The sequence below is a fragment of the Cedecea sp. AS113 genome, from assembly GCF_037152415.1.
Taxonomy (GTDB): domain Bacteria; phylum Pseudomonadota; class Gammaproteobacteria; order Enterobacterales; family Enterobacteriaceae; genus Cedecea.
Window position 1 is genome coordinate 1 of sequence record NZ_JBBCMI010000021.1, and the last position, 56,696, is coordinate 56,696.

Annotated in this window: 58 protein-coding genes and 2 tRNA genes (1 of these 60 running past the window's edge); 17 read left to right on the plus strand and 43 right to left on the minus strand. The window is 53.1% G+C overall.

What is annotated here, in order from left to right; genetic code table 11:
• Positions 1-495: 495 nt before the first annotated feature.
• The 6 genes from WFN87_RS19885 to WFN87_RS19910 form a co-directional block, all read right to left on the minus strand.
• Positions 496-972, minus strand: a complete 477-nt coding sequence (locus tag WFN87_RS19885; protein ID WP_336983865.1) for a hypothetical protein — start codon at positions 970-972, stop codon at positions 496-498.
• A 70-nt stretch (positions 973-1,042) separates the two neighbouring features.
• Positions 1,043-1,543 carry a hypothetical protein gene (locus tag WFN87_RS19890; protein WP_336983866.1) on the minus strand — a complete coding sequence of 167 codons (501 nt, stop codon included), beginning with the start codon at positions 1,541-1,543 and terminating at the stop codon, positions 1,043-1,045.
• 73 nt (positions 1,544-1,616) lie between these two features.
• The gene (locus WFN87_RS19895) at positions 1,617-1,808 is read right to left on the minus strand and encodes a hypothetical protein (RefSeq protein WP_336983867.1); all 192 of its coding nucleotides are present in this window, start codon (positions 1,806-1,808) and stop codon (positions 1,617-1,619) included.
• A gap of 364 nt (positions 1,809-2,172) precedes the next feature.
• Entirely contained in the window at positions 2,173-2,553 is a 381-nt protein-coding gene (locus WFN87_RS19900) for a hypothetical protein (RefSeq protein ID WP_336983868.1), read from the minus strand.
• Positions 2,554-3,194: 641 nt separating this feature from the next.
• Entirely contained in the window at positions 3,195-3,527 is a 333-nt protein-coding gene (locus WFN87_RS19905; RefSeq protein ID WP_336983869.1) for a hypothetical protein, read from the minus strand.
• A gap of 24 nt (positions 3,528-3,551) precedes the next feature.
• Entirely contained in the window at positions 3,552-5,429 is a 1,878-nt protein-coding gene (locus WFN87_RS19910; protein WP_336983870.1) for a recombinase family protein, read from the minus strand.
• A gap of 1 nt (position 5,430) precedes the next feature.
• Between WFN87_RS19910 and WFN87_RS19915 the strand changes: the two genes are divergently transcribed.
• Positions 5,431-5,820, plus strand: coding sequence for a MysB family protein (locus WFN87_RS19915; RefSeq protein ID WP_336983871.1), 390 nt, complete (start codon positions 5,431-5,433; stop codon positions 5,818-5,820).
• A gap of 3 nt (positions 5,821-5,823) precedes the next feature.
• Here WFN87_RS19915 and WFN87_RS19920 read toward each other — a convergent pair whose 3' ends face one another.
• The 3 genes from WFN87_RS19920 to mdoG all read right to left on the minus strand — a co-directional run bounded on the left by WFN87_RS19920 (position 5,824) and on the right by mdoG (position 10,213).
• Positions 5,824-6,045 (minus strand): YceK/YidQ family lipoprotein, encoded by a 222-nt coding sequence (locus WFN87_RS19920; RefSeq protein WP_409450381.1) that lies wholly within the window; start codon positions 6,043-6,045, stop codon positions 5,824-5,826.
• 108 nt (positions 6,046-6,153) lie between these two features.
• A complete protein-coding gene (mdoH, locus tag WFN87_RS19925; RefSeq protein ID WP_336983872.1) occupies positions 6,154-8,685 on the minus strand; it encodes a glucans biosynthesis glucosyltransferase MdoH in 2,532 nt (843 codons plus the stop codon).
• Complete coding sequence (gene mdoG / locus WFN87_RS19930; RefSeq protein ID WP_166994047.1) at positions 8,678-10,213, minus strand: glucans biosynthesis protein MdoG; 1,536 nt, start codon at positions 10,211-10,213, stop codon at positions 8,678-8,680. The genes mdoH and mdoG overlap by 8 nt, the downstream gene beginning before the upstream one ends.
• Positions 10,214-10,508: 295 nt before the next feature.
• Between mdoG and mdoC the strand changes: the two genes are divergently transcribed.
• Positions 10,509-11,669, plus strand: a complete 1,161-nt coding sequence (gene mdoC, locus WFN87_RS19935) for a glucans biosynthesis protein MdoC (protein ID WP_008453541.1) — start codon at positions 10,509-10,511, stop codon at positions 11,667-11,669.
• Between the two features lie 94 nt (positions 11,670-11,763).
• Here the strand turns inward: mdoC and ymdB are convergent, their stop codons facing one another.
• The 9 genes from ymdB to csgB form a co-directional block, all read right to left on the minus strand.
• Positions 11,764-12,294, minus strand: coding sequence for an O-acetyl-ADP-ribose deacetylase (gene ymdB / locus WFN87_RS19940; protein WP_008453543.1), 531 nt, complete (start codon positions 12,292-12,294; stop codon positions 11,764-11,766).
• Positions 12,295-12,444: 150 nt separating this feature from the next.
• Entirely contained in the window at positions 12,445-14,661 is a 2,217-nt protein-coding gene (locus WFN87_RS19945) for a TonB-dependent receptor (protein WP_336983873.1), read from the minus strand.
• A gap of 190 nt (positions 14,662-14,851) precedes the next feature.
• Complete coding sequence (fhuB, locus tag WFN87_RS19950; protein ID WP_336983874.1) at positions 14,852-16,849, minus strand: Fe(3+)-hydroxamate ABC transporter permease FhuB; 1,998 nt, start codon at positions 16,847-16,849, stop codon at positions 14,852-14,854.
• Complete coding sequence (fhuD, locus tag WFN87_RS19955) at positions 16,780-17,661, minus strand: Fe(3+)-hydroxamate ABC transporter substrate-binding protein FhuD (protein WP_336983875.1); 882 nt, start codon at positions 17,659-17,661, stop codon at positions 16,780-16,782. The genes fhuB and fhuD overlap by 70 nt, the downstream gene beginning before the upstream one ends.
• A gap of 97 nt (positions 17,662-17,758) precedes the next feature.
• Positions 17,759-18,364 (minus strand): outer membrane lipoprotein carrier protein LolA, encoded by a 606-nt coding sequence (locus WFN87_RS19960; protein ID WP_008453552.1) that lies wholly within the window; start codon positions 18,362-18,364, stop codon positions 17,759-17,761.
• 103 nt (positions 18,365-18,467) lie between these two features.
• Entirely contained in the window at positions 18,468-18,776 is a 309-nt protein-coding gene (locus WFN87_RS19965; RefSeq protein ID WP_008453554.1) for a hypothetical protein, read from the minus strand.
• Positions 18,777-18,896: 120 nt separating this feature from the next.
• Entirely contained in the window at positions 18,897-19,226 is a 330-nt protein-coding gene (gene csgC / locus WFN87_RS19970) for a curli assembly chaperone CsgC (protein ID WP_008453555.1), read from the minus strand.
• A gap of 57 nt (positions 19,227-19,283) precedes the next feature.
• Positions 19,284-19,697 carry a curli major subunit CsgA gene (gene csgA, locus WFN87_RS19975; protein WP_008453557.1) on the minus strand — a complete coding sequence of 138 codons (414 nt, stop codon included), beginning with the start codon at positions 19,695-19,697 and terminating at the stop codon, positions 19,284-19,286.
• A 45-nt stretch (positions 19,698-19,742) separates the two neighbouring features.
• Positions 19,743-20,192: a curli minor subunit CsgB gene (csgB, locus tag WFN87_RS19980; RefSeq protein WP_336983876.1), complete on the minus strand. Its 450-nt coding sequence runs from the start codon at positions 20,190-20,192 to the stop codon at positions 19,743-19,745.
• Positions 20,193-20,972: 780 nt separating this feature from the next.
• On the opposite strand from csgB, the gene csgD reads away from it, so the two are divergent.
• The 4 genes from csgD to csgG are packed head-to-tail and all read left to right on the plus strand — an operon-like array spanning position 20,973 to position 23,312.
• A complete protein-coding gene (gene csgD / locus WFN87_RS19985; protein ID WP_336983877.1) occupies positions 20,973-21,623 on the plus strand; it encodes a biofilm master transcriptional regulator CsgD in 651 nt (216 codons plus the stop codon).
• Between the two features lie 4 nt (positions 21,624-21,627).
• On the plus strand, positions 21,628-22,014 hold the full coding sequence (gene csgE, locus WFN87_RS19990; protein WP_336983878.1) for a curli production assembly/transport protein CsgE: 387 nt from the start codon (positions 21,628-21,630) through the stop codon (positions 22,012-22,014).
• Positions 22,015-22,023: 9 nt separating this feature from the next.
• A complete protein-coding gene (gene csgF, locus WFN87_RS19995) occupies positions 22,024-22,440 on the plus strand; it encodes a curli production assembly/transport protein CsgF (RefSeq protein WP_336983882.1) in 417 nt (138 codons plus the stop codon).
• Between the two features lie 38 nt (positions 22,441-22,478).
• Entirely contained in the window at positions 22,479-23,312 is an 834-nt protein-coding gene (gene csgG / locus WFN87_RS20000; RefSeq protein ID WP_008453567.1) for a curli production assembly/transport protein CsgG, read from the plus strand.
• Positions 23,313-23,354: 42 nt separating this feature from the next.
• Here csgG and WFN87_RS20005 read toward each other — a convergent pair whose 3' ends face one another.
• The 4 genes from WFN87_RS20005 to ghrA form a co-directional block, all read right to left on the minus strand.
• A complete protein-coding gene (locus WFN87_RS20005) occupies positions 23,355-23,843 on the minus strand; it encodes a DUF1097 domain-containing protein (RefSeq protein WP_166875249.1) in 489 nt (162 codons plus the stop codon).
• Positions 23,844-23,946: 103 nt separating this feature from the next.
• Positions 23,947-24,501 carry a molecular chaperone TorD family protein gene (locus WFN87_RS20010; RefSeq protein WP_166993712.1) on the minus strand — a complete coding sequence of 185 codons (555 nt, stop codon included), beginning with the start codon at positions 24,499-24,501 and terminating at the stop codon, positions 23,947-23,949.
• A 28-nt stretch (positions 24,502-24,529) separates the two neighbouring features.
• The gene (locus WFN87_RS20015) at positions 24,530-25,267 is read right to left on the minus strand and encodes a phosphatase (protein ID WP_008453572.1); all 738 of its coding nucleotides are present in this window, start codon (positions 25,265-25,267) and stop codon (positions 24,530-24,532) included.
• A gap of 103 nt (positions 25,268-25,370) precedes the next feature.
• Entirely contained in the window at positions 25,371-26,312 is a 942-nt protein-coding gene (ghrA, locus tag WFN87_RS20020; RefSeq protein WP_166875252.1) for a glyoxylate/hydroxypyruvate reductase GhrA, read from the minus strand.
• A 203-nt stretch (positions 26,313-26,515) separates the two neighbouring features.
• Between ghrA and WFN87_RS20025 the strand changes: the two genes are divergently transcribed.
• The 3 genes from WFN87_RS20025 to WFN87_RS20035 all read left to right on the plus strand — a co-directional run bounded on the left by WFN87_RS20025 (position 26,516) and on the right by WFN87_RS20035 (position 27,365).
• Positions 26,516-26,603: transfer RNA gene (locus WFN87_RS20025), tRNA-Ser, on the plus strand.
• 274 nt (positions 26,604-26,877) lie between these two features.
• A complete protein-coding gene (locus tag WFN87_RS20030) occupies positions 26,878-27,081 on the plus strand; it encodes a TolC family protein (protein ID WP_336983883.1) in 204 nt (67 codons plus the stop codon).
• Positions 27,082-27,277: 196 nt separating this feature from the next.
• Positions 27,278-27,365: transfer RNA gene (locus WFN87_RS20035), tRNA-Ser, on the plus strand.
• Positions 27,366-27,449: 84 nt separating this feature from the next.
• Here the strand turns inward: WFN87_RS20035 and WFN87_RS20040 are convergent.
• The 13 genes from WFN87_RS20040 to putP all read right to left on the minus strand — a co-directional run bounded on the left by WFN87_RS20040 (position 27,450) and on the right by putP (position 40,615).
• Positions 27,450-27,908, minus strand: a complete 459-nt coding sequence (locus tag WFN87_RS20040) for an NUDIX hydrolase (protein ID WP_336983879.1) — start codon at positions 27,906-27,908, stop codon at positions 27,450-27,452.
• A gap of 79 nt (positions 27,909-27,987) precedes the next feature.
• The gene (locus WFN87_RS20045) at positions 27,988-28,335 is read right to left on the minus strand and encodes a nitrous oxide-stimulated promoter family protein (RefSeq protein WP_008455634.1); all 348 of its coding nucleotides are present in this window, start codon (positions 28,333-28,335) and stop codon (positions 27,988-27,990) included.
• A 101-nt stretch (positions 28,336-28,436) separates the two neighbouring features.
• On the minus strand, positions 28,437-29,198 hold the full coding sequence (gene chbG, locus WFN87_RS20050) for a chitin disaccharide deacetylase (RefSeq protein ID WP_336983880.1): 762 nt from the start codon (positions 29,196-29,198) through the stop codon (positions 28,437-28,439).
• 45 nt (positions 29,199-29,243) lie between these two features.
• On the minus strand, positions 29,244-30,587 hold the full coding sequence (locus WFN87_RS20055; protein ID WP_008455636.1) for a 6-phospho-beta-glucosidase: 1,344 nt from the start codon (positions 30,585-30,587) through the stop codon (positions 29,244-29,246).
• Positions 30,588-30,677: 90 nt separating this feature from the next.
• Positions 30,678-31,514: a transcriptional regulator ChbR gene (gene chbR, locus WFN87_RS20060; protein WP_034808027.1), complete on the minus strand. Its 837-nt coding sequence runs from the start codon at positions 31,512-31,514 to the stop codon at positions 30,678-30,680.
• 11 nt (positions 31,515-31,525) lie between these two features.
• Entirely contained in the window at positions 31,526-31,876 is a 351-nt protein-coding gene (gene chbA / locus WFN87_RS20065) for a PTS N,N'-diacetylchitobiose transporter subunit IIA (RefSeq protein ID WP_008455638.1), read from the minus strand.
• A gap of 55 nt (positions 31,877-31,931) precedes the next feature.
• Positions 31,932-33,290, minus strand: coding sequence for a PTS N,N'-diacetylchitobiose transporter subunit IIC (chbC, locus tag WFN87_RS20070; protein WP_008455639.1), 1,359 nt, complete (start codon positions 33,288-33,290; stop codon positions 31,932-31,934).
• 90 nt (positions 33,291-33,380) lie between these two features.
• Positions 33,381-33,704, minus strand: a complete 324-nt coding sequence (locus tag WFN87_RS20075) for a PTS sugar transporter subunit IIB (protein ID WP_008455640.1) — start codon at positions 33,702-33,704, stop codon at positions 33,381-33,383.
• A 265-nt stretch (positions 33,705-33,969) separates the two neighbouring features.
• Complete coding sequence (gene phoH / locus WFN87_RS20080; protein ID WP_008455641.1) at positions 33,970-34,758, minus strand: phosphate starvation-inducible protein PhoH; 789 nt, start codon at positions 34,756-34,758, stop codon at positions 33,970-33,972.
• 704 nt (positions 34,759-35,462) lie between these two features.
• Positions 35,463-36,749 carry an iron uptake transporter deferrochelatase/peroxidase subunit gene (gene efeB / locus WFN87_RS20085; protein ID WP_336983881.1) on the minus strand — a complete coding sequence of 429 codons (1,287 nt, stop codon included), beginning with the start codon at positions 36,747-36,749 and terminating at the stop codon, positions 35,463-35,465.
• 5 nt (positions 36,750-36,754) lie between these two features.
• Positions 36,755-37,879: an iron uptake system protein EfeO gene (gene efeO, locus WFN87_RS20090; RefSeq protein WP_166875266.1), complete on the minus strand. Its 1,125-nt coding sequence runs from the start codon at positions 37,877-37,879 to the stop codon at positions 36,755-36,757.
• Positions 37,880-37,943: 64 nt separating this feature from the next.
• Positions 37,944-38,777, minus strand: coding sequence for an iron uptake transporter permease EfeU (gene efeU / locus WFN87_RS20095; protein WP_008455644.1), 834 nt, complete (start codon positions 38,775-38,777; stop codon positions 37,944-37,946).
• Between the two features lie 329 nt (positions 38,778-39,106).
• Positions 39,107-40,615, minus strand: a complete 1,509-nt coding sequence (gene putP / locus WFN87_RS20100; RefSeq protein ID WP_166875269.1) for a sodium/proline symporter PutP — start codon at positions 40,613-40,615, stop codon at positions 39,107-39,109.
• 426 nt (positions 40,616-41,041) lie between these two features.
• Between putP and putA the strand changes: the two genes are divergently transcribed.
• Together putA and WFN87_RS20110 are read left to right on the plus strand one after the other, a co-directional pair.
• A complete protein-coding gene (putA, locus tag WFN87_RS20105; RefSeq protein WP_336983843.1) occupies positions 41,042-45,004 on the plus strand; it encodes a trifunctional transcriptional regulator/proline dehydrogenase/L-glutamate gamma-semialdehyde dehydrogenase in 3,963 nt (1,320 codons plus the stop codon).
• 61 nt (positions 45,005-45,065) lie between these two features.
• Positions 45,066-45,458: a lysozyme inhibitor LprI family protein gene (locus WFN87_RS20110; RefSeq protein WP_336983844.1), complete on the plus strand. Its 393-nt coding sequence runs from the start codon at positions 45,066-45,068 to the stop codon at positions 45,456-45,458.
• Positions 45,459-45,464: 6 nt separating this feature from the next.
• On the opposite strand, the gene rutR is transcribed toward WFN87_RS20110, so the two are convergent.
• From rutR to WFN87_RS20125, 3 genes are all read right to left on the minus strand, one after another.
• Positions 45,465-46,103 (minus strand): HTH-type transcriptional regulator RutR, encoded by a 639-nt coding sequence (gene rutR, locus WFN87_RS20115; RefSeq protein ID WP_008455649.1) that lies wholly within the window; start codon positions 46,101-46,103, stop codon positions 45,465-45,467.
• A gap of 37 nt (positions 46,104-46,140) precedes the next feature.
• On the minus strand, positions 46,141-47,076 hold the full coding sequence (locus tag WFN87_RS20120; RefSeq protein ID WP_008455650.1) for a DMT family transporter: 936 nt from the start codon (positions 47,074-47,076) through the stop codon (positions 46,141-46,143).
• Positions 47,077-47,230: 154 nt separating this feature from the next.
• Positions 47,231-47,404, minus strand: a complete 174-nt coding sequence (locus WFN87_RS20125; RefSeq protein WP_008455651.1) for a general stress protein — start codon at positions 47,402-47,404, stop codon at positions 47,231-47,233.
• A 377-nt stretch (positions 47,405-47,781) separates the two neighbouring features.
• Between WFN87_RS20125 and wrbA the strand changes: the two genes are divergently transcribed.
• Together wrbA and WFN87_RS20135 are read left to right on the plus strand one after the other, a co-directional pair.
• A complete protein-coding gene (gene wrbA / locus WFN87_RS20130) occupies positions 47,782-48,378 on the plus strand; it encodes an NAD(P)H:quinone oxidoreductase (RefSeq protein ID WP_166993692.1) in 597 nt (198 codons plus the stop codon).
• A gap of 10 nt (positions 48,379-48,388) precedes the next feature.
• The gene (locus tag WFN87_RS20135) at positions 48,389-48,616 is read left to right on the plus strand and encodes a YccJ family protein (protein ID WP_008455653.1); all 228 of its coding nucleotides are present in this window, start codon (positions 48,389-48,391) and stop codon (positions 48,614-48,616) included.
• Between the two features lie 35 nt (positions 48,617-48,651).
• On the opposite strand, the gene agp is transcribed toward WFN87_RS20135, so the two are convergent.
• A complete protein-coding gene (agp, locus tag WFN87_RS20140) occupies positions 48,652-49,896 on the minus strand; it encodes a bifunctional glucose-1-phosphatase/inositol phosphatase (RefSeq protein ID WP_336983845.1) in 1,245 nt (414 codons plus the stop codon).
• 95 nt (positions 49,897-49,991) lie between these two features.
• Positions 49,992-50,873: an HARLDQ motif MBL-fold protein gene (locus tag WFN87_RS20145; protein ID WP_336983846.1), complete on the minus strand. Its 882-nt coding sequence runs from the start codon at positions 50,871-50,873 to the stop codon at positions 49,992-49,994.
• Between the two features lie 74 nt (positions 50,874-50,947).
• On the opposite strand from WFN87_RS20145, the gene WFN87_RS20150 reads away from it, so the two are divergent.
• The 4 genes from WFN87_RS20150 to WFN87_RS20165 all read left to right on the plus strand — a co-directional run bounded on the left by WFN87_RS20150 (position 50,948) and on the right by WFN87_RS20165 (position 53,576).
• The gene (locus WFN87_RS20150; RefSeq protein ID WP_336709688.1) at positions 50,948-51,850 is read left to right on the plus strand and encodes a LysR family transcriptional regulator; all 903 of its coding nucleotides are present in this window, start codon (positions 50,948-50,950) and stop codon (positions 51,848-51,850) included.
• A 66-nt stretch (positions 51,851-51,916) separates the two neighbouring features.
• Positions 51,917-52,366 (plus strand): winged helix-turn-helix transcriptional regulator, encoded by a 450-nt coding sequence (locus WFN87_RS20155; RefSeq protein ID WP_336983860.1) that lies wholly within the window; start codon positions 51,917-51,919, stop codon positions 52,364-52,366.
• Between the two features lie 173 nt (positions 52,367-52,539).
• Complete coding sequence (locus WFN87_RS20160; RefSeq protein WP_336983847.1) at positions 52,540-53,328, plus strand: SDR family NAD(P)-dependent oxidoreductase; 789 nt, start codon at positions 52,540-52,542, stop codon at positions 53,326-53,328.
• A 98-nt stretch (positions 53,329-53,426) separates the two neighbouring features.
• The gene (locus WFN87_RS20165) at positions 53,427-53,576 is read left to right on the plus strand and encodes a hypothetical protein (RefSeq protein ID WP_157141384.1); all 150 of its coding nucleotides are present in this window, start codon (positions 53,427-53,429) and stop codon (positions 53,574-53,576) included.
• On the opposite strand, the gene WFN87_RS20170 is transcribed toward WFN87_RS20165, so the two are convergent.
• The 3 genes in view from WFN87_RS20170 to WFN87_RS20180 are tightly spaced (at most 31 nt apart) and all read right to left on the minus strand, a layout consistent with a single transcriptional unit that may run on beyond the window.
• Positions 53,573-54,922, minus strand: coding sequence for a dihydroorotase (locus tag WFN87_RS20170; RefSeq protein ID WP_336983848.1), 1,350 nt, complete (start codon positions 54,920-54,922; stop codon positions 53,573-53,575). The genes WFN87_RS20165 and WFN87_RS20170 overlap by 4 nt on opposite strands.
• A gap of 31 nt (positions 54,923-54,953) precedes the next feature.
• Complete coding sequence (locus WFN87_RS20175) at positions 54,954-55,952, minus strand: FecCD family ABC transporter permease (protein ID WP_336983849.1); 999 nt, start codon at positions 55,950-55,952, stop codon at positions 54,954-54,956.
• On the minus strand, positions 55,952-56,696 hold the 3' portion of the coding sequence (locus WFN87_RS20180) for an ABC transporter substrate-binding protein (protein ID WP_336983861.1). It continues 206 nt past the right edge of the window; the window shows 745 of its 951 coding nt (coding positions 207-951); the start codon falls outside the window, past its right edge — the gene reads right to left on this strand; its stop codon occupies positions 55,952-55,954. The genes WFN87_RS20175 and WFN87_RS20180 overlap by 1 nt, the downstream gene beginning before the upstream one ends.

Sequence of the window (56,696 nt, forward strand, 5' to 3'; positions counted from 1 at the left end):
GGATACTGATGATCTGTTCGTCGGAAAAACGCTTCTTCATGGGAATGTCCTCATGTGGCTTATGAAGACATTACTAACATCGCGGTGTATTAATCAATGGGGAGCAGGTCATCTGAGCGAAAGCGAGTAAATTACGTCGCGTTGTTTCGAGCTACTGCGAGAAAAACGCAAAGTTATGATCTAATATTTGGTTTTTATAGAGACTGACGAGCAAAGCGAGTTAGGCTCTCTAGAGACTAGATATCAGTAAGACATTTATACTTAAAGTAATGAGTAAGAGTTATATTATATTAAGTTACGGTTATTCGTAAAAATGCATAAATTTGACCTTTATACGCATAAATTGTGCATAAATCAACAATTTTAAGCACTTCTTAAGCATTCATAAACACCATAACCGTAATAGACCACTTTTCATTACGGTTATAGTTACGGTTATTAATACATTTAAAATCAATGACTTAAAACTAATTTCCATAATTGCTATTACGGTTATCATTTCTTCAAACTCACTAGATGATCAATAAGTTCCTGAAGGGTTACTCCCTCATGACTCACTAGCTCTAGATGCTGCTGTGCTTCTTCCGCTGTCAGTACTTGTTTATTCTTACGATACCTGACCATATCATTGATTGGTCTACCATCTTCAATTGCCTTTTCGATAATGTCAGATAGCATAGTACATACACGTTTGTATTTTTCTTTTGTTGATTTACTTTTCGGTGTCGATAGATTCTTAGTAGCTCTGTATAACTCAAGGTAATAAAATACTGATGACTCACTAAGTTCTACACTCTGTTGTACTATGTAGTAAATTTCTGCTGCTTCAACTTTGTTTTTTCCTAAGAAGGTACAATTGTTAATCATATCTTTGATTTCTTGTTTCAGATCGCGATCTAAAAATGAAAACTGTTGCTTTATGATTGCTTCATATACTTTCCTATTGTTTTTGATTTTTTCTGCTCTTGCCATGATAATAAATACTCCGTAAAACGTTAATTAATATTGGCCTGTAGTATCTCCAGCACTACAGGCCATTTTCTTATTTTGATTTATGTAATAGTACCGCACTAAGTTTTGGATATGCTTTATACTTCTGTGATAGTTTATAGATATACGCCTTTCTACCTATCAAATATGCTTCATGAGCTTCTTCAACTGTAGGGAATGTTCCAAACTTGTGCATTATCTTATTGAATCTTGCTTGTGCTTGAAAACCCTTGTGGTTAACTACTACTCCAGTTGATAATGACGTTGGTACTTTACGGAACAATTGGTTCACTTCTCTTGGTACAAAGATACAGTTATCTGGGCTGTACTCCTTTCCTTCTAGTATGTCTTTATCTAAATGCCAATCATCAACAACGTTATCAATATACCAATAGTAAAAACCACTGAAAATATACCAATCATCACATATTGTGATATTACTGTAATTACTATTATTTCTTACTCTTGAGTGGAAGTTATTCCATACTCGTAGTGCTTCTTTCACATGTGGTAGTGCCTGATCTTTTAGATCATTTATTTTTTCCTTTTCCATATTTCTTCCATGAATATAAGTACTTCATCCTGAAGTACTGCCAATACTTTTCTATAGTGAAAGTATCAAACCCTTACTTACCTAAAATCGCATATTGTTGTATCAGATACTGAATGGCTGAACTCATCGTTGTAGCCTTACCACACGCTATAAGTGATTTTAGTATTTCTTCTTGTGCAGGACTTAATCTAACCCCAACACTAATAGTTTTCTTTTCTTTCATAACATTCCATTGTTTAACATTTTCTATTTTTTCTCTACGCAAAAAGATCCCCATATTGGGGATTGCTTTTTGATGGAGAATTATAATTATCCCGTTGAGGTAGCGAACATCATACTAGGATTATACCATATTATTTTTTTATCGTTTCATCTTTGTCATTACATATCTATTTATGGCTGGAATCTTCAACGGTAGTGCTAATACTGTTAGAAACATAAAAAAGATTCCCAGAACTATCCAACATGGGAATAGTACGAACATATAAAATATCGTTGCGAGTACTTCAATGAGTACATTGCTGAACCAAGCCATAATTAATCCTCCTATTCTTGTAGTCTTATTTATAGCGGTTAACAAAAATAGGAGTTCATATAGCTGAGGCACCATATAATGCCTCGCATTCAACTCATTTATACGATACAGTGACTTCTAACTCATATGATGAGATCAACAGCATTACTTCGTTAAACGCATCAAAGTCTAACGGTAGGTCACATTTAAACATGAACTGAAAGAAAGCATCTTCTGAGTTTGGTAATGATAATTGTGTCACTTCGCATGTGTTCACATCACAACTTGTATAGCGGATTTCATCACCATAGAGTGCAAATGTGTAGACAACTGGTTCTGGCAAATCTTGCAACACACGGAATACGCTGAAGTAAGGCCCACTATCTGACTTTCGCCACTTCATGCTTGCAGAGTAGCCTTCTCCCATGCGACTGAACTGCTCTTGTACGGTTTCTTTGGTTGTTTTCGGCACACGTCCACGTTTTATTACGGTCATAAAGACCTCCTTTTGGCTAAATTAAAAGTCATCTCATGGTGTTACCTCCTCTAATCAGTTGTTCTACTCGTGTACTGAAACCATGTCGTGTTGACAGTTGCTATGGTAAGGGCCGAAAACGGCTTAGTCAAAAAGCTACTTAAGTGAAATCAAACAAGATTTTGACAAATTACGTACTAAAGTGGTACTCTGCCTTTCGTAGAGTAAATCAAACCCACCGGGTGCTGAATTGTAATTATAAATCTTGATTTTTTCTCAATAATATGTTAATTACACCTATCAAAAAAATGCTTATTTCTAGCTAAAATCTATCGTTTTTTTTCTTCTGTTTTTTATCCAATTTCGACACTTTATCCTGAAAAGATCATAACCCACTGAAATTAAAGTAATTTTCAATTTTTAATCATCTTAGTTTTGTATCAATTTAGCCCTTTTACAACCAGCAATAGTTATCCAGCAGAAAAGGCCAAAATTATGCAGACACGCTTCTTAAGTAAAACTACTAAATCCTTCCCGTAACGCTCTATACGTCCCCCCAAGCCATGCCCAAGCTCATTTCATTACCACACATAAGAAAACCTTACAGAATTGCTCCTGAGAGGTCGAAATAAACTTTAAAATGTAAAAACATCATTATTCTATCAATCAGCTATTATTTCACATTGTATGTAATGCTTATCAGCTTTGAACATCGCACCTTTAACCGAAGTACGTAATACCTTCCCATCTTCTGTTGTAAAATACATTACATCTTCATCACTATCAATTCGTGCAATGCTATGCTCTATTCTATTAATTACTAATGATTCCATTGTGTCATATACTGTATAATTCCCACACTGGTAATGTGTTTTTATTTCCTCTTTATTCCGGCTGGAACTCCCATGCCAATTACTCCATGCATCGCTTTTACTAACAACTACATTTTTAGCAAGAGCTAATGCTGGGAACAGTATAAGAAGTAATACTTTCATATTAATCCTCTTAATCATCAGATTTTAATCAATCCAGTCTATTTGATCTTCATTCAACAGATACTCAAAACCTTCTGGCTCTCGCCCAATCATCATGTTCATATAATTTAATAAATCGTCAACCGTTTTAGTTCTACTGGCACTCAATGACCATATACTACCATTAGATTCTACCCTGAATACTGTATGTCCATCCTCCTTAACAATATAGACCCTTTCTCCATGCTTTTGAGTAATTGTGATCTCAGCTAACACATTACTTTTTCCATCAGTTAGCAGAACATGTTTTAGTATATCTTTATGATACTCGATTTCATACGTGTAGTAAGATCCTGAATACTGAGAATCTACCCGCAAACATTTTATGGATAAAATAACTTTCGAAAGGTGTTCATTTGTCTTTCGCCTTAACACCGTATTGTCTTGATTCATGATCTCATCAATATCATACTGATATTCGAGTTTAGTGACTTCATTAACTCGATCAAGTGCGTTAATCTTGACCATCAAATTCTCTTTATCCAGCAATCTTTTCCTTTTGAATTCCATTAGAGCAAATAGTTCATCTTCGTCATTTGCACTCTTCACTTTATCATTCAGTAAGGATATCTTATTATTAATTTCTGAAAGGTTATATTTAAGACTGTCTATTGTTTCGTTGTTTTTACTATCGCCATAGATTTCATCAAGATTTAACCCCTGAACATGTTCTAACAATATTCGTTCACTTTCACTATAACGTAACATTTTAGAATTACACTTGGCATCCCTGGTACGTTGTCGATAGCATCTCAAGTACTGTCCGCCATTAGACATACTTTGAACGATCATCGGGCTACCGCACTCATGGCACTTAGTTAAACCATTAAAGAGATTTCTTTGCTTCGTTGTTGTGCTTTTTTGCTTTTTTGAAGATACGTTTCTATCCATCATAGATTGAATTTTTGAAAACAACTCATCATCAATAACTACCGGATAGATACGCATCGCATTATCATTTGCCTCTTTCTTAATCTTTAGATTTCCCAAGATTCGCTTTTCAGCGTCACTAGTACTTTCATTATCTTTCTTTGGCATAATGGGATACTTACCAACTAGGTAACCATTTAAGCGACGATCGCGGAGCTTGTTATATACCGCAACAGTATTCCAGCCCCTGCCATTGTATCGTTCCCCTTCTCCATTAAGCCGATTCACAATTTCTGTCACCCCATAGCCATCACGATACCACTCAAAAATTTTGGTTATCGTTTGTAGCTTCTGTACATCAATATCATATGACTTTTTATCGTGACTAAGAGAAAGCCAGTCTGGGGTGTTGTTGTTAAGTGCAATCCCACTGGCTAATGACTCATCCTTACGGTGTTTCCATGACTTCTTACTGATCCGTGCTTTTCGCTTTGATTCCTGGTAAGCACGTTCAATGCTGGTAGAAAGTGCGGATAGCTTATGATCAAGTTTGTAGCTGTATATCTGCCCTGTCTCAACTTCAACAATATCGATGTTTCTCTTGATCAGAAAAGTGAATTCATCGATAGCATCATAGCCTTGTTTACGAGAGAAACGGTCAACAGACTCAATCAGTAAGCACCCTTCTGTAATCTCCCCTGTCTCTACACGCCGTTTAAACTGCCCTAATGAGCCTTTAGTAAAATTGTGCCCCTTGTAACCAGACAAACCTTTGTCACTTTCCAGTACTTCATGATTACTGGGATCGAGTTGATACCCTAATTCAGCAGGTAATTTAGCGTTTTCGAGGAAGTCCATCACTGTGCTGATCTGCCTGTCTAAGCCAAAGGCATCAACCTGTTGCATACTTGATACCCTGCTATAGACATACGCTTTGACAGTTCTCATCCAGCCACCTATACATTTGATAATCTTACTCGTTATGGAAATCATTATGTCCGATAAAGAATATGTATTCTATAGTACGCTGGAAGAAGCCATTGATGCCGCGCGGGAGCAGTATCTTGCCGACAACCCGAGCGTGGATGAAGAGAGCGCCAGCGTCGAGCAATTCAATTTCCAGAAGTACGTTTTGCAGGATGGTGACATCATGTGGCAGGCCGAGTTCTTTACCGACGACAGCGAGGAAGGCGAATGCCTGCCGATGCTCAGTGGGGAAGCGGCGCAAAGCGTGTTTGACGGTGATTTCGATGAGATTGAACTGCGCCAGGAATGGCTGGAAGAGAATACGCTGCACGAATGGGACGAAGGTGAATTTCAGCTCGAGCCGCCGCTGGACACCGAGGAAGGTCGCACGGCGGCAGACGAGTGGGATGAGCGCTAGCCGTTATTCATACGGCCCGTGGCTGGCGTCAATCGGCAACAGCAAAGTGTCAAAGATCAGCGAAAACGGCAGGTCGAGCACGGTAATATAGCGCCATGCGCCCTCGCGTACATCCCAGCGCACGCCGGGGTAATATTGGTTCCCGTGCCCTTGCCCCGGCACCGTCCGGCTAATAATGCTGCCGCAGCCGCTTAGCAGAAACGCCATCATCAGTACCGCAATTATTTTACCCACACATGCACTCCTGTTCAGAACGCGCTGAGTATAACCATCGCCGAATAAAAGGCAAAAAAATGCCGACCCTGAGGTCGGCATTATCACTTCTTTAAGGCCTTACTTTGCCGTCAGCGCCAACGGGTTTAGCTGCAGCTTTCTGTAGCTCTCCACCCAGGAAGAATAACGCTCCGGGTTCGCCCACACGCGGTAATGCAAGCGCGACATGGTCATCGGGTCGCTCAGCAGAACCAGGCGGCGGTCGCGGTTGAGTTTGTCCGGCGTTTCGTTCAGCGCCTGTTCAACGTGACGGTCGCGGGCAATCTCCAGCACCAGACTCTTACGGTGACGAGCCGTGGCCATTGCCGTGCTCAGGGCGTTAAACGACGGGTTAAATACCGCGTGCATAAAGCCATCGTCCAGCGTACGGCTGCGGTTCAGCTCCAGATAGTTCTCGGTGTCCACCAGCACCTGCGGCGGGGAATACTCTTCCGGGATCAGGAACAGCTTCCAGCGCTTGGTGCGCAGGCCGAGGCTCGCCCGGCTTGAAAGCACGGAGACGAACGGCGACAGGATCAGCGAGAAGACAATCGGTGCCAGCCAGAACAGGAAGCGCAGATCCAGCCAGGCCATGCCCACTGCCCAGACCAGGCCCAGCAGCAGCTGAGAGCCGTGGCGCATAAAGGCTTCACCCCACGGCGTGGAGTCATCGTCACGCTGCGGCGAGTTCCAGACCACTTCCCAGCCCAGGAACGCGCTGACCACAAACACGGTGTGGAACAGCATACGCACCGGTGCCAGCAGCACGGAGAACAGCACTTCAAGCAGCAGTGAACAGCTCACACGCAGGAAACCGCCATACTCTTTAGAGCCTTTGCACCAGATAAGAATGATGCTCAGCAGCTTAGGCAGGAACAGCAGAACCATGGTCGAGGCAAACAGCGCAATCGCCAGCTCAGGACGCCACTGCGGCCAGACCGGGAACAGCTGTCTAGGCTGGAGGAAGTACTGCGGCTCGGTCAGAGCGTGGACAACCTGCAGCGCGGTAGAGAGCGCCAGGAACATAAACCACAATGGGGCAGACAGATAGGACATGACGCCGGTCAGGAACACCGCGCGGTGAACCGGGTGCATACCTTTGACCAGGAACAGACGGAAGTTCATCAGGTTACCCTGGCACCAGCGGCGATCGCGTTTCAGCTCGTCCAGCAGGTTCGGCGGCAGTTCTTCGTATGAGCCAGGCAGGTCGTAAGCAATCCACACGCCCCAGCCGGCACGGCGCATCAGCGCGGCTTCGACGAAGTCATGGGAAAGAATCGACCCGGCAAAGTTACCTTCACCCGGCAGCGGGGCCAGCGCACAGTGTTCAATGAACGGCTTCACGCGAATAATGGCGTTGTGGCCCCAGTAGTGGGATTCCCCCAACTGCCAGAAGTGCAGGCCCGCAGTAAAGAGCGGCCCGTAGACGCGGGTAGCAAACTGCTGGCAGCGCGCATACAGCGTGTCCATGCCGGAGGCTTTGGGCGAAGACTGAATAATACCGGCCTTCGGGTTCGCTTCCATCAGGCGCACGAGGTTGGTCAGGCAATCCCCGCTCATGACGGAGTCGGCGTCCAGCACCACCATGTAGCTGTACTGGTTCCCCCAGCGACGGCAGAAGTCATCGATGTTGCCGCTTTTACGCTTCACGCGGCGACGGCGGCGGCGATAGAAGATCTGCCCTTCACCCTGCACTTCCGCAATCAGCTCCATCCAGGCTTTTTGCTCCGCAACGCAGATATCCGGGTTGTAGCTGTCGCTCAGGATATACACATCGAAGTGCGCCTGCTGCCCGGTGGCTTTGACGGATTCCCACGTCGCACGCAGGCCGGCAAACACGCGATCGACGTCTTCATTACAAATCGGCATGATAAGCGCGGTACGGTGCTCGGGGTTGATGGGCTCGTCCCCCACCGTTGACGCAGAAATACTGTATTTGTCTTTGCCCATCAGCAACTGCAGGAAGCCCATCAGCGCGGTCCAGAAACCGGCAGAGACCCAGCAGAACAGCACGGCAAACAGGATCAGGATGCCGCTTTGCAGAATGTACGGCAGCAGCTGCATAAAGGAGACCCACAGATCCTGGCCCCCCATGTCCGCCGGGTTAATCAGCGCCCAGCCCTGGTACGGAAGGATCGTCTTCATGTACCAGGTTGCGACCACGGTTTGGGCCAGCGTGAGGATCAGCAGAATGTAGCGGCGAATCGTGCCGACGGTACGCCATTTCTGCTCAGAGGCCTCTTCTTCTTTAGACGCGAACTTAGACTTCGTTTCACGCCCAAGCAGGCGATCCCAGAAGCGGCCAATCGGGTTGGTACGCCACGGGTCCGGGAACATAGAAGCACGCGTCGCTTTCGGCATAGCCTGAAGCTGGGTGCGCCCTTCATCATCGGTGATCAGCTGTTCGCCGCCGAGAGAACCCGGCCAGCTCGCCTCGAGACGAGCTTTTACCGAAGCCAGAGGAGAATCATCCGCTCGTTCAAAGTGGTGATGCTGCGCATCAAGCGCCTCATGCACCGCCTGAAGATCGGACGCAGGCAAAGCCGCCTTCTGCTCAGCAGAAAGCGGGAGTGCTTCGATGTAGTCAGGCGAGAATTCAGTAGACTTATTCATTGGCAGGCAGCTGGTAGCTCCAGGTTTCACTCAATGTCTGCTCGCCGTTAACCAGCGCAGCACGCATATCCGTCGTCTTCTTCTCGTCTTTCAGCTTCACGCGCAGCGTTAAACGCCAGCCTTTGTTGACCGGGTTATAGCGCACCTGGCTGTCAACGATCTCACCGTTATCGCCAATGCTGGTCTGTGCGGTGACCGGCGTGTCGGCTGGCAGTTTTTTCATCTCTGCCCCGGTAAAGTCCACCACAAACGCAATGGTGCCGTCCGGCTGGCGGATCAGGTTAGACTGCTTCACATCCCCGGTAGAACGGCGAGTTTGCAACACATACGCGTTATCCGGCGCATGCATTTTGTCTTCGTCGCGGCTAAAGGTGATGGTGTACTTAAAGTTCATCTCTTTGCCTGGGTCCGGCAACTGATCCGGCGTCCAGTAAGCAACGATGTTGTCATTCGTTTCATCGTTGGTTGGGATTTCAACCAGCTCTACGCGGCCTTTACCCCAATCCCCGACCGGTGCAACCCACGCGCTAGGGCGCTGGTCGTAACGATCGTCTAAATCTTCAAAGCGGGAGAACTGACGACCACGCTGCAGCAGGCCAAAGCCGACCGGGTTTTCCGTAGCGTAAGAGCTAACGGCCAGGTGTTTCGGGTTATTCAGCGGACGCCAGATCCATTCCCCGTTGCCGGCGTGAATAGACAGGCCGTTGGAGTCATGCAGTTCCGGGCGGAAATTGGTGGTTGGTGAAGGCTGATTTGGCCCGAACAGGAACATACTGGTCAGCGGCGCAACGCCCAGCTTGCCTACTTTGTCACGCAGGTAAACTTTCGACTGCACGTTCACCACGGTATCGCGTCCAGGGGTGATAACGAAACGATAAGCCCCGGTCGCTCGTGGGGAATCAAGCAGTGCATACAGGGTTAACGTTTTATCCATTGGCTTTGGACGTTCAATCCAGTATTCGCGGAAGCGAGGGAACTCTTCACCAGACGGTAAAGCAGTATCAATCGCCAGTCCTCGGGCAGACAGGCCATACACCTGGCCGGCGCCAATTACGCGGAAGTAACTCGCTCCGAGCATGCTGACAATTTCGTCGTTCTTATCTTTGCTGTTGATCGGATAGAGCACTTTGAACCCGGCAAAACCGAGATCTTTTACGGTATCTTTATCGTGCTTTACATCACCGAAGTTAAAATAGTCCGGATTGTATTTGATCTGGTGCACCGCGGTGGCGGTCACTTCGTTGATGGTTACCGGCGTGTCGAAGTACATACCCTGATGGTAGAACTCGAGCTTGAATGGGGTCTTGATGTTGCTCCAGTAAGCTTTGTCGTGATTAAACTGGATCTGCTGGTAGTCCGCGTATTTCATCTCGCGGAATTGCGAAGGCAGGTTGCTTTTCGGTGCTTCGTAGCTCTTGCCCGCTAAGGTTTTCGCCTGTTTTGCGACATCGTCGATAGTGAACGCCCAAACCGAGGTGGTATAAAGGGACAACATTACCGCAGCGCCAAGCCAGGACACTTTCATCATATTTGCTTTATGTTTCATATTAACCAGCACATCCCCCTTTGTGTGCTTAAATCAATCTATCCATTTTAATGGAAAGTTTTGCTTTCCGACAACCAAATCACCGCTTTGTTCAGCGTACTGGCTCAGGGTTTAAGCAAAATAAAGACAACTGCTTACGCTTTAAGAGTTCATCCTGGCGACAGGATGACATGCTTAGTGTAGGGTTGCCACGAATATGTAGACTGAACTGGACTTTTAGCCTGATGGGATAGGGTCTTAAGGATAAGACGAATAGTCTGAAAATGTCTGGAGTATTATGAGTAACGCACCGCAACAACGTGAGTTTTTCCTGGATTCTATTCGTGCATGGTTGATGCTGTTGGGCATTCCATTCCACATTTCGCTCATCTATTCGAGCCATCACTGGCACGTCAATAGCGCAGAACCCTCCGCGAGCCTGACGCTGTTTAATGATTTTATTCACGCGTTTCGTATGCAGGTGTTCTTCGTTATTTCTGGCTATTTTTCCTACATGTTATTTCTGCGCTACCCGCTGAAACGCTGGTGGACAGTGCGCGTAGAGCGCGTCGGCATCCCGATGCTCACCGCAATACCGCTGCTGACGCTGCCTCAGTTCATGATGCTGCAGTACATCAACGACAAAACTGGCCTGTGGCATACGCTCACCGGCTATCAAAAATACAATACGCTGGTGTGGGAGCTTGTGTCTCACCTGTGGTTTTTACTGGTCCTGGTGATATTAACGACCCTGGGCATGGTTTTGTTTCAAAAAATTAATAATTTTATAATTAGAAACGAACAGAATAATAATTCACCAATTACCCTGGGAAAACTCTCACTTTTATTTCTCGGCTTCGGCATTTTATACGCCGCTATTCGCCGGACTATTTTTATTATCCACGCGCCGTTATTAAGCGACGGGCTGTTTAATTTCGTGGTGATGCAAACGCTGTTTTATCTGCCGTTCTTTATGCTTGGCGCGCTGACATTCAAACGCGAGTCGCTGAAAATCCTGTTCACCACGCCTTCACGCTGGAGTCAGGTGGGCGCGGTCTTTGCGTTTGCCGCCTATTTATTAAACCAGCGCTACGGCAGCGGCGATGCCTGGATGTACGAAACGGAAAGCGTGATCACCATGCTGATGGGGCTATGGATGGTCAACGTCGTGTTTTCGCTGGGCTATAAAATGCTGAATTTTAAATCCGCGCGAGTGACCTATTTCGTTAATGCATCGCTGTTTATCTATCTGGTACACCATCCGCTCACGCTGTTCTTCGGCGCGTTTATCACGCCGCACATCACGTCCAATATTTTAGGTTTCTTCAGCGGGCTGGTCTTTGTAGTCGGCATCGCGCTGCTGCTTTACGAGCTGCACCTGCGCATTCCCCTGCTTCGTTTCCTGTTTTCAGGCAAGCCGAAGGAGAAGGCGGCGACGCCACAATCCTTTGCGGGATAACACACTAAAGGCCGGGTATGAACACCGGCCTTTTTTATCTCTGCGACAGAAATCATAGCGGCCACAGATTGAAGTTTTATGAAGCAGTCGTGATTTATTTATGACACTCAGCCGCAATCTGCTGATAAATCTGCGTGTTCTCATCATCAAAGCAAACAAATACCACGCGCTCCGGCAGCGGGCGCAGACCAATGTATTTGTAAGCAACATCCCACGCTATGCGTGCGGCCTGCGCTTTTGGGAAGCCATACACGCCGGTGCTGATGGCCGGAAAAGCAATTGAGCGGTAGCCGTTAGCGGCGGCTAAATCCAGGCTGTTACGGTAGGCCAGTTCCAAAAGCTCGGCTTCGTTCTGCTCGCCGCCGTGCCAGACTGGCCCCACGGCGTGAATCACCGCTTTTACCGGAATGTTCCCGGCCTCGGTAATCACCGCCTGACCCGGGGGACATTCGCCCTGCAGCTGGCGTACCGCTTTACAGGCTTCCAGCAGCGCAGGTCCGGCGGCGCGATGTATCGCCCCATCCACTCCCCCACCGCCCATCAGCGAAGGGTTTGCCGCGTTGACGATCACATCGACCTCAATCTGCGTGATGTCTCCCTGGACGACCTGTATGCGTTCACTCATTAACCATTCTCCAACTGTACTTTGCCGTAGTCTATTCTCGTCAGACGGGGCGCGTACATGACTATTATCGTTTCCGGACATTTCAACTTTTGAAAATCTCCGGATATCAGCCACAAAAAACCCCGCCTTCACGGGGCCTTTGTTATTGGATTAGAAATCAACAGTCATGGAAAGTTTCAGGGTGCGTGGGTCACTTTGCGTAATATACGCCCCGCTGTCGTCGACAGAAGCCCAGTATTTTTCGTTAGTCACGTTTTCGACGTTGGCGCGCCAGGTCAGCGTCTGTTCGTTAACCTTCGTGCTGTAGCGCACGCCGAGATCGAGGCGAGTCCAGCCGTTCAGCTTAATGCTGTTGTCGGCGTTGGCGTATTGTGACCCGGTGCGAATTAGCGTCCCCGTCGCAGTCAGGTTCTGCACCCAAGGCAGATCCCACTCGCCGCCCACGGACCAGGAGTAACGCGGAACGCCGATCGCATCCTTACCGTCGTTTGTCCCGCCGTTAGTCTTCACCATTTCTGGCTGAAGCCAAAGGACACTTCCCAACAGGCGCACGCCGTACAGTGGCTCACCAAATACGTTCAGTTCCATACCGCGGCTGCGCTGTTCGCCATACAGGCCGTAAAGATTGTTGCTGTCGAGCATCCCCACCGGCTTTTCGATCTCAAACAGCGCCAGGCTGCCGCCCACGCGGCCGAAGTCCATCTTCATGCCCACTTCGTTCTGCTTCGACTGCACAACCCCGACCACGTTTCCGGCATTGGTTGCTTTAGAGGTTGCTGTCGGCCCAGGCTGCAGCGCTTCAATGTGGTTCGCATAAAAAGAAACCGGCTCCCACGGCTTCACTACCAGGCCATAAACTGGCGTAACCTTGAAAGCATCAAAGCGTGTTTTAGGGTCTTCCACACCGGTATAGCTGTAGTTACGAACCCGCACGTCCTGGCGGCGAGCGCCCACGGTCAATAGCACCTTATCGTCCAGCGCGGAGAGCGTATCGGACAGCGAAACCCCGCTTGTTATCGTGCGGCTCCGCTGGGTCGGATCGTCCATATTGCTACCGGAAGCGACCGTCGGGAAACGGCTCAGGTCGAGATAAGACGGATCGTAGATATTATTCCCAACGGCGGTTTTACTGGATGACATGGTGTAGGCCGCGCGGGTTTTACGGTAAACACCGGAATAGCCGAGGTTCACGCTGTGGCCGATAAAGCCGGTATCAAATTTCCCCCGCACGCCGCCCATGCCGGAGAAAGCGTCGGCGATGTATCGCGTAGACAAACGAGTCTGGCTGGTGTGGCCCTTGTTATCAACAAACTTAGGCACGCTGTAATTGCCTCTTTCGTCGGTTTCGCTGGTGCCCAGCGCGCCATAAAGCGTCCAGCTGTTCGCCACATCATACTCGCTGTGCAGCGCGGCAAAGCGAGAGCTCATGTCTGAATAAACCCACGGCTGCCCGTAGTTTGTGAGGTTATCCGGCACATCAGGCATCTGCGTAATAGCGCCAACCCCCACCCCGATACGGCCATTGTGTACCGTCATCTTCTGGTAGCCGCCGTCGAACGACGTCCGCAGCCTGTCGCCTTTGTAATCCAGCCCAACGCTTGCCAACGATGTTCTGTTCTTCTGCTCGCGAATCTCACTCTCGCCTTCACGGTGCAGCAGGTTCACGCGGGCGCCAAACTGGTCGTTATCCCCAAACCTGCGGCCAGTATCCAAAGAGCCCCCAACCTGCGAACGCCCGGTGTAATCCACGCCAAGTTGGGTATGTGGTTCACTACCTGCCCGCTTGGGCTCAATATTAATGGCCCCGCCCACGCCAGACCCGCCCGGAGGAACACCGTTCAGGAAGGCCGTGGAGCCCTTAATCACCTCGACGCGTTCCGCAAGAGCCGTGCTGGTGATCTGCCGCGGCAATACGCCATACAGACCGCCGTAAGAAATATCATCCCCGTCTAACAGGAAACCGCGCACGCGGTACGACTCGCCAAAGTTACCGTAGCTGCGCACGGGCTGAATAGTCGCGTCATTACGGACAATGTCGCTGAGGGTATTGGCCTGCTTATCCTCGATCATTTTAGAGGTATAGCCGATGACGTTAAACGGCACGTTGCGCGCATCCTGCTCACCGAGCATGCCCAGGCGACCGCCATTGGCCACCTGCCCGTCCAGGTAAGCAGGCACCAGCTCGTTACCGCCTTCGCGGAACTGCGTATCCGGGGTCGCCGTGACGGTAATGGTCTCTTCTTTAACTAAAGCTTTTTGCTGAGGATTTTCCTGTGGCGCAGCGGCAACAGGCATGCAGGCGGCAGCGATCAACGCTGCGATCAGGCGCGGTTTAAACCCGGCCTGGCGAGGTGGTTGGTGAGGCATTGAAATTTCCTGGTAAAATAAAAACAATTAATGAGAACGATTATGATTTTGATCGTGATTATCGTTTCATCATTAGAAATTGCAAGAAAAATGCCCAGAGGGAGATTGACCAGTAAAAACGCCTGGCCACGGAAATAGAGAGGAACTCAAACAGCAGGCACGCCCGGAACGAGCCTGCTTTTAAGGCCTGTCACGCTTTGCGTAACAGCCAGATAAAGTACGGTGCCCCGCAGAGCGTGGCTAACAATCCTGCCGGGATCTGGAATGGGAAGATAAGGCTTCGGCCCAGCCAGTCGGCCAGCAGCATCAGCCCGGCCCCGATAGCAATAGCCACGATAAGCTGGGGCATTGCGCGGCGGAAGCCGAGCATTCTTGCCATGTGCGGTGCCATCAACCCAACAAAACTTAGTGGCCCCACGCAGAGCGTTGCGGCAGCAACTAGTCCGGCTGCCAGCACCAGAATGCTGATGCGCGATTGACTCAGGGCAATGCCCAGGGCCTGAGCCGTCTCACCGCCCAGCGGGAGTATAGCGAGCCAGCGGCGCACCAGGGGCGTAAGCCCAATCAGCGCCAGCGCCATGCCCCCGCTCACCAGCGCCTGCTGCCCGGTTACTTTCCAGGTGGAGCCGGACAGCCACGTCAGCACCGACCCGCTGCGCGGATCTCCGCTGGCCAGATAAAGCGTGAGCAGCGTGGCGAAAACGGTACTCAGCGCCACACCGGTCAGTAAAAGCCTTCCCGGAGCCAGCCCGGAGCGGGCTAAAACGAGCATCGCCAGCAGCGTGAGCGCCGCGCCGGCAAAGCCCGCCGGCAGTTGCCAGGCGCTGACGTCGCCGGGGACGAGAAATATCAATAACACGATGGCGCAGGCCGCGCCGGAGCTCACGCCCAGCACTTCGGGGCTGGCCATCGGATTGCCGGTCATTTTTTGTACCAGCGTACCGGCCGCCGCCAGCATTGCGCCCGCGGCAAGCGCCGACAGCACCCTCGGCCAGCGCCACTGCCACATTTCTTGTATGCCGATAAACCAGCCTGCGCTTTCCCGCCCAACGCCCAGCGCGAGCAAGGCAACCAGCGCCAAAACAGCAATAATCAGCAATACCGTAGCGGGGGAAAGTTGGCGTTCCGCAATCGCGCTGGCATCATCAGAAGCCGCCAACCGCTGATGGCGCAGGCGTGGCAATAACCACAGCATTAAAGGTGCCCCCACCAGCGCCGTCACGGCGCCGGTGGGCAGTTCTTGCCAATAGCGTCCAACCCACAGAACCAGTTGATCGCTCAGTAACAGCAGCAATGCCCCCGTCGCCATCGAAGCCAGGAGTTTAGGCAGCAGACGTCTCACGCCAAACATGCCGGCCAGGACCGGAGCAAACAGACCAATAAATCCGATCACGCCCACCACGCTGACCAGCATCGAACTCAGCAGCAGGGCCAAAAATAGCCCGCCCACGCGCACTAAAGCCAGCTTCATCCCCAGTCCACGTAATACGGTGTCATCCAGGGCCAGCATACCCAGCGGGCGAATCATCAGTACGATGAGTACCAGCACGGCCAGAAGCCTCGGCCAAAGAAACTCCACGCCAGCCCAGTCGTACTGGTTCAACATCCCGCTGCTCCAGATAAACAGATTTTGCAGGCGTTCATGGTTGAACAATACGAGGAAGCTTTTTACGGCCCCGCAATAAAGTCCCAATACCAGGCCGGCAAGGATTAGCGTAACCGGCGACATTCGTTTACCCCAGGCAGCCCCGAGCACAATACTGCCTACGGCCATTGCGCCAGCCAGCGCCGCAAGCTGTTTGCCGGTTTCCCCTGCCCCCGCCAAAAACAGCGTCGCAAGGGTCAGCCCCAGCTGTGCCCCAGCCGCAACGCCAAGGGTGGCCGGTTCGGCCAATGGGTTGCGCAAAATATGCTGGAACAGGCAACCGGCCAGAGCCAGCCCGGCGCCGGTAAGCAGCGCAAGCACGGTTCGCGGCAGCAGGCTGTAGTGAAACAGCATCTGCGAAACATCGGTCACCTGAGGCAGCGTTATCGCTTGCCACCAGAGCCCGGCAGGCAGCATTTGCTGAAAGTTGTAGCCGGTCAAAAACAGCGTGAAGGCACAGAGTATAAGCAGGATTATGCGCACAGTGCCTCCGGCAGGAGCTGGCAAAAACGCAGCGCCGAGAAGCTGCCGCCGTAAAACCATACCGCTGGCAGCAGGTGTAACTGGCCCTCGCGCACGAAAGGCATAACCTGCCATAGCGCAGATTTCGCCACCGTTTTGACCGGATCGTCATCGCCGTGCATAAAGCAAATTGCCGTGACGTTTTCCAGCCTGACCAGGGTTTCAATGCCCACAATGGCGCTTCCCCAGGCATTGGTTTTCCCGTCCCAGGCGTTACGCATCCCCAGCCGTTCCAGCAGGTCGTTAAACAGGCTGTTGCGGCCAAAGATCATCACCCGGCGGCTATCAAGAAATGAAAACATCACCAGCGGGTTGGGATTACCCGGCAGCTTTGCGCGGGTGGCGGCCATCTGCTGGTGAAAATGGGCCAGATGTTCGGTAGCCTGCTGCTCCCGCCCTAAAAACTGCCCGAGCCTCAGAAGATCTTTTTCCAACAGCGCCAGCGGGCGGCCAGAGGCATCATTAAAGGCCGTCGACCAGCAGGGAGCGATAGGTGTTAAATCTGACTCAGCCGGCCCGAAGCCTTTGGAGATGAGAAAAAGAGAAGGGGTGAGACGCTGCATCAGCTCGCGATTAGGCTCGTTTCTCAGCCCAACGTCAACGACGGTTTCAGGCAACGTTGGCTCCCCTACCCAGCGGTGATAATTACGCTTATCGGCAATCGCCATCGGCATAATCCCGAGCGCCAGCAACATTTCAACCGGTCGCCATTCCAGGGCAATAATACGTGCGACATCAAAGCGGTGGGCATCAGCCTGGCAGGGAAGAATGGCCGCCAGAGGCAGCAGGGAGGCTAGCGCCAGCAGGCGTCGGCGGCTTAAAGAAACGTCCATATAAATAGCAATAGTTATCGTTCTAATTAAGTTTTACACATTATGCCGCCAGCCGCCGCCAACGCAATCAAAAACTCAGCTAGCGGCCGGGCATTATTTAGAAGACAAGGCGTTTGCGCTCTTCCTGACTAAGTCTGCGGGGTTCAAACTGATGGTGCGTAAACGTTATTTCCGTGGCGTCATCCTCCACGTCATTCAGCTCAATTCGGTCCAGCGACTTCTCACCATAAAGCGTAATCGAGCGGAACAGCCCGCTGAGCGTTTTCTCAAAGGGAATTAATACCAGCCGCCATCTTCCCTCCCCCAGGTCGGAAAACTCGCTGATAAAGTCTTTCTCAAGCGCTTTTCGATCGAGATAAAACAGCGTACGCAGCAGTTGGTTGAACTGAAACATTGGCGGATTGTTCTCCGCGGTGATTGCCTGCGGCGGCTGGTTACCCATCACCTGAACCATCCGATTCTCCCCAACAACCAGTCCCATCGGGAAAGGCTGACGCTGCTGCCACCACAGCCCTTTATGCTTTGTCACCACAATCCGCCCGCTGGAATGCAGCGGCTGCGCCATGCCTTTTATCTGGCGCTCCTGCTCAAACTGCGCCCGCATTACCGGCACGGCGGCAAATCGCTTTTGGATGTCATCCAGCGTTACCGCCCCGGTCACCTGCGCCACCAGCAGAAGAGAAAGGAGCAAACTTTTTTTCACAGCAATAACCCTATGCGTTCAACTGAAATCGATCCGCGTTAGTTTACTCTGCTATGTGGTCTGAAACCAAAAATACACAGCCCGCGTTAAACGGGCCGTGGCGTTATTGATAGGTAACGTACAGCACTGCTGTTTTGTGCTGTGGGTCGAGGTATTTCACACGGGTTTGCATCGTACTGTCATTATGAAGGGTAATACCATCCAGGGAGCTAAGGGCAACGGTCTGAGTGACGGGTTTGCCTTTTTCGGTGCAGGTCATGGCGACATTGGAGCTGGCCGATGTCCACTGACAGCCACCTTCTACTATTTCACCTCGAAAATGAATGATGCCAGAGGATGCAGCCTGAGACAGCGGTGAAACCGCGATGCCCAGCGCCAGACAAAGCAAATACTGCTGAAAACTTGCTTTCACGTTTATTACTCCTCGATTGCTGTCGTCCCTGAAGGTTATCGGCAGAAAATCAAAGATAATTAAACAGTGATCCATGTTTTTTGTTCTTGCAATACTTCCGTCACATATATTTGTTTGCGGTCAAGACTTCCCCGGCTTTTGCCACTGTTGCTCAAGGTGAAAGGCTTTTCCGTCGCTCAGGGTAACAGTGACCGTGACGCTGTCTCCGGGGTCAATATTCAAACTTAGCTGCGACAGATCGACGGCCTGATGCGCTTTTATAAACAGTTCGCTGCTTTGGTGGCTGGAGCTTTTCCCCGACGGGCCGGTTTTGGTTGCCACCAGCGTCAAGGTGCACTGGCAATCCGCCGCCAGCGTCGCGACAGGCGTTATTGTGTAGATGTTTTCCTGCTGCCGGGTATTAAACGTCAGCTGACTTGAGAGTGCGGCAAGCAATACCAGGGTATGCATACAACCTCCAAAGAAAAACAGGGCCGTCGGCCCTGTTCACGCGATAGCCAGGTCGCTTTAGTACTGAGACGCAGTGGCGTGGTTACCGTTGCCGAACTGGGTGACCGACACCAGAGAGCTGGATGCCGTCTGATTAACCACTGCTCCGTTGTTGGTCCCGAACTGCTGAACATCAATCTGCGCGTTTTTCCCGTTCCACTGGCTGATGGTGGCATTGTTACCGTAGCCATCCTGCAGCAGTTTAATATCGCTGCTGTCAGAGCCCTGGCCAACTTTTGCCCCATTCACCGTGCCCAGCTGTTTAATTTCAGTCTTCGAATAGAACGCATTCGACTGCAGCGCTGTGGCATTATTTCCGTTACCCTGCTGATATATTTTCAAGGTCGAGTGCTGAGCCTGCTGCGGATAGGTCGCCATTGCACCTGCGGAAACAACCAGTGCTGCTAATGCTGCCACTTTGAAAAGATTCATACTAAAACCCCCATCGGATTGATAGTTTCAGCCCAAATATTTTGCTTATCGCTGAATAATGCGAATCGCCATTTGTGACTGGTTTTGCACAACAACTGCTGACTTCTGGGTACCGTACTGGGTAATGTTTGCTTTATTACCAGAACCTCGTTGGATAATAAGCGCCGCATTACCAAATGAATCCTGCTTAATACCCGCCTCGTTGGCGTTACCTTCTTGCGAGATATAAGCCAGGTTATAACTACTTGATTGTTCGATGTTTGCCCGGTTGCCTGCTCCGCTTTGCGTAACCTCAGAAAGTTGCTTCTGACCCCGCTGAACTACTGCAGCATTATTATTGCTACCAGATTGGCCAATAATGGCCGTTTGATTAAATTGAGGATTGCTCAATTCATTGACAGCAAAATTATACTCAGCAGTGGCGAGATCGTTACTCGCCGCAAAACAATGACTCGCCAGGCCAGCGAACATTATAGAAATAAAATATTTTTTCATTCTGTCACCCTGAACCAGATAATGCCGGAACAATATGACGCGTAACATTCAGGTCAAGCATAACGGACCAACAATAATGTGTTATTGCATCGTTACGCAAATGAGTATGTTACGGCAACAATTAAAAATATCTCATGCTGGGGTGGTATTTTGCATTATAAAATTCACACCAAAGTATTAATAAGAAATAAAAACAGACAATCATCACTATTACAATCCCCTGTTCCAGGGATCGGATAATCATTAGCACACTTATTTAAAGTCACCTTAACTCTCACTGACTTAGCACAACTTAAGCGATGCTTAGTCAGTTTATGAAAAAACCTTGTCATCATGATCAGTTTTCTTAAGCGAAGCGGTTGAATGCTGGGAACGCAGTTTTTAAAATTATGAACAGAGTGAGAAAAAACAAAAAAATAAAAAATAAAACACATAAAATACAATTATTTAAAATTAAAAATCAAAATTAATTTTCTATACAGAAAGCAAAAAACGTACAACTTTCTGCTTAAAATTAAATAGCGAACACTCTCAATTGAAACATTTTAATATCCAAAGAAACATTTAGTTACATAGTTAACACTTGCGTTAAAATATCCAATCGCTAAATTGGAAACAGTTACCACTTCTTTAGTTAATTTTCTTTTGCTGACCGAAATAAAATCATTTCGGCGATTAAAAATATTTAACATACAGCACCGTCGCGGCACTCGTCACGTTATAGAGAATTAATTCTTATTAATTCAAAAGGTAGCGACATAAACCAGGTGGAGTTTCATCATGTATAATGAAGTCCATGCCCTTCAGGGCCCTACGTTATTGTTAATGACAAAACCCTCTCTCCAGGCTTCAGCCTTATTACAGCACCTGCGCGCCTCGTTAGAAATAAATGGCCGTATTCATAATATTCAGCGGCCACTGGATGAGTTTCCCGGTAATGTTCTGATTTTATTTGATATGGCGGAAACAGATAAAAAGACCATTCTGTTCTGGCAGGATAAACTAAGTCGTAAAAACTGTCAGATAAAATTGTTGTTACTCAATACGCCGGAGGAGTATCCCTTCCGCGAGATTGAAAGCTGGCCGCACATCAATGGCGTTTTTTATCTTGCTGTAGAAGAGCCCAAAGTCATCGAGGGACTGCGCGGGGTACTGGCTGGCGAATGTTACTTCCCGCAGAAACTGGCCAGTTATCTGATCAGCCAATCCGGCAACTACCGGTTTAACAACGCCGAGTCATCCCGCCTGACACAGCGCGAAAAGGAAATACTGAATAAGCTGCGCGTTGGTTCTTCCAATGTTGAAATCGCGCGTTCGCTGTTTATCAGCGAGAACACGGTCAAAACGCACCTGTATAACCTGTTCAGAAAGATAGCCGTCAAGAATCGAACTCAGGCGGTTTCCTGGGCCAACGATAATCTTCGGCGATAGCCCCATGAAACGTTCAGCTGCATTTACGCTGGCAGCTTGCTGCTGCCTGATAAGCAGTGTCCTGGCCGAAGAAGTCGAGATCCCTGGACTGCTGACAGACCATACCGTCACCTCCGTTGGCCACAGCTTTTATCGCGCCTTCAGCGATAAATGGGAAAGCAACTATACCGGTAATTTAACCATCAACGAGCGCCCCAGCGCCCGCTGGGGGAGCTGGATAACGATTACCGCAGGCCAGGATGTTGTTTATCAGGCTTTTCTTTTCCCCACAAAGCGCGACTTTGACAAAAACGTTGACGTTGCACTGCTCCATACCGATGAGGCGCTTAAACGCAGGCTGATCGATAAGCAACTCTTGAGCACCAGCGATTTAACCCACGATGAATTCTAGGAGACGATGATGCGTATTTATCATGCCGTACTGCCCGTGCTGTTATTTACGCCGCTGGCCTGGGGCGGGAATATGGTTTTCCAGTTTGTGAACCCCAATTTTGGCGGTAACCCCAATAACGGCGCCTATTTGTTAAATTCGGCCCAGGCGCAAAACTCTTATAAAGATCCCAGCTACAGCAGCGATCTCGGCATTCAAATGCCCAGCGCGCTGGATAACTTCACCCAGGCGCTGCAGTCGCAGGTGCTGGGCGGGCTGCTGACCAATATTAATACCGGTAAACCAGGGCGCATGGTCACCAATGATTTTATCGTCGATATTGCCAACACTGACGGCCAGCTTCGGCTCAACGTCACCGACCGCAAAACCGGCAAAACGTCAACCATTCAGGTATCCGGCCTGCAGGCGAATTCTACGAATTTTTAGTGGCTTAAAATCATAATACCTCTGAAAGGATCACTATCATGCAGCGCATACTTCTGATTATGGCGGTGTTTTTATTAAGTGGTTGTTTAACGGCTCCGCCAAAAGAGGCCGCCAAACCAACGTTATTACCGCGCGCGCAAAGCTACCTCGACCTGACGCATTTGCCGGAAGCAAAAGGGAAGCTTTATGTCTCGGTGTATAACATTCAGGACGAAACGGGCCAGTTCAAGCCCTATCCTGCCAGCAACTTTTCTACCGCCGTACCGCAGAGCGCGACGTCTATGCTGGTCACGGCATTGAAGGATTCCCGCTGGTTTATCCCCCTTGAACGCCAGGGGCTGCAAAACCTGCTGAACGAACGCAAAATTATTCGTGCCGCCCAGGAAAATGGCACCGTGGCCGATAATAACCGCGCCCCGCTGCACTCTCTGATGGCGGCCAATGTGATGATTGAAGGCTCGATCATTGGCTACGAGAGTAACGTCAAGTCGGGTGGTGCGGGCGCTCGCTACTTTGGCATTGGGGCCGACACGCAGTACCAGCTTGATCAAATTGCCGTTAATTTAAGGGTGGTGGACGTCAGTACCGGCGAAGTTATGTCGTCCGTCAACACCAGCAAAACGATCCTGTCATACGAGGTGCAAGCCGGCGTCTTCCGGTTTATTGATTATCAGCGTCTGCTGGAAGGTGAAGTGGGCTATACCAGCAACGAGCCGGTCATGCTGTGCCTGATGTCCGCCATTGAAACGGGGGTCATCTATCTGGTCAACGACGGTATCGACCGGGGACTCTGGGATCTACAGAACCCGGCCGATATTAACAATCCGGTGCTGGTGAAATACAAACAGCTCTCAACGCCGCCCGCTTCATGAGGCTCTGTGCATCGATAAAAAACCAGCTTTCGCTGGTTTTTTTTATTCGCTTAGCAATGAGCTGGCTTTCGGTTTTGGCTTGTCCCGCCGGGCAGCGAGCCACAACCCGCTGTTTTTCATGGCAAAGCCAAACACCAGGCCTAAAAGCAATGAAGGTACAACGTTGTGCCACTCCCCCTGATTGGCAAAGGTTGCACAGGCGCCGATAAACGTCCCGGGGACAAACGAGAGCAAAATATGGCGCGCCTGAATACACATCAGGAAGGCGACTACGCCGGTCATGATGTAGCCCAGGATTTCCGCCTGCGGCGCCAGCGCGCTGCCGTGAATAATCACCAGCGCCCACAGCACGCCGCTGCACAGCGTACACAGGGAAATAAAAAGCCCCTTCATACCGCCCTGCGGACAGGCAAAATAAGCGGTACAGCCGAGGAAACCGGCCCAGCCCAGCAGGCCGAGGCTCACCGCCACCCAGCCCCAAAGGCCGGAGAGAATACCGGTGGTGATTGCTAATGGAATAAGTGTCTTCATAGCGCCGTATCATAGCAGAGGCCGGACCAACCACTACGATCTGGCGCACGTTTTTTGCAAATAAGAAATCAGCGTTACATTTTAATTGTGATTAACATCACAATTACTCATCCTCTGATTCCTGCAGCTCATCGCGCATGGCCTGCAGCGCCTCACGGCTGATCGCCGCCAGCGTACGGTAGAATGCCGTTGTGGCATGGGCTTCAACTTTGCCCAGGAAAGTCCCGCACCACGGCATCAGGTAGTCATCAAACAGCGTCACCTGCGCTTCAAACTCATCTTCCTGAGACTGGTCTTCAAGCCACGAGGCCGCCAGCAATAGCGTCCCAAAATGATCGGCCGGGGACTCACCTAGCGGCATGCCACGCTGCTTCAGGAACTGGCGCACTTCGCCTTCATCGCTGCCCTCTTCCCAGGCGGAACGGAATGGCGGCACGCTGCATTTTTCGCCAACAAACAAAGCGTTAAAGTCGCCCGCCAGCAGCTGCGGATCGCAGCTATTTTGCAGCCGGCCCAACAGCTCATCCTGCTCCAGTGGCCAGCTTGCCGCCAGCTTCCCTTCACGGATCAGCGTAAAAAGAGGCACCAACAGGGGATCCTGCGGCTGGCGATAAAAAAGCGATCCGAGTACGCGGCAAATAATTGAAAATTCATTCATGACTGGCTCTATCCATTACGGGTGTTAATTACAGTGTGGCAAATTCAGCAATTGGCGCCATACCACGGGCTTCCAGGAAGCCCAGCAGGCGCTGCGGAGAGACGTTAAGGATCCGCTCTTCCGGGAAATTGATTTCGTCGAGGATTTTACGGCATTCGGTGAAATCCCCCAGCGTAAAGGCAGTGTGAGAGTCGGATCCTAACGCCAGCCAGCCACCTGCATCGCGCACGGCTTCGGCAATAGCGCGGCAGTTTGGGCCGCTGCCAATACGCGAATGGGTAAACGAAGAATTATTCAGCTCCAGCGCGACGTTATACTTCGCCGCCGCCGCCGCAACAGCTGGGATATCAATCTCAAACTTAGGATTCCCCGGATGGCTGATGATATGTACGTCGCCGTTCGCCATCGTCGCGATCATCGCTTCGGTGTGGGTGGCTTTATCTTTGGGCGGGAACACCGGCTCATGGAAGCCCGCGATAATTAAATCCAGCGCGTCCAGCATCGGGCCGGTGCAGTCTATTTCCCCGGCGGTATTTTTAATGTTCGACTCAATACCGCGCAAAATGCCGACGCCATCGACCAGTCGTGGCCAGATACGCATATTAATAAAGTGCCAGTAATGCGGCGCATCCGCCATATCCGGGCCGTGGTCGGTAATGGCAAACAGCTTGATACCTTTGGCTTTCGCAACGGCAATATAATCGTGGAGGGTACTGTAGGCGTGGGTGCTGGCAACGGTATGCATATGCAGGTCAACGGGATACATGGCTTTCTCCTTTTCTATTTTGAAGTAAGGATACCAGCAATCTATGACAATTTTTAGCCTGCTTCTGGAACGTTATCAGCCCGGCCAGGGCCGGGCTTGATGCTTAATAGCCGTGCTGAAGTGAGACCTCACCTGAAACGGCTTCACCGTTTTCCAGTTGAGTAATCGTTTTTGCTATATAGGCAATCGCCTCATCAGGACGAGTTACCGCTGCAACATGCGGCGTAATTGCCACGCGAGGATGTGCCCATAGCGGATTATTTTCCGGCAGCGGCTCTTTAGAGAAGACGTCCAGCATTGCCCCCTTGAGCTGCCCGGCATCCAGCGCCGCAAGCAGATCGGCTTCGACAAGGTGAACCCCGCGCGCGAGATTTATCACGTAGGACTCTTTAGCCAATTGACTCAACAATTCACGATTGATGATGCCGACGGTTTGCGGCGTATTAGGCAGCAAGTTGATCAACACGCGGGTGCCGCTTAAAAAGGCAGGCAGCGCTTCGCCACCGGCAAAACTTTCTACGCCAGGGAAATCTTTCTTACTGCGGCTCCAGCAGCGAACCGGGAAGCCCCAGGCCACAAGACTTTCAGCGACTTTACCACCCAACACGCCTGCACCGAGGATCCCAATGGTGAAATCCTCGCGACGATAATCGTCCAGCGGCTGCCATTGCCCCTGCTGTTTTTGCCTTTGGTAATCGTCAAAACGACGGAACCAGTGCAGCACCTGACTGACCGCATACTCCTGCATCTGCAGCCCCATGCCGGTGTCTTCGAGGCGGAACAGCGGCACGCCGTCAGGCAGCATGTCAGGATGAGCCTGAAGTTTACTGAGGATAGCGTCAACGCCCGCTCCCAGCGCAAATACGCCTTTTAGCCCTTTACGGCCGCTAAGCATTTCCACCGGAGGATGCCAGACAAGGGCATAGTCTGCGGGTTGCTGGTCGCCCTGCTTCCACTGGCGAACGCGAGCGCCAGGCAAAGCCAGCTGAAGGCGATTCAGCCAGTACTCGGTGTCAAAAGTGGGGTGATGAAAAATAATGTCCATACTGCCTCCTTTTTTTCTTAGGCTTGCGCGAATCGACTCGCCATGCAAGCCCCAAAGTAATAAAAAGCAGCATCTTGTGGTGGTTTAAGAATCAAGTTGGACGAAGTTTGGCTAAACGCACCAAAAACATGAAATTAGCATTGACGGCGAAGCCCATTTTCCCTAAATTAGCGCCCGTTCCAGCAGCGCTGGAGCGACAATATGGTGAGGTGTCCGAGTGGCTGAAGGAGCACGCCTGGAAAGTGTGTATACGGCAACGTATCGAGGGTTCGAATCCCTCCCTCACCGCCATATTTAAAGAAGAGCTCGCATGCAAATGCGGGCTTTTTTTTCGCATGTTGCACCACGAGGGACGGATGAGAACCCTCGACCGGGTTCGACAAAACGGCAGGATGACCGTTTTGCATTGCCTTCGGCAAACCGCAGGGCGAGCGCCACGGACGGCGCGAGAATCATCCCTCCCTCACCGCCATATACCCTTCACAATTCACCCAATATTTGTACGTCGACCTTGATTTGATTCCGACAAGAAAACCTTATCAGGTTAAAAACCAGCAGCCTTGAGCTGGCACAGCAGACGATGTCCAGTGCGGAAGCCTCACTGAAGATAGTGCAAAAACAGCAGCAGATTGGCATCAGCGATTATCTGACAGCCTTAACGGCGCAGCGCACGCTATGGAGCGCTCGCCACTCGCTTATTTCACTGCAGCAAACGGCGCTGGAGAACCGCATTACGCTCTGGCAGTCGCTGGGAGGTAATGCCAGCTAGCGCGATGATTAACCCTCTCCCGCCCACAGGAATTACCCGGGCGGGAGCTTTTTTCGACGAATTTGCCTTAAAACCGCCTCAACCGCTCACACCTTAACCGAACGCGGCATAATCCATAAATTAGGCTTGACCGAAGAGGGCTGACTCCCTATAGTAGCGCCCCGTTGCCCACCTAAGGTGTGCAGCAAAACAATATGGTGAGGTGTCCGAGTGGCTGAAGGAGCACGCCTGGAAAGTGTGTATACGGCAACGTATCGAGGGTTCGAATCCCTCCCTCACCGCCATATTTAAAGAAGAGCTCGCATGCAAATGCGGGCTTTTTTTTCGCATGTTTCACTATGAGGGATGGGTTCGAATATAACCTGCAGTTACTTTTTAGCAACTCTTTGCGCCAGGTAGTAGTTTATATAACCCCTGTATTCATCCTTTGTTTCTGCCGGGATCTCGCTTTCCGCAAAGAAGGTGAGCGCCAGACCTTCTGTAGGGTCATTAATGATACGGCCTGACCAGCTTGTCACTTCGAACAGTGAAGTAATGACGTTAATCCTGTCTTTATTCTCGAGCGTAAACGTATAGTCCGAACCCGAAAAAGTGCCGAGTAAAGTCAGATCGTGAACATCAAGATTCGTCTCTTCTTTCACTTCACGGATAGCCGTTTCTTCAAAACTTTCACCGGGCTCAAGCAAACCGCCGGGCAATCCCCAGCCGCCATCACGCCTCAGCTGCAACAAAATGCGCTGCTGATCATCGGTGATGATGACATTCGCCCCGGCCAGTAATAAAAGCCGGTGGCCTACCAGCGCCCTCATTTCTTCCACGTATCCCATCGCCTACCCTCCGGGCATAACGCCGCGTTATTGTCAGCGTTTATACACGATTAAGATGAAACCGGCATGACTGACTCCGTCACTCTTTCTTACGCTGGTATTTCTCCGGCAGCGGCGGAACCGGACGGCGATCGTCCATCAAATGAAGCACGGTCAGAATCGGGTGGTGAAACAGCATTCGGGGACCACTCCAGCGCATCACCCGCTTCATTTCTTCACGTTTTGAGGGCTGATAGCAGTGGATAGGACATTGCTTGCAGGCGGGCTTTTCTTCGCCAAAAGCGCAGCGATCCAACCTTTTGGCAGCGTAGTCGTATAGCCGTGAGTAGTGGTCTGGATCGGGGCTGGCAGCTGGGTTTTTGCGCTCGTACAGGGCGAGCATTTTAGCGATGGTTTGCTTTTCGCGTTGGATGCGTTTTCCGGACATAGCTGCACCTCGTTAACCGGTACAAACGTCCGGTCAATGATTGTCGATAAGATGCAGCAATAATACACCTTATCGACAGCAGGCCGAAGTACGAATAGGGGTTAGAGATCGCGGAACGTGCCCAGACGGTAGCCTCGCTCGGCAATCGCGTACTTCAACGCCGCGGAGGTAAGCACTTCCAGCTCCGCAAGGCGCGGATAGCAGTAGTTGCTTTTCAGCAGCGTGTTATCCACAAATGACGGGTGGCACATCACTTCCAGCGAGGCTTCCTCTCGCTTAGCCGAAGCATCCACGCACTCCAGAAGCAGGCTTTCAGAAATAGAATCGCCGTAAAACTCGCTGCTAAACCCTTGCGTAGTCCGCACGCCATCCAGGGAAATGTTGTCCCGGGCTGCGACATCACGATCGACACGCAGCGGGATCCCTTTCGCGCTGGCAAACGCCGCAACGATGGGGAAAATTTCCGGAATCATATGCACGTGATGGTGGCTATCAAGATGGGTTGGTTCAATACCAAAAATCTCGATAAAGCGCTGATACTGGCTTTCCAGTTCGCGTTTGATCTCGTCCCGATCCAACTGCCCCTGCTCGGCCATCTCCCAAATCCATTTACCCAGTAAGCCCGTTTCGCGGGTTAGCACCGGCATGTTGGTCAGCGGCTGTCCCAGCGTCAGCACGAAGTGCATGCCGATCCCCAACCCCGGATAGCGTGCGCACAGCCCGGCAGCGTGTTTAATGGCTTCAGCGTTAACCATCGCGGTGGTTGACGTCACCACACCGTGGTGAAAGGCTTCGATGATGCCGTAGTTTTGCGCCTTACTCAGGCCAAAGTCATCGGCGTTGATAATCAGTAAGCGGTCCATAGCATCCCTCTTGAGTGGCCCTCCCCGTCCGGGGAGGGCAAGACATTACGCCAGTTTTTCGATAGTTTTCGCAAAGTTTGGCAGATGGGCTTTATGGGCAAGCAGCATCTCTTTGGCAATCACTTCCGCATCCTTGTCAGAGTGGATAAGCGGGCTCAGGTTCAGCGCCAGCAGCACATCGTTGAATTCACCGCTCAGCGCCGCCTGGCTCGCCGCCACTTCGAAGCCTTTGATGGTATGAATCAGGCCCATCACTTTCTCGTCGAAGTGAGTCACGCGCGGGTGCGGTCTTGCGCCATCACGGCCAATGATGCTGGTCGTTTCGATAGCCCAGTCCGCCGGGATATTGTCCACGTGCCCATGGTGCGGGATGTTCACGTAGTGCTCGGTCTGCTTATCATTGTAGATAGCGCTGATCACTTCGCATGCGGCGTCAGAGTAGTAAGCCCCGCCGCGCAGCTCCAGCTCTTTCGGCTTCACGTCCAGGTTAGGATCTTTATACAGTTCGAACAGCTGTTTTTCGACCTTCTGCACCACGGAAGCGCGCGCGCCACCTTTGTAGAACTCGCCCATTTCGATGGCCAGCATCTCTTTCTGCTTGAAGTAGTACAGCAGGTAAGAGCACGGCAGCAGGTTCAGAGAACGAATCAGCCCTTCGCTAAACGGCATATCGAAGATGTTTTTCACCGAGTTAGCGCTCAGTTTACCGCTGGCTACGCCATCCAGCAGTTCGGCAAAGCGGGATTCGCCGTTCACCAGCACATCTTTGATGAACACCATGTGGTTCAGGCCGAAGAGATCGATGCCCAGATCATCTTCCGGGGTCAGCTTCAGCACGTCGGTAATAAACATCTTCATGCCAACAGGAATGTTGCACACGCCGATGAATTTTTTGAAGTTGGTGTGGCGGAATACCGCCTCAGTCACCATCCCGGCCGGGTTAGTGAAGTTGATAACCCACGCATCCGGGCAGATTTCCTGCACGTCTTTGATGATGTCGAAAATCACTGGAATGGTGCGCAGCCCTTTGAACAGGCCACCCGCGCCGTTGGTTTCCTGGCCAAGATAACCGTGGCTCAGCGGAATACGCTCATCCAGCTCGCGCGCTTTCAGCTGGCCCACGCGCAGCTGGGTGGTCACGAAGTCCGCGTCTTTCAGCGCTTCACGGCGGTCGAGGCTCTTGTGTACCGTCATCGGCACACCGGCGTGCTCAATCATGCGCTGGCAAAGATTGAAAATTATATCCTGCTTTTCTTTACCGGCTTCGACATCCACCAGCCAAAGTTCGGTAATCGGTAGTTCATGATAGCGCTTAATAAAACCTTCAAGTAATTCTGGGGTATAGCTGCTGCCGCCACCGATAGTAACAACTTTTAATTTCTTAGTCATACAGGCTCCCGTACAGCGCCACGCGCCGTATTTAGAAAATTGAATAAGTTAATAAAAACGCAATATTGACCGTGGTAATTAACCAGCACCTTAATTAATGCTGTACAATTTCTTCCGATAACTATTTGGCGTAAAAGAGGTGACCTTTTTAAAGTTCTTAATAAACATGCTGGGGCTGCTGTAGCCGGACTCAAAGGCAATATCGGTCACCGATGAGTTAGTAATCTCCAGCTGCTTCTTGGCAAAATTAATGCGGATTTCGTTAATAATCTGCATCGGCGTTTTGCCATAATAGCGCTGAGTGGCGCGCGTTAAATATTCCTGCGACTTACCCGAAAGCGCGACCATGTTTAATAAGGCTTTGTCACCAAAACGCATTTTGTCGTGCATCCCTTCAACGGTGGATTTTAACCACAATGGAATATCATCCTGATTTTCCGACTCCCGATAATGGCGCAGTCGATTGACGACATAAAAACTCACCATTTCGAGGAACTCGTTAAATTCCCCTTCGCGGAAATTAAACGAGGCAATCACCGATTCCATAAACGCCAGGAATTCATCCTTAATCTGGTAAACCTGTGAGGCCACCAAATGGGACGGCAGCAGCGGCATATAATGCTGTTCAAAGAACTGCTGACTGATCCCCACGTTAAATAACCGGGTCGCACCAAACTCGTAGAAACTCTGATGATGGGAACCGACCGGAATAAAGACAAAATCGCCTCGCTCCATCAGTACGCGCTTACCGTTAATTTCCTGGTAGTAGCGCCCGGTCAACACGATTGTGAATTCGTAGTAGTCATGCTGGTGCAGCCCGCTCACGCTCTCTTCTTTGGTGTAGATAAACGCATGGAAACACTTGCCGTTAAACAGCTGGCTTTCACGAACAATGTTAATTTCCATATTGTCTATCTCTGGCTGCATATGCTGACCTGCTACTTGTCCATTTTCTCGTGCAATTCAATCAACTCGGTGACCAGCTCACGCGCCAGCATCGAAGTCATCAGGTGGTCCTGCGCGTGTACCAGCACCAGGCTCACTTTGGTTTTGCCTTCGCCCTGGTCGCCTTCAATCAGCTTAGTCTGCACCAGATGCGCTTCGTTCAGCGCCGTGCGGGACTGGTCCATCATCTCTTTAGCCCCGGCGAAGTCACCCTGCTTGGCCTTTTTGAGCGCGCCGTAGGCTAGGCTGCGGGCCTGGCCTGAATTGATGATTAAGCCCATCACCACTTCTTCGAGATCGTCCACTTCTACTTCAGTTTCAACAACATTATCTAAATCAAACATAAGCGTGCTCCCCGGATTCTGAAAACGGGGGAGGCATTCCCTCCCCCGGCTGAACTTAGAATTTCAGTGCGTTAGCGATATCTTCTTCGCTTTCTTCTTCTTCAATAACCGCCTGTGCCTTGTTGGACAGGATAACGAACGGCATGTACACCAGCGTTGCAACACCCAGGTTGAACAGCGCCACCAGCAGTGCAGCGACGCTGCCGTTACTGTTGAAGAAGGCGCCCAGGCCGGTAGGCATGGTCCACGGTGCCAGGTTGGTGACCGGCGGGATAATGCCCATGGAGTACGCAATCAGGGTGATCGCGGCCAGAATCGGCTGTACCGCCACAAACGGGATGAACATGACCGGGTTCATGATGATCGGCAGACCAAACAGAATCGGTTCGTTAATCTGGAAGATGCCTGACGGCAGCGCCAGCTTAGCCACCTGACGGTGATCGGCGCGGCGAGAGGCGATGAAGATAGCGATAATCAGACCCAGCGTCGCACCGGAACCCCCCAGCAGGATGTAGGAGTCGAGCATTGGTTTCGCCCAGAAGTGGAACTGTTTGCCCGCTTCGATAGCGGCTTCAACAGAACCGTACTGCTGGTACAGCGCCACGTTTTCCAGCGCCCATGGGGTCATGATGCCGTTATCCAGAGCGGTAAGCGCCAGGGAACCGTGAACACCGAAGAACCACAGCAGGGAGTTGAAAATCACGTATGCCCAGCCAACCACGCTCCCCATTGACGCCAGCGGAGTCGAAATGGAGTCCATGATGATCTGGTGGAAGTTGCTGCCGTAGTGAGACAGCGCCCAGGAGATGATCCCGAAGATAGACAGAATCAGGAAGCCTGGGATTAACGCCGAGAACGAGCGGGATACTGAGGCCGGTACGCTGTCCGGCAGGGTAATTACCCAGTTCCGGCGCACAACAAAGGTAAACAGCTCCGCGACAACCAGACCGATAATCATACCGGAAATAATATTCTGGCCGCCTAACCAGTTAGCGCCCACGGCATAGGCTTCGCCTACGCTATATGGCGTAACGGTCATAAAGGCTGCGACGGATAATAAGCCCGCGGCCAAAGGATCGACCTTTCTTTCTTCAGCTAATGCCATGCCAATGAAAAAAGGCGCCATCAGCGACATTATGCCCAACGTACCGTTGTACACATTGCCGCCGATAGCTTTAAACCCATTCAGGGTTTCAATGGTCTCGGGGTCTAAACGGATGCCTAACGAGTAGAAGAATGACCCTGCGCCGAAGCTCAGGAATACGTTGTTGATCAGAACAAACATTGCCCCCGTTAGGGTTAATGGCATTAATTTAATAAAACCGTTTTTAATGGCATTAACGTGAGGCTGCTTTCCTATTTTTACAGCAAAAGGCAGGAGAACCTTCTCAAGTGAATCAATGACTTTACTCATATTATAAATATCCTTGAAAGCCGTAATTACTTACGGCTGTAGGTGTAAGTCGCTCTTTGACGGAAAATTAAACAAAACAAGAATAAAAAATTAACTCTCGGCCGCTGCTTTCTTAATTGCTGCCACAGCCGCTTTCAACACACCCAGCCCATCGACTTTACCGTACAGAGCAGAATCGATAACTTCTACAGGCTTGGTGGGCAACAATTTCTTGATATCTGCCTGCATGTAGGCAATTTGTGGCCCGAGCAATACCAGGTCCGCATGTTTCCCTTTCTCGCTGGCCAAAGACTCAGAGAAAGCTTCAATTTCTACCGGCACTTCATACTTTTCGGCCTGCGCTCGCATTTTGGTCACTAACAGCGAGGTTGACATCCCAGCGGAGCAGAACAGGTAAATTTTTTTCTTTTGCATAAGTTGTTCCTCAAGTCTCAATACGCTGTAACGGACTTCCGTGGCATATTGTTGCTGTTCCAAAGCGGGTTTGTGGAGAGAGACTATTGTCTCTGCTTGAGGAAAGTATACGGCATGCATTCTGAAGAGAGATAATTCTCATGCCTCATAAATTGTCTCTCCTTGACCTGGCGTTATGACCCCCTTCACAGTTTGGCCAAATAATTCGCGCAAATAAAAAAGCCCAAACCGAAGTTTGGGCTTTTGTCTAAATCGTTGAAGACCGTCAGTCGTAGGCGTTCAGCGTGCGCTGGCAGAGGGCCGAGCGCACACAATCCTGCTTACCAAAGCGAACAACGCCGACCATGTCATCCTCTTCAAAACGGTTCAGCGCATCGCTTAAACCGGACGGTACGCCCGCAGGTAAATCGCACTGCGTGATATCGCCATTGACGATAACCGTCACGTTTTCCCCGAGGCGGGTGAGGAACATCTTCATTTGCGCTGCGGTGACATTCTGCGCCTCATCCAGAATAACCACGGCATTTTCAAAAGTGCGTCCGCGCATATAGGCGAACGGCGCAATCTCAACCTTACCAATTTCAGGCCGCAGGCAATACTGCATAAAAGACGACCCTAAACGTCGCACCAGGATGTCATACACCGGGCGGAAATACGGGGCGAACTTTTCTGAGATATCACCGGGGAGGAAGCCGAGATCTTCATCGGCCTGCAGCACCGGACGGGTAACAATAATCCTGTCGACATCCTTATGTATCAGGGCCTCAGCGGCTTTTGCCGCGCTGATGAACGTCTTGCCACAGCCGGCTTCGCCGGTAGCAAATATCAGCTGCTTTTTCTCGATGGCATTAAGATAGTGCGCCTGAGCTTCATTCCGCGCTTCGATAGGTGAATGGTCGCGGCTGTCGCGCGCCATGCCTATAGATTCTACGCCGCTCATCTGCACAAGCGTGGTGACCGATTCCTCTTCACGCTGCCGGTGGCTACGCGAATCCCGTCTCAGCACACGTTTTGCTTCGCGACGAGCTTTGATCACAGCTTTCTGTCTTCCCATGGATGGCACCTTACAGTTGGTTTCATTTCCCGCGCCGTCTGGACAGGCGCGATTATGGCCACTAACGGATGAGGTTTGGCTTCCTTGTAAGCCATTAACTGCCGGTTGAGAGGGTGCGTTAAGCGAACGCGAAACGTTGCCTGACGCACCGTTAGGACGCTGATTTGACTCTGAATGGGGAAATTTAGCGGTGAAGATAGCGAAGCCGGAGGAGAGGCCTCCGCGCTGGGTAGTGCGGGTAAAGTGTTTAAGTAACCGTCCAGTACAGGACCCAACCATTCGCGATCTCCGTAGTGATTAAACGTCACAGCAGGGAACTACCGCTCATGCTTTAAGTACACCAAACATCACCCAAAATGCAACATAAATTTCACTTTTAAGTAACGTTTAATCGCAATCCGCTGCTGTGTACCGTTTTCGCACATCAATATTACAGAAATATATCAGCGGGATAGTCATAGGGAATTGTCATGAATAATTGGGGGAGCGAATTGTTAGCAAATGAAAATCTACATAAACCACTCTCAATAAGAACGGCTAAGGTTTCCCTCAGTCACAATGTCGCTTCTGGATTTACCCTCTCCCTGGCAGGGAGAGGGAATAAATAATGCTCCCGTCGACTGTTTTCTCCCTCGCCCCTGTGGGGAGAGGGCCGGGGTGAGGGGAAGATTCGTTCCCGGCTCTCATCACCGGTACGGCAATAATTACGCCTCAATCATCCCCTGCCCCAGATAATGCTGTTTATCCGGCACGCCCGGCAGCGCGAAGAAATACCCACCGCCGATCGGCTTGATGTACTCTTCCAGCGCCTCGCCGTTCAGCCTGCTCTGCACCGTCAGGAAGCCTTTTTCAAGGTCATGCTGGTAGCAGACGAACAGCAGCCCCATGTCGAGCTGGCCGGATTTGGTGGCGCCCAGTGAATAGCTGTAGCCCCGCCGCATCATTAGCCCCGACTGCGTCTCTTTGGTCCTTGGATTTGCAAGGCGGATATGGGCATCCAGCGCAATCACATCGCCGTCCGGATCGGCAGCGTAGTCCGGCACATCATGCTCATTTGTCATACCCAGCGGCGCACCGCTGTGTTTCTCTCGCCCGAAGATAGTCTGCTGCTCTTTCAGCGGCGTACGGTCCCAGGACTCAACGTGGAACTGAATAATGCGCACGGCCTGATAGCTACCGCCGGTAGCCCAGGCTGGCTCCTGCTGTTGCTTCGTTACCCAAACCACGTCGTCCATCAGTGGTTTATCATGGCTGTCAGGGTTGGCCGTGCCGTCTTTGAAGCCTAACAGGTTGATGGGCGTCTCTTTCCCTCGGCTGCGCGCCGCATGGTTGGAGATGAACCCTTCCCGCTTCCAGCGCACGCTGAGGAGATCTGGCGTGTGCTTGATAATATCGCGCAACGCGTGGATCACAGTGTCGTTGGTGTTGGCACAAATCTGCAGCAGCAAATCGCCGTGACACAGGCTGGCATCCAGCGAATCATTCGGGAAACTGGTCATTGGCTGTAGCTTTTTCGGCATCTGCTTTTGCAGGCCAAAACGCTCGTCAAACAGCGAGCTGCCGGCAGACACCGTGATCGTCAGGTTATCCGGGTATATTTCCGCCCCAAGAATGCCAGAGTCCATCGGCGGTAACCGTGGATTTGGCGTTTCCGGTGCCGGGCCGCCGCGGGTCAGGAAGTCAAAGCGGGCGGTCAGCAAGCGGAACAGACGTTCGAGGTCGGCTTTGTCACTGGCCAGCACGTCAAACGCCACGAGCATCATGGCGGCCTGCTGGGGTGTCAGAATCCCGGCCTGGTGTTCACCATACAGCGGTTGGCTTTCAAGGCGACCATCCGGCGGCAGCGTGCCCGGCGAAGAGGCCGGATTCGCCGCATGGGCCGCCATCGGGCACCCGCCGCCCACGGCAAAAGCGCCCCCAAGGGCGCCCAGTGTTTTCAGCAGCTGGCGGCGCGCCGGTTGGTGCGCGCCGGTGTTGTCTTTATTGCTCATGATGCTTAGTCCAGGCCCATCACGCCGCGCAGCTGAGACAGGTCTTCCGCAAGCGTCGTGATCGGCCCTTTCAGTGCCTTGCGATCGTTATCCGTCAGCTTGTCGTAGGTTTCAAACCCGTCTTTGGTGCGGTACTTCGCCAGAATGGCGTCAACTTTCTTGAAGTTGGCATCCACTTTCGCCAGCAGCGCCGGGTTCTCTTTGGTCAGTTGAGGACGCAGCAGGTTAACGATTTTCTGCGCGCCGTCGACGTTCGCCTGGAAATCCCACAGGTCAGTGTGGCTGTAGCGGTCTTCTTCCCCGCTGATTTTGGTCGCAGCGACTTCTTCAATCAAGCCAGCTGCACCGCCAACTACTTTGCTCGGCGGGAAGGCCAGCTCGGAAACACGAGTCTGCAGATCCAGCACGTCGGCGTTCAGCTTGTCGGCAAACTGCGCGGCGTCTTTGGTGGTGTTGTCGCCAAACAGGATCTTCTCCAGACGGTGGAAACCGGTGAATTTCGGGTCATCCGCTTTTTTCTCGAAGTCGTCTTCACGGGCATCAATGCTGCTGTCGAGGTCTGAGAACAGCTCAGCAATCGGCTCAATACGCTCGTAATGCTGACGAGTTGGCGCATACAGGGCTTTGGCTTTCTCTAAATCGCCGGCTTTCACCGCGTCGGTAAAGGCTTTGGTGCCTTTCACCAGCTCAGCCACTTCAGCGGTCACGTAGGCTTTGTATTCGGTGATTGGGCCGGTCAGCGCCAGCAGATCGGATTTAGGCGCTTCCTGTTTGCCGGTCGCTTTCACCACCAGCTTGCCTTTCGGGTTGGTCAGCAGACCGCAGGTCATGTCGTATTCACCCGGCTGCAGGTTAGCGGTCAGCTTCTGGGAGAAGCCCGGCGCGATGTTTTCACGCTCTTCCACTACCATCACCCCTTTCAGGATCTCCCACTCCAGCGCTTTCTGGCTGTTATTCTGGATAATGAACTGGGTCTTCCCGGCGTTCACGGTCACATTCATCGGCTCACATTGTTTATCCGTGACGGTGACTTTTACCTGGGGAATGTCCGCCGCCTGCGCGGCAAAGGTGGAAGAGACAAGCGCGAGCAGCGCAACGTGCAGTGCCTTCAGACGAAAATGTTTGGTCATGACCTATCCCTATTAAACAATGAGTAGTTATCACTGAACGGCGGGTCACCCCGCCGGAAATCAATTAACGAGCCGTATTGGTCGCCTGGTTGTTCACGCGCGGCGGCATAAAGAACAGCACCAGCGCCGGAATCAGATAGATGAAGTACATCGCTACTTCGCTCACGGTTGGGGTTTCCTGATAACCAAAAATCCCCTCCAGCAAGGTGCCGGTCAGCGAATGGGTGGAGAGCGTGTTGCTCATATCAAACGCGATGTCCTGGAAGTGGTTCCACAGCCCGGCTTCGTGGAATGCGCGCACGGCACCGGCTGCAAGGCCTGCGGCCACCAGCAGAATAAACAGACTGGTCCATTTAAAGAACGCGCCTAAATTGAGACGAATCCCGCCCCAGTAAATAAGGAAGCCTAAAACGATGGCGGTGGCCAGGCCCAGCATCGCCCCCAGCGGTGGCCAAATGCCCACGTCCTGTTGGAAAGCCGCCAGCAGGAAGAACACCGACTCCAGACCTTCACGCGCGACGGCGAAAAAGACCATCATGATCAGCGCCCAGCCGTGGTTGCCTTTGCTGTGCAGCGCGTTATCCACCGCCTGCTCCAGCTGCACCTTGACGTTACGGGACACTTTACGCATCCAGAACACCATCCAGGTCAGAATAAACACGGCAATAACCGCCACGATCCCCTCAAACAGCTCCTGCTCTTTTTGCGGGAACTCGCCGGTGGTTTCATTGATGAAGATACCGAGGCCCAGGCAAAGTGCAGCGGCGGCAAAAACGCCAATCCACATCACGGCTATCCACTGGCCGCGCTGGGTACGCTTCAGATAGCTGGCAATCAGGCTAACGATGAGCGCTGCCTCCAGCCCTTCGCGTAACATGATGAGAAACGGAACAAACATGCCAGACACCTCAGATGTGAATACAAGTCAATTGACGTAAAGAAAAGTAAACCATAACGATTGTGATTATCATTAGCGCTGAAAAGAAAAACAAGAGACGGGGATTACATATTTATGACCAGATGTAAAAAGGGCCGGATTAACCGGCCCTTCAGACTGATGACAACCCTCTGACGAAAGAAGAAATATCAGACAGCTCGTTAAAAAACAGGAAAATCAATTCATTGATTTTCGGCTACTCACCACAAAGAGGGAAAAACCACGCTTTTTTCCTCTTTGTCAGCAACCTATAAAGGGCCGGATTAATCGGCCCTGTAAAAGATCACCTGTTACTCAGGCTGCAGCTTGCTCGGCGGCGCGGTGTGATAAACCGCATCAGCTTCGGCGAAACGCTTCTGCATGGACGTTGAAGGTGCTTTCCCCAGCAGGCTCACCGCCACAATCGCCAGACTGGCGAAAGCGAAACCAGGGATAATTTCGTACAGCCCCAGCCAGCCAAACTGCTTCCAGACCAGCACGGTTGCCGCCCCGACAATCATCCCTACCAGCGCCCCGTTGCGGGTCATGCGTGACCACATCACCGAGAACAGCACCACCGGGCCAAACGCCGCGCCAAAACCGGCCCAGGCGTAGCTGACCAGGCCCAGCACGCGGTTTTCCGGGTTAGCGGCCAGGGCAATCGCCACCAGCGCCACCACCAGCACCATCATGCGCCCTACCCACACCAGCTCTTTCTGGCTCGCGCCTTTACGCAGGAATGCTTTGTACAGATCTTCGGTAATCGCGCTGGAGCACACCAACAGCTGGCAGCTCAGCGTGGACATCACCGCCGCCAGAATCGCGGAGAGCAACACCCCGGCAATCCACGGGTTGAACAGGATTTGCGCCAGCTCGATAAACACCCGTTCGCCGTTTTGCGTCACCGCCCCGGCCTGCTCTGGGTTGTTGTTAAAGTAGGCAATCCCGAAGAAGCCCACCGCGCAGGCACCCGCCAGGCAGAGGATCATCCAGGTCATACTGATGCGCCGTGCGTTCACGATGGTGTGGTGTGAATCCGCCGCCATAAAGCGCGCCAGAATATGCGGCTGGCCAAAGTAGCCCAGGCCCCAGCCCATCAGCGAAACGATAGCGACAAAGTTCAGCCCTTTCAGCATATCGACGTTTTCGATGCTCTTTTGCTTAATCACCATCAGGGAATCATCGAGGCCGCCAACGGCAATGATCACCATCACCGGCGTCAGAATCAGCGCAAAGATCATCAGGCTGGCCTGCACGGTATCCGTCCAGCTCACCGCCAGGAACCCGCCCACAAAGGTATAGAGGATGGTAGCGGCCGCCCCGGCCCACAGCGCCGTTTCGTAGCTCATGCCAAAGGTGCTTTCAAACAGGCGCGCCCCGGCCACGATGCCGGAAGCACAATAAATGGTGAAGAACAGCAGGATCACCAGCGCCGAGATAATCCGCAGCAGGCGACTGGAGTCTTCAAAACGCCCGGTAAAGTAATCCGGCAACGTCAGCGCATTGTTGTTTAATTCCGTGTGAACGCGCAGGCGCCCCGCCACTAATTTCCAGTTGATCCACGCCCCTAAGGTCAGGCCGATGGCGATCCAGCTTTCTGAAATCCCGGAGATAAAGATCGCGCCCGGCAACCCCATTAACAGCCAGCCGCTCATATCCGAGGCGCCCGCCGACAGCGCGGTCACCACGCTCCCGAGGCTACGGCCGCCAAGAATATAGTCGTCAAAGCTGCGGGTTGAACGCCAGGCGATAAAGCCGATGAGAATCATGCCAAAGATATAAACGAGGAAGGTCACCAGCATCGGTGTGCTAATTGTCATTCAGACTTCTCCATAGCTATTACGCCTGCTCTCTCTGACCAGGCTGCTTCGCGCCGGAACGAGGCGCTGTGTTGTTATCGTGATGTAATGGGGAATGCATCCTGCCGGAACCCTTTATTTTTCACAAACGATTTAACACGGCATTTACATCGTTTGCATCTGCCTTAGGTAAGCATTTTTCGCCAGGTTGCACTTACTCACACTTTTAGCGGTTGCACCGTTAAAAAGTGTTAACTTCATCAATAAATCTAGCGTTCCGCTTCCCGCTACGTCAGACGATTTTCTTATCTTACTGGTAACAATTCCTCTTTTTTGCGGGCCCTTTATCGGCTTCGATTTAACAAGGTTGCACAAAGTTGCAACTTAATAGATATTGCTGGCTAACAAAGCACAACCCCGAATCATCATTAACCTGGAGACTGTCGTATGGGCACCACCACGATGGGCGTAAAACTGGATGAAGCGACGCGCGACCGCATTAAAGAAGCCGCCTCACGCATTGACCGCACCCCACACTGGCTGATTAAGCAGGCGATTTTTAATTATCTCGAGCGCCTGGAAAGCAGCGATGAGCTGCCTGAGCTACCAGCCCTGCTGGCCGGGGCGGCCAATGAGAGCGAAGAATCTCCGGTGCAGCCTGAAGAAGTGGCGCAGCCGTTCCTCGATTTTGCCGAGCAGATCCTGCCGCAGTCCGTCAGCCGGGCCGCGATTACCGCCGCGTGGCGTCGCCCTGAAACCGACGCAGTCCCGATGATCCTTGAGCAGGCTCGCCTGGCGCCGGCCATCGCCGAACAAACGCAAAAGCTGGCTTACCAGCTGGCCGACAAGCTGCGCAACCAGAAAACGGCGTCCGGCCGCGCGGGCATGGTTCAGAGCCTGCTGCAGGAGTTCTCCCTGTCTTCCCAGGAAGGCGTGGCGCTGATGTGCCTCGCGGAAGCGCTGCTGCGTATCCCGGATAAAGCCACCCGAGACGCGCTGATCCGCGACAAAATCAGCAACGGGAACTGGCACTCGCACATTGGCCGCAGCCCGTCGCTGTTCGTGAACGCGGCAACCTGGGGCCTGCTGTTTACCGGCCGCCTGGTGTCCACCCATAACGAAGCCAGCCTTTCCCGCTCCCTGAACCGCATCATCAGCAAAAGCGGTGAACCACTGGTGCGTAAAGGCGTGGACATGGCGATGCGCCTGATGGGCGAGCAGTTCGTGACCGGCGAAACCATCGCCGAAGCGCTGGCTAACGCCCGCAAGCTGGAAGAGAAAGGTTTCCGCTACTCCTACGACATGCTGGGCGAAGCTGCGCTCACCGCCGCCGACGCGCAGGCCTATATGGTTTCCTACCAGCAGGCGATTCACGCCATCGGTAAAGCCTCCAACGGCCGCGGGATTTATGAAGGCCCGGGTATCTCCATCAAGCTTTCCGCTCTGCACCCTCGCTACAGCCGTGCGCAGTACGACCGCGTGATGGAAGAGCTGTACCCGCGCCTGAAATCCCTCACGCTGCTGGCTCGCCAGTATGACGTTGGCATTAACATTGACGCCGAAGAGGCAGATCGCCTGGAGATCTCCCTCGATCTGCTGGAAAAACTCTGCTTTGAACCTGAGCTGGCGGGCTGGAACGGCATCGGCTTTGTTATCCAGGCCTACCAAAAGCGCTGCCCGTTTGTGATTGATTACCTGGTTGATCTGGCCACCCGCAGCCGTCGCCGCCTGATGATTCGCCTGGTCAAAGGCGCCTACTGGGACAGCGAAATCAAACGCGCCCAGGTCGACGGTCTGGAAGGTTACCCGGTCTATACCCGCAAGGTGTACACCGACATCTCCTACCTCGCCTGCGCCAAGAAACTGCTGGCCGTGCCGAACCTGATCTATCCGCAGTTTGCGACCCATAACGCCCACACGCTGGCTGCTATCTATAATCTGGCCGGGCAGAACTACTACCCAGGCCAGTACGAGTTCCAGTGCCTGCACGGCATGGGTGAGCCGCTGTATGAGCAGGTGGTGGGGAAAGTCGCAGACGGCAAACTGAACCGCCCTTGCCGCATTTACGCCCCGGTGGGTACGCACGAAACTCTGCTGGCTTACCTGGTGCGTCGCCTGCTGGAAAACGGCGCCAACACCTCTTTCGTCAACCGCATTGCCGACGCCACCCTGCCGCTGGACGAGCTGGTTGCGGACCCGGTGAGCGCGGTGGAAGCCATGGCCGCCAAAGAGGGCCAGCCAGGGTTGCCGCATCCTAAAATCGCCCTGCCGAAAGCGCTTTACGGGGCGGAACGCGCCAACTCCAGCGGCCTTGATTTAGCCAATGAACACCGTCTGGCGTCGCTTTCTTCCGCCCTGCTGAACAGCGCTGCACAGAAATGGCACGCCACACCGGTGCTGGAACAGCCGGTTATTGAAGGTGAATTAACGCCGGTGAAAAACCCGGCCGAGCCAACCGACATTGTGGGCTACACCCGTGAAGCCACGAGCGAAGAGGTTTCCCTCGCCCTTGAGAATGCCGTCAACCACGCGCCAATCTGGTTTGCCACCCCTCCGCAGGAGCGTGCCGCTATTCTCGAACGCGCCGCCGTGATGATGGAAAGCCGCATGCAGCAGCTGATCGGCATCCTTGTGCGTGAAGCGGGTAAAACCTTCAGCAACGCCATTGCCGAAGTGCGTGAGGCCGTGGACTTCCTGCACTATTACGCAGGCCAGGTGCGTGACGATTTCGACAATGAAACGCATCGTCCTCTTGGCCCGGTGGTCTGTATCAGCCCGTGGAACTTCCCGTTGGCTATCTTTACCGGCCAGATTGCCGCCGCGCTTGCCGCCGGGAACAGCGTGCTGGCCAAGCCTGCGGAACAAACTCCACTGATCGCGGCCCAGGGCGTGGCGATCCTGCTTGAAGCAGGCGTACCTGCGGGCGTACTCCAGTTGTTGCCCGGCCGCGGTGAAACCGTCGGGGCGCAGCTCACAGGCGACTCCCGCGTACGCGGAGTGATGTTCACCGGCTCAACTGAAGTCGCGTCTCTGCTGCAGCGCAATATCGCCGACCGCCTCGATCCTCAGGGCCGCCCAACGCCGCTGATTGCGGAAACCGGCGGCCTTAACGCGATGATCGTGGACTCCTCCGCGCTAACCGAACAGGTTGTGGTGGACGTGGTTTCCTCCGCCTTCGACAGCGCCGGGCAGCGCTGCTCCGCCCTGCGCGTACTCTGCCTGCAGGAAGACGTGGCTGACCACACGCTGCAAATGCTTCGTGGTGCCATGGCGGAATGCCGCATGGGTAACCCAGGCCGCCTGACCACCGACATTGGGCCAGTGATTGACGCCGAAGCGCAGCAGAATATTGAGAAGCATATCCAGGCGATGCGCGCCAAAGGCCGCACCGTGTTCCAGGCCGTGCGTGAAAACAGCGTGGACGCGCGCGAATGGCAGTCCGGCACCTTTGTAGCGCCAACCCTTATCGAGCTGGAAAGCTTCGACGAGATGAAGAAAGAAGTGTTCGGCCCGGTGCTGCACGTGGTGCGCTACAGCCGCAACAATCTTGAATCGCTGATTAAGCAGATCAATGCCGCTGGCTATGGTCTGACGCTCGGCGTGCATACCCGAATCGACGAGACGATTGCCCAGGTCACCGGCTCCGCCCACGTCGGCAACATGTACGTTAACCGCAACATGGTCGGCGCCGTGGTTGGCGTTCAGCCCTTCGGCGGCGAAGGCCTGTCCGGTACCGGCCCTAAAGCCGGTGGTCCGCTGTACCTGTACCGCCTGCTGGCGAATCGCCCTGAAAATGCGCTGCAAACCACTTTCAACCGCCACGATGCGGAAACCCCGGTGGATGCCTCCCTGAAGAGCGATCTGCAGGTTGCCCATCAGGCACTGAGCGAGTGGGCGACCAACCGCGAGGAACTGAAAGCCGTTTGCCAGCAGTTTGGTGAACTGGCGCAAAGCGGAACGCTGCGCGTGCTGCCTGGCCCAACCGGAGAGCGCAATACATATGCTCTGCTGCCGCGTGAACGCATTCTTTGCGTCGCCGACGATGAGCGCGATGCGCTAGTACAGTTGGCGGCGGTAACCAGCGTGGGCAGCCGCGTGCTGTGGGCGGATGACAGCCTGCATCGCGACCTGGCGAAGCAGTTGCCTAAAGCCGTGCAGCAGCAGGTTGATTTTGCCAAGCCGGAAGATCTGCTGAAGCAGCCGTTTGAGGCGGTGATTTACCACGGCGACTCCGACCAGCTGCGCAAACTTTGCGAAGCCGTCGCGGCTCGCACCGGGGCGATTGTTTCCGTTCAGGGCTTCGCGCGCGGGGAAAGTAACATCCTGCTTGAGCGTCTCTACGTGGAGCGTTCTCTGAGCGTGAACACCGCTGCCGCGGGCGGCAACGCCAGCCTGATGACAATCGGTTAACAGTCTGTCAGGATACAAAGGCTCTCGTCATGAGAGCCTTTTTTTTGATGAGGACACCAGAATGAAACGCTTGTGTTTACTTGTTGGCGGGCTGCTGCTGAGCGGGGCCGCCCTGGCCGATGGCTGTGATTCCGCCGCCACCCAGGCCGATATGAACCAGTGCTATGCCGCAGAGTATAAAAAGCAGGACGAGCGGCTGAATAAAACCTATAAAGAAGTGATGTCCCGGGCAACCGACAAGCAAAAAGAACTGCTTAAAAAGGCGCAGAACGCGTGGATTGCCTTCCGCGATGCGGACTGTGATTTTATGAGTTCTGGCGCGGAACAAGGTTCGGTCTACCCGATGGTACGTGCCAACTGCCTGGCGGATAAAACGCTGGAACGTACCGAGCTGCTGAAGGGCACGCTGGAGTGCGAAGAGGGCGACGTAAGCTGCGTCCTGCCCCCTAAGTAAGCGCGATTAGCGCACCCGAATGCCCTCAATAATCATCCGCTGCACGTTTTCCACCGTGCGGCGGAAAAAGTCTTCATCCTGCAGCGTATTGCCGGTAACGGCCTCAACCTGGCTGGCAAAATCCGCGTAGTGCTGGGTCGTGGCCCAAAGCATAAAAATAAGGTGATGCGGGTCAACGGCAGCAAGTTTACCGCTGGCTACCCAACCCGCAACGATCGCCGATTTGTCATCCACCAGGGCCTTCAGGTCGCCCGTCAGCTCGCCTTTCAGCAAAGGCGCCCCCTGCAGCATCTCCAGGCAAAACAGCTTCGACGCCTGCGGATAATCCCTTGAAACTTCAAGCTTGAGGCGAATGTATTCCCCAATCGCCACCAGCGGCTGCAAATCTTCCCGAAAGGCACGCAGCGGCGCCAGCCAGATATCCAGGATCTGCTTCAGCACTGCGATGTAGAGCGCTTCTTTGGAAGGGTAGTAATAAAGCAGGTTAGTTTTTGACACTTCGGCCCGCTCGGCAACCTGCTCAAGGCTGGTGCCGTGGATGCCATATTGCGAAAAAAACGCCAGCGCAGCGTCAAGAATGGCCTGTTTTTTGGCGGCGACGGCTTTCGATCGGCGTCCAGGGGTTTTGATGTCGGTGGCGGCCATGCGAGTTCTCCTTTTTTTCGCTGGCCTGAAGTATAGCTCAGACGCCCTCGCCTTCGGTATCTTCCTGCCAGTCGCGCTTCGCGTTTGCCGCTTTCTTGCGCTTGAGCTTCAGTTCGCTAACCAGCACCCCGAGGACGATCAACGCCCCGCCAACCAGCGCAAGCAGCGGGAGGCGCTCGCCCGCCATGCGGCCAAAGATCCCCGCCCAAACCGGCTCGCCGGTATAAATTACCGTGGCTCGTGTCGGCGACACGCTGCGCTGCGCCCAGTTCATCGTCACCTGAATGATGGCGCTGAAAATCCCAAGCCCCAGGGCAATCATCACCAGCCCAGGGCTGAAATGCGGCACGCTTTCCCCGGCAGGGACCATCGCTGCAAACGACACCAGCGAAGCCGTGGCCAGCTGTACTACAGTCACACGTTTGATATCCACTTTCCCCGCCCAGGCGCTGATCAGGATTATCTCAGCGGCAATCGCCACGGCACCGATAAGCGTAATGATTTCCCCGGCCCCCAGCGAAAGGCTGGTGCCTTCCGGCCCGGCAAGAAAAATCAGGCCAACAAAGGCCAGCACGACGCCAATCCAGGACATCAGCCCCGGCATACGGCCAAGGCAAATCCACTGCAGGAGCGGCACAACGGGCACGTACATCGCGGTAATAAAGGCGGATTTGCTGCTGGGAATCGTCTGGAGTCCCCAGGTCTGCATGCTGTAGCCGATGGCAATCGCCACACCGATCAGCCCCCCCGCTTTGATTTCCAGCCAGGTTAACCCGCGCAGAGATTTCAGCGACAGCAGCCCGACGGCAATGGCAGCGGTGGCGAAGCGCAGACCAACAAAGAAAAACGGGTCGCTCATCGTCATGGCGTACTGCACCGCCAGGAATGTGCCGCCCCAGAACATGGTGATGAGGATAAGCAGCGCTTCCTGCGGCTTAACGGAGAATTTATAACGGCTTAATGGCGCAGACATGAGGGAGACCGGAAAAATCAGGGTGAAAGTCGATGTGCTATAGTGCTTCCAGTCACATTTTGTTGCAATGGGAAAATAGAAAACCGCCGGCTAACCGGCGGTCGGGGTATTTCGGCGCAAGCGTTAATTCGCCCTGCGCTTCACAAAGTCACGGCTATTTATTTTTGCTGCCGTGGCTGTTTTTACCCCCTTTTTGACCAGCTTCTGAGGCGCGCTGCGGATCGTTTTTAAAGTTACCGCCGCTGTGCTGGCCACCTTTACGACCTGCTTCTGATGCTCTTTCACGGTCTTCAGCGAAATTACCTGAACCACCACGATGGTTTGCCATTTCTAACCTCCGGATTTAGGACATCATATTGCATTCAATAAAAGAGAACGCTTTTGCCACGCGGCCAGGCGGGCCTGCCGCCAACGTTTCCGCGTGGCTCTAAGCTTAGTGCACCGGCGCGGTCGGGCTTCTGTTCAGACATATCCAGAAACATGCCGGTGAGCTTATCTTTTTATCCTTCCACTGCGGCGCGATAAGCCCCTCTTCTACATGGTCAAAAAACAGCCAGTAAAATGTTAGCTAATGCTACAGGGTCAAAATTTCATCTGCGCTTGTGATGTATCAAGGAAAGGCCATTCAGGTTTGCACTCTGCGCCACAGGTCATATCTTTAAAGGAGTGCAGTAAAACTGCAGTTCAACTGAGGAGTGAAGCAAGATGGCTAAAGTACTGGTGCTTTATTATTCAATGTATGGACACATCGAAACTATGGCTAAAGCCGTGGCGGAAGGTGCACAGAAAGTCGATGGGGCGGAAGTGACGATAAAGCGCGTGCCCGAAACCATGTCCCCGGAAGTCTTTGCTAAAGCCGGGGGCAAAACCCACACCGCGCCGGTCGCTACGCCGCAGGAGCTGGCCGACTACGACGCTATCATCTTCGGTACCCCTACCCGCTTCGGCAATATGGCCGGCCAGATGCGCACCTTCCTCGATCAAACGGGCGGCCTTTGGGCTTCCGGCGCGCTTTACGGCAAACTGGGCAGCGTATTCAGCTCTACCGGCACCGGCGGCGGCCAGGAGCAGACCATCACCTCCACCTGGACCACGCTCGCCCACCACGGGATGGTGATTGTGCCTATCGGCTATGCGGCACAGGAGCTGTTTGATGTTTCTCAGGTTCGCGGCGGCACGCCTTACGGCGCAACAACCATTGCCGGCGGCGACGGCTCACGCCAGCCAAGTCAGGAAGAACTGGCGATCGCCCGCTATCAGGGAGAGCACGTCGCAGGCCTGGCGGTTAAACTGAAAGGTTAACGGAGGAGTGATGACCACATCTCAGGCAAAAGCCCACCACGTTGGCGAGTGGGCGAGTCTTCGCAACACCTCACCAGAAATTGCAGAAGCCATTTTTGAGCTGGCGAAGTATGACGAAAAGCTGGCCGAAAAAATTTGGGAAGAAGGGAGCGATGAAGTCCTGCCGCTCGCCTTTGCTAAAACCGATAAGGACTCGCTCTTCTGGGGCGAACAGACCATCGAGCGCAAAAACGTTTAATCCTTCTGCTGCCCCCTTTCGGGGGCAGCCTCTTCTTACTTCACGGCTTCATTCAGCACTTCGCTAAACTTATCCCATGAGCAGTAGCCGTTGGTGTCCGTCGGGCAGCCTTCCAGCTCCAGCGTCACACGTTTTGGCGGCTGCTTCAGGGTTAACACATCGCCATTGCGCAGCTGCTCGGCGCTCTGGTAAACGTATTCCACTTTCAGCAGGTCGCGGTTGTTGGTCTTATCATGCCAGCGCTGGAACAGAATATTGCCGCCAATCGGGGTACGCTCATACTGCCCCGGCAGCTGATAAGGCTTGAACTGCAGCGCGGTCAGCAGCGACGCAATGTTCGAATCATGCCCCACCATCAGCGTCACTTTCGGCCCTGAAGCGGCTGCTTTGGACGTTAACGCGTTCTGAATGTATTTCACCAGCAGAGCCGCGACGTTGCGGGCCACTTCCGGGGAAGTAAACAGCGTGTCCTGATAGCTATTTTTGAGCTGGGAAAGCACGCGCCACTGTTCCGCCGTTTTGATTTTTCCCCACGCGACCTGGTCCAACGGGAAACCTTCGTAATATTGCAGCGTGAACGCATCGACCAGGGCATTGCCCACCTTCAGGGAACCGTTAACGCCCGGCTCCTGAGTCGCATTGGCGCTAAAGACGTCTTTTGGCCCGTTCAGCTCACATAGCTGCTTCTCTTTGCAGGTTGGCGAGTTTTTATAGCCGACAATGTGCTCCAGCAGTTTATAGCTGTCGGCCAGCTTGTATTCAGTGCGCTGTTTTTCCATCGCCTGAACGGCTTTGGCTTTAAACTCCGGCGAGTCGTTGGTGATCACCGGGTTGAACACCGGGTCCATGGTGCCCATTTTTTCCTGGTGATGTACCGGCACATCGCAGCCAGGGAAAGCCCCGGTAATGAAGAATTGCGCGGTAGCGACGGTGCGCTGAAGGCTGTTGGCATAGGCATAAACGCTTTCCGGCGCCGGGCATTCGCCGCTGGTTACCAGATTCTGGCTCGCCAGCCATTCACGCATGTAATGCCCCATATAGACTTCCAGCACCCCGCCTTTGGTGGTGAGCTGCCCGCCCGGCACATCCCACTCCGGCCATGCCTGCGCGGTAGACTGCTCAAGCACGCTGCCGTTGTTGGCCAGCGGCGCGCGCAGGTTATGACGGCTCATCAGCAAAACCTGCTGCAGCTGGTAGCCGTCCGGCACGGTGTCCGCTTTCGCCAGGCCTGGGGCAAGACAGGCGGCGGCCAGCAATGAGGCAACAATTTTTTTCTTCATTACTTATTCCTCAGGGAGTGATTAATAAAATGTGAAGAATATATTGTGACAGAAAAATGACAGCCGACCTGCCTGGCGGATCGCAAAAAGCCCTATTATTCCGTTTGTTGTTTCAGCTGCGCTTCAAAGCGCTGGCGAGAGAGATCCACATAGCGTTGTAACCCGTCTCTGTCGATAAAGGCGTTGCTATCTCCGGCGGCAAGCCGGGCCTGTTTCTCCGCCAGACCAAAGCGTTCCCCTTTGTTCGCCACAAAAATGTCCGCTTTTTGTGCCGCGAGCGTGGCAAAACTGTGGCGGATGTCGTTCACCAGCGTCGGGTAATTCTTGTTCGCCACCAGATAATAGTCCGGCGTGGCGAGACTGTCGGCGTAAATAAGCGTGTACCCACCTGGCAGCGCAAACAGCCATGACGTGCTGCCCGGCAGATGCCCCGGTGTCAGCAGCGCTGTCGCGGTTACGCCGCCCAGCTTTAGCGTCTCGTGGTCATGAATGATTTTATCCGTGGTGACCGGTGGAAAGGGCAGCGCGTCTCCCAGCGCAAAATCCTCTTTGCCTCCCCGCGCCATTTGGTCAGCATTCTCCCTGCTGGCAACCAGCTTTGCCCCGCTCCACTTTTTCAGTTTGGCAATGCCCCCGGCCTGATCGAGCCGGGCATGGCTGTTGAGGATGAACCGCACGTCGCGAATGTCGAATCCCAAAGAAGCAATATTCTCTTTGATGCCCCTGGCGCTTGCGTCCAGCGCACCGTCGACGAGAATATGCCCCTCAGGCGTGGTAATCAGAATGGACGAGAGATTTTCGGTGCCGACATACCAGACGTCCGCTGCCATACGGAACGGTTTGACCGGTTTGGCCCAGCCTTCAAAAAGCGAATAAGGCGGCGCGGCAGACAGCGGTTGGGTTGGATTTAATGCCGCAGAACTGCCGGCAGAGAAGACTGAAATCATGCAGGTAAATAACAGACTATAACGGTTCACAGGTGGCTCCTTTTGGTCAGGAGGCGCAGTATACTGCCGGGCAATTTAGTCCGATGCAATTGAGAAATGATGGCGTGAATATCCTGCAATTAGACATGAATCTGCTGAAGGTGCTGTACGTGATGTTAACCACCGGCTCGACCAGCCGAACGGCGCAAAAGCTGGCGCTTAGCCCGTCCGCCGTCAGCCATGCTCTCGCCCGCCTGCGTGATGCCCTGGGCGATCCGCTTTTTCGTCGGGAAGGCAATGCCCAGGTGCCCACATCTTTCGCACTCGGTATTAAAGAACGCCTGATCCCGCTCTTCGTGTCCCTGAATGAAGAATTATTTGGCGAAGAGCATGCGGAGGAGCGCCGATTTCGTCTGGTTCTGCCCCCGGCGCTGAATGTGTTGCTCACGCCGGAACTCGCCCGCAAAGGGCATCAGGCTGGGGCCATTATTGAATGCCTGACGTTTGAACGGCGTGCGTGGCGTGATGAGCTGCTGGAGGGACGAATAGATTTGTTGATTGCGATTGGCGATCATCAAAAACGCGTCAGTGCCCTGCATTATGAGCGCGTAGGCAGCACGCGCCTGATTGCTGTTTTCGGCGAACCACTGTCCTCCAGACTTAACGGGCGTGAAACTCTGACCTTTGACGAACTGCCGCAGTTTGATCATTTCTATTGTCACCCCTGGCCACAGGGCATTAACGAGCTCGATCGCCAGCAGGCACGTGCCGGGCTCGAACGCCGCCTGGCCTTTACCTGTAGCGACTACGGACAGCTCGCTCCCGCCCTGCGCAATGCCCCGCTGATGGCTATCGTGCCGGCCCCATGGTTTGATACCCTGAATAACAAAGCCCAGCTTTTTACGCTGCCGCTGTCCGGCGACCAGGCTATTGGTAGCCTGTTTTTGCAGTACCGGACCTCCACCGTGGAATGGAAACAGCGTCTGATAGACAGCCTGCGCCGTACGCTGGCCGCCTGGTATCATTGAAATTACCGCTCAGCCTCTCATACAAAAAGTTTTATAATAGAACCCGGCAAACCCATCGGAGGAATGATGAAACGTAAGAGCCTTGAAGACAGCGTCTGTTCGGTTGCCCGCACGCTGGACGTGATCGGCGACTGGTGGTCGTTGCTGATCGTGCGCGATGCGCTGAACGGCCTGTCTCGCTTCGGTGAGTTCCAAAAAAACCTCGGCATCGCCAAAAATATGCTGACCGTTCGCCTGAAACAGCTCGTCGATAACGGTATTTTTGAGCTTCGCCCGGCGTCGGACGGCAGCGCCTGGCACGAGTACGTGCTGACGGAAAAAGGCCGGGCGCTGCAGACCGTTTTAGCAGCCCTCTCACAGTGGGGCTGCGAAAACCTCTACGCCAAAGATGAGACACGCAGCGTCCTCGTCGACAGCCAGCAGCATCGTCCTATCCGCAAGCTAACCTTACAGGCCGAAGATGGTCGTGAGCTAAAACCGGACGAAATAATCACTCAGGCACGTTCCTCCTCCTGACCAATAAGCATCTGTTATTCAGGTGCTTATTAATATTCCCTTTAGCAATTCCTGCGCATAACGAAAAAACAGCCCTCATATTGGTTGCATAATAAAACCAACAAATCTACACTCACCTAACAGTTTCATTATGAAACCACATTAACGTTACTCTCCTTCATGTGAGGTGTTTTATGGCTAACTCTCGTTCTATTGCGGTCATTACCGGCGCATCTTCCGGTATTGGTGCGGTTTATGCCGATCGTTTTGCGGCCCGAGGTTTTGATCTGCTGCTGGTTGCCCGGCGCGAAGATCGCCTGCGCGATCTGGCCGCGAAGCTTGAAGCCCGCCACGGCATAACCGTGACCACGCTAAAAGCCGATCTGGTTAACGACCAGGACATTGCCGCCGTTGAGGAGGCCCTGAAAGATCCGCGCATCAGCGTGCTGGTTAACAACGCGGGCACCGCCCACAGCGCAGCGTTTACCGCCGCCAGCGTGGAACAACATCAGGCGCTTATCACGCTGAACATCACGGCGTTAACTCGCCTGAGCCATGCCGCCCTGCTTAATTTCCAGCAAAAGAACAGCGGCACGCTGATCAATATCTCGTCGATTCTGGCAGTACAGAGCTGGGTGGGCAGCGCGGTATACAGCGGCACAAAGGGCTATGTATTGAACCTGACGAAAGTTCTGCAGGCCGAAGCTGCCGGCACCGGCATTCGTATTCAGGCGGTGCTGCCCGCGGCTACAGCAACCGAAATTTGGGATCGTGCGGGCGTGTCGGTGGACTCATTGCCTGAAGGTGCGGTCATGAAAGTGCATGATTTGGTGGATTCCGCCCTGGCCGGACTGGACAGCGGGGAAGCTGTCACCATCCCGCCATTGCACGATCTCAGCCTGTGGGAAACCTACGCCACTACGGCGCAGGCGATGTTTGATGCGGCAGGCGTAGGGCAGCCAGCGCCTCGCTACGCCCGCTAATTTTCCCGGGCAGATGTCGCCGGCATCTGCCCATCATTTACTGACAGGCCGCCATGTCTCGCTATAATGAGGCAAATTCCTGCCAATATGATGCTGTGATGAAACTGTTTTACTATTCAGCCGCAGGCATGGTTGCTGCGCTGATTGTCCTCTGGGGAGCGCTGATTGTGGACAGCGCCAATATCCTGCAACAAATGTCCGAGCTGATGCACTACATCGAAGATTTGTTCAAACCTCGCGAACGCTAGCGGTTAAACGCCAGCGCCTGGCCGTAAATCCCCTCGGCAACTGACTCGCCGTCCCAGACGAGGTGCCCGTTCACCAGCGTGCTTTCAACCACGCCGCCCTGCAAGGTGTGCCCTTCGAAGGGTGACCAGCCGCATTTGTAGGCAACATTACTGCCCTCAATGCTGGCGCGTTTCCAGGGGTTGATCACCGCCAGATCGGCCCAGTAACCTTCCCGGATATAGCCGCGATCCTTAATCTGAAAACGTTCGGCTACCGCGTGGCTGGTTTTTCTGACGATAAGTTCAGGCGTGAAAATCCCTCTGGCACACATATCCAGCAGCGCGGGCAGCGCGTGCTGCACCAGCGGCAATCCCGACGGAGCCGAGAAATAATCATGCTGCTTTTCCGCCAGCAAGTGCGGCGCATGGTCGGTCGCAATAATATCAATCACACCAGTCTTAACTGCCTGCCATAGCGCCCGCTGGTGTTCCTGGCCCTTCACCGACGGGTTGCACTTCAGCCTGTGCCCCAGCGCCGCGTAATCATCCTGATTAAAATAGAGGTGATGGATACAGGCTTCCGCCGTGATTGTTTTTCTGCGTAAGGCTTCAAGCGTGGGCGCGGGCTCAAACAACGCCAGCTCATCGGCCGTGGTGATATGCAGCACATGCAGCCGCGTGCCGTGCTTTTTCGCCAGCGCGACCGCCCGGGAAGATGAAAGCAGGCAGGCCTCAACCGAGCGAATAGCTGCGTGTTCTGCGGCCGGGATCTGCTCCCCATATCGCTCTCGCCACAGCGCCTCATTACGTTTGATAGTCGGCGTATCTTCGCAATGCGTGGCCACCAGCCCCGGCGCATGCTGGAAAATAGCCTCCAGAATGCGTTCGTCATCCACCAGCATGTTGCCGGTGGAGGCACCCATAAACACTTTTACGCCGCAGGCGGCATCGTCTGGCAGCGCCTTAAGTTCTTCCAGATTGTCGTTGGTGGCACCGAAATAGAAACTGTAATTGGCCAGCGAACACTCGGCGGCTCGTTGAAATTTACCTTCCAGCGCCAGTCTGGTGGTGGTTGGCGGCGAAACGTTGGGCATTTCCATATAGCTGGTGATCCCGCCCATCACCGCCGCGCGTGACTCGCTGGCAATCGTGCCCTTATGCATCAACCCCGGTTCACGAAAATGTACCTGATCGTCTATCATGCCCGGCAGCAGCCACTTCCCGGCAAGATCGCGCACATTCCACGTGGCGCGAGCCGGGATCGCAGCGGCTATTTTTTCAATTCGCCCGTCCACGATGAGCAGATCGCCCTGGTAACGCCGATCCTCATTCATCATCAGCGCGTTGGTCAGTAACAGAGGTTTCATTAGTCGTTTTCTCCGGCTTAAAAAGGCTGCGCTAGCGTCGGGCAACCATCACAACAATAAACAGCCCGCCAATTCCGGCGGTAATAATGCCGATGGGCAGCTCCTGCGGCGCAACCAGCACCCGGCTGACCAAATCGCCGCCGCACAACAAACAGGCCCCGACAAGGGCACACAAAGGCAGCAGCCTGGCGTGCTTAATGGCGGAAAAATGGCGGCAAAGATGCGGCACCATCAGCCCGACAAAGCCAATCACGCCGGTCAGCGATACAAAAATGGCGGTCGAAAAAGCGCAGCAAAGAAAAATTTCGGTGCGCAGGCGGGTCACGTTAATGCCCAGCGAAAATGCGGTGCGATCCCCCGCGAGCAATCCATCCAGCGATCGCCATCTCAACAGGCAAAATGTGGCCAGCAGCAGCAAACCGCCCAGCGCAAATCCCAGGTTATCCCATCGCGCCAACCCCAGGCCGCCGAGCGACCAGAATAAAACCGAGCTGGCCGTACGCTGGTCACCGGCGAATATCAGGTAGCTGGTTAACGCCCCGAACAAGAAAGAGATCGCCAGCCCGCAAATAATCAGCGTTTCGGCACCCCGTTCGCGTTTGAGCTGGAATAAAGACAGCACCGCAACCGAAGAAAGCAGCCCGCCGCCAAAAGCGGCCGCCGGTAGCGTCCAGACGCCGAAGAAGTCGCCGAAGCGGGTAAAAACCAGCACCGCTCCGGCAGACGCGCCCGAAGAAAGCCCGAACAAAAAAGGGTCCGCCAGCTCATTGCGCGTGGCCGTTTGCAGCAGCGTGCCCACCACCGCCAGCCCCGCGCCGGTCATCAGGGCGAGAAGCGTTCTGGGCAGCCGGATGTCCAGCACGATCCCACGAATCATCGGTGAAATGTCCGTTGCCGTCGGTTGCAGCGCGTTTACCACCTGATTCAGGCTGAGCCGGACCGAGCCTTCCGCTAAGCTAAGCACCGCAAACAATATGACGAGAAACCCCGCCAGGCATGCGGCCCGGCGGTAACGCCAGGCTAAAACCATCACTGTGCCGCGAACAGAACGCGAGCGAGCTTCTCAACCGCGGCGATATTTGCCGGGCCGGGCGTCAACTCGGCGTACTGCAGCTTAAGATATCGATGCTGTTTCACCGCCGGGGTGAGCTTCATCAGCGGGTGGCGCTCAAGGAACTGGCGGAGCGAATCAGCGCCCCCGCCGGTCTGGTAATCCAGCAGAATGATGACATCCGGCTCGGCCGACGCAACATTTTCCCAGGAGGTTGTCCCCCAGCTGGTGTCCAGCCCTTCCATGGCGTTTTTACCGCCAGCGGCCTCGATAATGGCCTGCGGCATGGCGTATTTTCCGCTGGTAAACGGTTTGTCTTCCCCGGAGTCATACACAAAGACTTTCAGTGGCCTTGCGCCCGGTAGTGCTTTGGGGAGGGCCGCCAGCCGCGCTCTCCAGCCGTCAACCAGCTTCTGAGCAACCTCCGCCTTACCAAAAATTTTGCCAAGCGTAAGCTCATCGTTATAAAGCAGATCCAGGGTCGCCTTGGTTTTGCTTTCCCCGGAAATCGCGCAGCTTTCGCTGAGCACAAAGGTTTTGATGCCGTATTTGGCAAGACTTTGAGGTGTAACGTCGCCCCCCACTTTCATGCCGTAATTCCAGCCCGCGAAAAAGAAATCTGGCTCGGCGGCCAGCAGCGTTTCAAGCGAGGGGTATTTGGGCGCAAGCTCAGGGATCGTCCCCATTTGTCGCTTAAATTCGGGCGTCATTTTGTACCAGCCG

Excerpts from the sequence above, each read along its gene's own strand:
- WFN87_RS19885 (WP_336983865.1), bottom strand. The coding sequence starts at position 972 with ATGGCAAGAGCAGAAAAAATCAAAAACAATAGGAAAGTATATGAAGCA.
- WFN87_RS19890 (WP_336983866.1), bottom strand. The coding sequence starts at position 1,543 with ATGGAAAAGGAAAAAATAAATGATCTAAAAGATCAGGCACTACCACAT.
- WFN87_RS19900 (WP_336983868.1), bottom strand. The coding sequence starts at position 2,553 with ATGACCGTAATAAAACGTGGACGTGTGCCGAAAACAACCAAAGAAACC.
- WFN87_RS19905 (WP_336983869.1), bottom strand. The coding sequence starts at position 3,527 with ATGAAAGTATTACTTCTTATACTGTTCCCAGCATTAGCTCTTGCTAAA.
- WFN87_RS19910 (WP_336983870.1), bottom strand. The coding sequence starts at position 5,429 with ATGATTTCCATAACGAGTAAGATTATCAAATGTATAGGTGGCTGGATG.
- WFN87_RS19915 (WP_336983871.1), top strand. The coding sequence starts at position 5,431 with ATGTCCGATAAAGAATATGTATTCTATAGTACGCTGGAAGAAGCCATT.
- mdoH (WP_336983872.1), bottom strand. The coding sequence starts at position 8,685 with ATGAATAAGTCTACTGAATTCTCGCCTGACTACATCGAAGCACTCCCG.
- mdoG (WP_166994047.1), bottom strand. The coding sequence starts at position 10,213 with ATGATGAAAGTGTCCTGGCTTGGCGCTGCGGTAATGTTGTCCCTTTAT.
- mdoC (WP_008453541.1), top strand. The coding sequence starts at position 10,509 with ATGAGTAACGCACCGCAACAACGTGAGTTTTTCCTGGATTCTATTCGT.
- ymdB (WP_008453543.1), bottom strand. The coding sequence starts at position 12,294 with ATGAGTGAACGCATACAGGTCGTCCAGGGAGACATCACGCAGATTGAG.
- WFN87_RS19945 (WP_336983873.1), bottom strand. The coding sequence starts at position 14,661 with ATGCCTCACCAACCACCTCGCCAGGCCGGGTTTAAACCGCGCCTGATC.
- fhuB (WP_336983874.1), bottom strand. The coding sequence starts at position 16,849 with ATGGTTTTACGGCGGCAGCTTCTCGGCGCTGCGTTTTTGCCAGCTCCT.
- fhuD (WP_336983875.1), bottom strand. The coding sequence starts at position 17,661 with ATGGACGTTTCTTTAAGCCGCCGACGCCTGCTGGCGCTAGCCTCCCTG.
- csgC (WP_008453555.1), bottom strand. The coding sequence starts at position 19,226 with ATGCATACCCTGGTATTGCTTGCCGCACTCTCAAGTCAGCTGACGTTT.
- csgA (WP_008453557.1), bottom strand. The coding sequence starts at position 19,697 with ATGAATCTTTTCAAAGTGGCAGCATTAGCAGCACTGGTTGTTTCCGCA.
- csgB (WP_336983876.1), bottom strand. The coding sequence starts at position 20,192 with ATGAAAAAATATTTTATTTCTATAATGTTCGCTGGCCTGGCGAGTCAT.
- csgD (WP_336983877.1), top strand. The coding sequence starts at position 20,973 with ATGTATAATGAAGTCCATGCCCTTCAGGGCCCTACGTTATTGTTAATG.
- csgE (WP_336983878.1), top strand. The coding sequence starts at position 21,628 with ATGAAACGTTCAGCTGCATTTACGCTGGCAGCTTGCTGCTGCCTGATA.
- csgF (WP_336983882.1), top strand. The coding sequence starts at position 22,024 with ATGCGTATTTATCATGCCGTACTGCCCGTGCTGTTATTTACGCCGCTG.
- csgG (WP_008453567.1), top strand. The coding sequence starts at position 22,479 with ATGCAGCGCATACTTCTGATTATGGCGGTGTTTTTATTAAGTGGTTGT.
- WFN87_RS20005 (WP_166875249.1), bottom strand. The coding sequence starts at position 23,843 with ATGAAGACACTTATTCCATTAGCAATCACCACCGGTATTCTCTCCGGC.
- WFN87_RS20010 (WP_166993712.1), bottom strand. The coding sequence starts at position 24,501 with ATGAATGAATTTTCAATTATTTGCCGCGTACTCGGATCGCTTTTTTAT.
- WFN87_RS20015 (WP_008453572.1), bottom strand. The coding sequence starts at position 25,267 with ATGTATCCCGTTGACCTGCATATGCATACCGTTGCCAGCACCCACGCC.
- ghrA (WP_166875252.1), bottom strand. The coding sequence starts at position 26,312 with ATGGACATTATTTTTCATCACCCCACTTTTGACACCGAGTACTGGCTG.
- WFN87_RS20040 (WP_336983879.1), bottom strand. The coding sequence starts at position 27,908 with ATGGGATACGTGGAAGAAATGAGGGCGCTGGTAGGCCACCGGCTTTTA.
- WFN87_RS20045 (WP_008455634.1), bottom strand. The coding sequence starts at position 28,335 with ATGTCCGGAAAACGCATCCAACGCGAAAAGCAAACCATCGCTAAAATG.
- chbG (WP_336983880.1), bottom strand. The coding sequence starts at position 29,198 with ATGGACCGCTTACTGATTATCAACGCCGATGACTTTGGCCTGAGTAAG.
- WFN87_RS20055 (WP_008455636.1), bottom strand. The coding sequence starts at position 30,587 with ATGACTAAGAAATTAAAAGTTGTTACTATCGGTGGCGGCAGCAGCTAT.
- chbR (WP_034808027.1), bottom strand. The coding sequence starts at position 31,514 with ATGCAGCCAGAGATAGACAATATGGAAATTAACATTGTTCGTGAAAGC.
- chbA (WP_008455638.1), bottom strand. The coding sequence starts at position 31,876 with ATGTTTGATTTAGATAATGTTGTTGAAACTGAAGTAGAAGTGGACGAT.
- chbC (WP_008455639.1), bottom strand. The coding sequence starts at position 33,290 with ATGAGTAAAGTCATTGATTCACTTGAGAAGGTTCTCCTGCCTTTTGCT.
- WFN87_RS20075 (WP_008455640.1), bottom strand. The coding sequence starts at position 33,704 with ATGCAAAAGAAAAAAATTTACCTGTTCTGCTCCGCTGGGATGTCAACC.
- phoH (WP_008455641.1), bottom strand. The coding sequence starts at position 34,758 with ATGGGAAGACAGAAAGCTGTGATCAAAGCTCGTCGCGAAGCAAAACGT.
- efeB (WP_336983881.1), bottom strand. The coding sequence starts at position 36,749 with ATGAGCAATAAAGACAACACCGGCGCGCACCAACCGGCGCGCCGCCAG.
- efeO (WP_166875266.1), bottom strand. The coding sequence starts at position 37,879 with ATGACCAAACATTTTCGTCTGAAGGCACTGCACGTTGCGCTGCTCGCG.
- efeU (WP_008455644.1), bottom strand. The coding sequence starts at position 38,777 with ATGTTTGTTCCGTTTCTCATCATGTTACGCGAAGGGCTGGAGGCAGCG.
- putP (WP_166875269.1), bottom strand. The coding sequence starts at position 40,615 with ATGACAATTAGCACACCGATGCTGGTGACCTTCCTCGTTTATATCTTT.
- putA (WP_336983843.1), top strand. The coding sequence starts at position 41,042 with ATGGGCACCACCACGATGGGCGTAAAACTGGATGAAGCGACGCGCGAC.
- WFN87_RS20110 (WP_336983844.1), top strand. The coding sequence starts at position 45,066 with ATGAAACGCTTGTGTTTACTTGTTGGCGGGCTGCTGCTGAGCGGGGCC.
- rutR (WP_008455649.1), bottom strand. The coding sequence starts at position 46,103 with ATGGCCGCCACCGACATCAAAACCCCTGGACGCCGATCGAAAGCCGTC.
- WFN87_RS20120 (WP_008455650.1), bottom strand. The coding sequence starts at position 47,076 with ATGTCTGCGCCATTAAGCCGTTATAAATTCTCCGTTAAGCCGCAGGAA.
- WFN87_RS20125 (WP_008455651.1), bottom strand. The coding sequence starts at position 47,404 with ATGGCAAACCATCGTGGTGGTTCAGGTAATTTCGCTGAAGACCGTGAA.
- wrbA (WP_166993692.1), top strand. The coding sequence starts at position 47,782 with ATGGCTAAAGTACTGGTGCTTTATTATTCAATGTATGGACACATCGAA.
- WFN87_RS20135 (WP_008455653.1), top strand. The coding sequence starts at position 48,389 with ATGACCACATCTCAGGCAAAAGCCCACCACGTTGGCGAGTGGGCGAGT.
- agp (WP_336983845.1), bottom strand. The coding sequence starts at position 49,896 with ATGAAGAAAAAAATTGTTGCCTCATTGCTGGCCGCCGCCTGTCTTGCC.
- WFN87_RS20155 (WP_336983860.1), top strand. The coding sequence starts at position 51,917 with ATGAAACGTAAGAGCCTTGAAGACAGCGTCTGTTCGGTTGCCCGCACG.
- WFN87_RS20160 (WP_336983847.1), top strand. The coding sequence starts at position 52,540 with ATGGCTAACTCTCGTTCTATTGCGGTCATTACCGGCGCATCTTCCGGT.
- WFN87_RS20165 (WP_157141384.1), top strand. The coding sequence starts at position 53,427 with ATGAAACTGTTTTACTATTCAGCCGCAGGCATGGTTGCTGCGCTGATT.
- WFN87_RS20170 (WP_336983848.1), bottom strand. The coding sequence starts at position 54,922 with ATGAAACCTCTGTTACTGACCAACGCGCTGATGATGAATGAGGATCGG.
- WFN87_RS20175 (WP_336983849.1), bottom strand. The coding sequence starts at position 55,952 with ATGGTTTTAGCCTGGCGTTACCGCCGGGCCGCATGCCTGGCGGGGTTT.